This is a genomic window from Pseudonocardia sp. TMWB2A, from assembly GCF_017312135.1.
Genome location: NZ_QKQY01000002.1, coordinates 120158 through 176385 on the forward strand (window position 1 = coordinate 120158; position 56228 = coordinate 176385).

Consider the following 56228-nt stretch of genomic DNA (forward strand, 5'->3'; position numbering starts at 1 on the left):
GCGTCCCCCGGCCCGGCCCCGGGGCCCGCCAGCGGCGGGGCGTCCGGGTCGCCGTGGCGCTGACCCGGGACGCCCGCGTCCTGCTCTGCGGTGCCCGCCGCCTCGCGGCGCTCCCAGCCGGCGTCGCGCTCGTCCTCGCTGCGGCCGGTGAACGCGTCCTTGATCGAGTCGGCCAGTCGGGCCGCCTTGCTGCTGCCCTGGTGCTCGCTCATGCCGTGGTCTCCCGTCGGGTGTCCTGGTCCGGTCCGCCCTGGCGGTGGCGGCCGTCGTTCTCGGGACGGCCGCCGGAACCGGTGCCGTCGCCGTCGTCGAGCAGGGCGTCGATCAGTGCGCGGTAGCTCGTCACCGCGTGCCGGAGGTCCTCGGTCCCAGCTCGCCCGGCGGAGTGCTCACGGGAGATCGCCCGTGCCTCGCGGTAGCGCTGCGTGACGACCGGGTAGGCGACGGACAGGTCCTCCTCGCGGCGGTCGACGTCCTCGGCGGGGTACCCGCGGGCCGCCATGACGTCGGCGACGAGCGCGTCGGCGTCGTGCACCGCCCGGGACGGGTCGTCGACGAAGCCCTCCTGCACCTGCTGCCACCGGCGGCGGTAGCCGTCACGCTCCTGCGGGTCGAGGGATCGCAAGGTCAGCGCGTCGTGGCGCTTGCGGCGCTCGGCGAGCTCTTTCTCCGCGTCGCGGGGGTCGTCCGCGTCGCGCACGGTGCGCTCGTACTCGGGTCCGAACTGGTCACGGAGCTCGGCGGATCGACGACGGCGCAGCATCGTCGCGGCGACCACGGCGAGTATGGCGACGACGATCACCACCACGGCGACGACGATGATCGTTGTGATGTCGGTCATAGCGCGGTATACCCGATTGCGCGAGCCGGAAACACGGAGCGTGTTTGTTGATCACGAAAGGTGATCACTGAATCGACTTGACCTGCACCGGGGTTCAGGGAGCAGGGTGGCGCCGTGGTCGAGGCGCGGACGGACGGGGCGGGTGTCTGGTCCCAGGGCCGCGCGCCGACGACCGTCGGGATCCTGCTGCTGATCAGCCTGACCGCGTTCGAGGCGATGGGCGTGGGGACCGCGATGCCCGCCGTCGTCGCTGACCTGGGCGGGGTCGCCCGCTACGCCTGGCCGTTCGTGCTGTTCCTGGCCGCGGCGGTCTTCGGCACCGTCGCCGGCGGCCGCTGGTGCGACGTCCGGGGCCCCCGGGTGCCGCTCGTCGCCGCGCCGGTCCTGTTCGGGGCGGGCCTGCTGGTCGCCGGGTTCGCGACGACGATGACCGGGCTCCTCGCCGGCCGGGTCCTGCAGGGACTGGGCGCGGGGGCCCAGGGCGTCGCGGTGTACGTGCTCGTCGCCGAGGTGTACCCCTCGCGGCAGCGCCCGGTGGTGTTCGGGCTGATCTCCTCGGCGTGGGTGCTGCCCGCGCTCGTCGGTCCCCCGCTGGCCGGGCTGGTGACCGAGCGCCTGTCCTGGCACTGGGTCTTCCTGGGGCTGCTGCCGGTGGTGGGGCTGGCCCTGGTGCTGATCGCCCCGGTGGTGCGCGTCCTGCGACCGCCCGCCGGACCGGCGACGGGCGGCCACGGGGCGGGCCTGGTGCCCGCGGCGCTCGGTGCCGCGGTCGGTGTCGCCGGGCTGAGCTGGGCGCTGGAGAACCTCGACCCCGGCGGCGCGGTGGCCGGCGTCGTCGCCGTCGTGGTGCTGGTGCCCTCGCTGCGCAGGCTGCTGCCCCGCGGGACCGTCCTCGCGCGCCCGGGCATCGCCGCGGTCGTCGCGGCCCGTGGCCTGGTCGCCGCGGCGTTCTTCCCGGTCGTGTCGTTCCTGCCGCTGGTGCTCACCGCGACGCACGGCTGGTCGCTGACCGCCGCCGGGACGCCGCTGATCGTCGCGTCGCTGGGCTGGTCGGCGGCCGCCGCCTGGCAGGCCCGACGGCCCGACGCCGACCGCTCGGTGATGCTGCGCGCCGGGTTCGCGACGATCGCCGCGGGCCAGGTCGCGCTGGTCCCGGTCGCCGCGGGGCTGCTGCCGGGCTGGCTCGCCGTCGGGTTCTGGGGCGTGTCCGGGCTCGGGATGGGCGTGGCGTTCTCCGCGATCGCCTACCTGACCCTCGCCCACTCCGACGCCCACGACGTCGGCTCGCACTCCTCGGCGGCGCAGCTGCTCGACCAGCTCGCGACGGCGACGTTCGTCGGCCTGGGCGGTGCGCTGCTGGTGGCGCTGGTGTCACCGGCCGTCGCGCTGCCGGTGCTGCTGGTCGTGGTCGCGGTGCCCGCGGTCGCCGGTGCGCTGACCGCGTCGCGGACGCGGGTGCCGGAGCCCTGAGCCCCGGCCTCAGATCCCGGACGGGCGGGCGAGCAGCTCGGCGACCGCGGCGTCGATGAAGGCGGTGTCGACCGGGTTCTTCCCGCCGCCGGCGAAGTGTCCCCACACCCCGGGGATCACCCGCAGCTCGGTGCCGTCCCGCATGTGCGACACCGCCCAGGCCTCGTCCTCGGGCGGGAAGTACAGGTCCTTCTCCGCGGGCATCACGATCGCCGTCGCCCGGATCGAGGCCAGCGCCTCCTCGGTCGAGCCGGCGCCCGGGGTCGCGCCGACGTCGCCGTGCCACCAGGTGTCGAGCATGGTCAGCAGGTTGTTCGGGTCACGACCGTCGAGGAAGAAGCCCTCCCAGAAGTCGACGACGAAGTCCTCCAGCGAGGTGTTGCCCAGCCGGCGCCACTCCTCCTCCAGGTAGAACGCCTGGGAGAAGCCCCAGCCGGCGTAGATCCGGGCGAACGCGCGCAGCCCCTGCGCCGGCGGGACCGTGTAGCGGCCGCCGTCGAACCCGACCGCGGCCATGAGCGCGGCACGCAGCGAGTCGAGGAACACCTGGTTGTGCGGCGCGGTCCGCGGCGACCCGCAGAACGGCAGGATGCGCTGCACCATCTCGGGGTGGCTGACCGCCCACTGGTAGGTCTGGCCCGCGCCCATCGACCACCCGAGCACCAGCGGCAGGGTGCGGATCCCGAAGTGCTCGGTGACGAGCCGGTACTGGGCCTCGACGTTGTCGCGCACCCGGATCGGCGGGAACGACGGGCCGTCGTGCGGCACCGGGGCGTTCGACGGCGAGGTGGACAGCCCGTTGCCCAGCATGTTCGGCACGATGACGAACCAGCGGTCCGGGTCGAGCGCCATCCCCTCACCGATCAGCCACTCGTTGTCCCAGTGCCGCCCGGAGTACCAGGTCGGGTAGACGATCGCGTTGTCCTTGGCCGCGTTCAGCTCGCCGTAGGTGCGGTAGGCGATCCGGGCCGGGCGCAGCGTCCGCCCGCAGTCGAGCGTGAGGTCGTCGATCTCGAAGACCTCGTAGGGCTCGTCACGGCCGTAGCGGGGCCGGGCGGTGGGCTCGGGGTCGGGCACGGGGGTCCTCCGGGGCTGGCGACGGTCGACCGATGATTTCCCAGGAAATATGTTCCTGGGAAACCATCGGTGTCAAGACCGGAGGGTCCCGCGGCTCAGCCGTCGCCCTCGATGTCGCCCTCGGACTCCAGGTAGGCCTGCCGCAGCGCGTCCAGGGTCGCCTTCTCCGGGCTCTCCCAGAGACCGCGGTCGACGGCCTCCAGCAGCCGCTCGGCCATGCCGTGCAGCGCCCACGGGTTGGACTCGGCGAGGAACTTCCGGTTGTCCGGGTCCAGCACGTACTCGGCGGTCAGCGTCTCGTACTGCCAGTCCGCGATGACGCCGGTGGTGGCGTCCCAGCCGAACAGGTAGTCGACGGTCGCGGCCATCTCGAACGCGCCCTTGTAGCCGTGCCGACGCATCGCGGCGATCCAGCGCGGGTTGACCACGCGGGCACGGAAGACCCGGGCGGTCTCCTCGTGCAGGCTGCGGGTGCGCACCGCCTCCGGACGGGTCGAGTCCCCGACGTACGCGGCCGGCGCGGTACCGGTCAGCGCGCGCACCGTGGCGACCATGCCGCCGTGGTACTGGTAGTAGTCGTCGGAGTCGGCGATGTCGTGCTCGCGGGTGTCGATGTTCTTCGCCGCCACCGCGATCCGCCGGTAGGCGTTCTCCATGTCGTCCCGCGCGGGGACGCCGTCGAGGCCGCGGCCGTAGGCGTAGCCGCCCCAGGTGGAGTAGACCTCGGCGAGGTCGGCGTCGCCGCGCCAGTCGCGGGAGTCGACGAGCTGGAGCAGCCCGGCGCCGTAGGTACCCGGCTTGGAGCCGAAGATCCGGGTGCGGGCGCGGCGGTCGTCGCCGGTGCGCTCGCGGTCGGCGTCGACGTGGGCGCGGACGTAGTTCTGCTCCGGGGTCTCGTCGAGCTCGGAGACCAGCTTCACCGCGTCGTCGAGCAGGGCCAGGACGTGCGGGAACGCGTCGCGGAAGAACCCCGAGATCCGGACCGTGACGTCGACGCGCGGGCGGCCGAGCTCGGCGAGGTCGATGACCTCCAGGCTGCGCACGCGACGGCTCGCGTCGTCCCACACCGGGCGGACGCCGAGCAGGGCGAACACCTCGGCGACGTCGTCGCCGGAGGTCCGCATCGCGCTGGTCCCCCACACCGACAGGCCGACGCTGCGCGGGTACTCGCCGTGGTCGGCCCGGTAGCGCTCGACCAGCGACTCGGCCATCGCCTGCCCGGTCTCCCAGGCCAGCTTCGACGGGACGGCCTTCGGGTCGACCGAGTAGAAGTTCCGCCCGGTCGGGAGCACGTTGACCAGCCCCCGCAACGGCGAACCGGACGGGCCGGCCGGGATGAACCCGCCGTCGAGGGCGTGCAGCACCCGGTCCAGCTCGTGCGCGGTGGCGTCGAGCCGGGGCACGACCTCGTCGGCGGCGAAGCGCAGCACGGCCTCGACGGCGGACAGGTCCGCGCCCGGCAGCGCCTCGGCCCCGGCGACGACCTCCGGTGCCGCCGAGGAGTCCCACCCGCGGGCCTCCATCCCGGCGACCAGCGCGCGGGCGACCCGCTCGACGGTGTCGGTGCGGGTGTTGGTCTCCGAGCCGTCCTCGACCAGGCCGAGCGCCTGGCGCAGACCCGGCACGGACTGCTCGCCGCCCCACATCTGCCGGGCGCGCAGCACCGCGAGGACCAGGTCGACGCGCTGCTCCCCGGCCGGTGCCTGGGCGAGCACGTGCAGGCCGTCGCGGATCTGGACGTCCTTGATCTCGCAGAGCCAGCCGTCGACGTGCATCAGCATGTCGTCGAAGACGTCCTCGTCGGGGCGCTGCTCCAGCCCGAGGTCCTGGTGCATCTGGGCCGCGGTCATCAGCGTCCAGATCTGCTGGCGGATCGCGGGCAGCTTCGCCGGGTCGAGTGCGGAGATGTTGGCGTGCTCGTCGAGCAGCTGCTCCAGCCGGGCGATGTCGCCGTAGGACTCGGCGCGCGCCATCGGCGGGATGAGGTGGTCGACCAGGGTGGCGTGCGCCCGGCGCTTGGCCTGGGTGCCCTCCCCCGGGTCGTTGACGAGGAACGGGTAGACCAGCGGCAGGTCGCCGAGGACGGCGTCGGTGCCGCAGGACGCCGACATGCCCAGCGTCTTGCCGGGCAGCCACTCCAGGTTGCCGTGCTTGCCGATGTGCACGATCGCGTGCGCACCGAACCCGCCCTCGGACTCGGGCGCGGCCAGCCAGCGGTAGGCGCCCAGGTAGTGGTGCGACGGCGGCAGGTCCGGGTCGTGGTAGATCGCGACCGGGTTCTCCCCGAACCCGCGGGGCGGCTGCACGATCAGCGTGACGTTGCCGCGGCGCAGCGCTGCGACGACGATGTCGCCGTCCGGGTTCTGCGAGCGGTCGACGTAGTGCTCGCCCGGCGCCTCGCCCCAGTGCTCCTCGACCCCGGACCGGAAGTCCTCGGGCAGCGTGTCGAACCAGCTGCGGTACGTCGCGGCGGAGATCCGGACCGGGTTGCCGGCGAGCTTGTCCTCGGTCAGCCAGTCCGGGTCCTGCCCGCCGGCCTCGATCAGGGCGTGCATGAGCGCGTCGCCGTCGCCGGCCTCGACGCCCGGGAACGCCGCCTCGCCCTCGGTGGCGACCGCGTAGCCCGCCGCGGCCATCGTCCGCAGCAGCGCCACCGTCGACGCCGGCGTGTCCAGCCCGACCGCGTTGCCGATCCGCGCGTGCTTGGTCGGGTACGCCGACAGCATCAGCACGATCTTCTTGTCGGCGTTCGGGACGCGGCGCAGCGTCGCGTGCCTCACCGCGATCCCGGCGACCCGGGCGGCCCGCTCGTCGTCGGGGACGTAGACCGACAGGCCGTCGGCGTCGGTCTCCTTGAACGAGAACGGGACGGTGATCAGCCGGCCGTCGAACTCCGGCACGGCGACCTGGGTGGCGACGTCGAGCGGGGACATCCCGTCGTCGTTGGCCTCCCAGGTGGCGCGGGAGCTGGTCAGGCACAGGCCCTGCAGGATCGGGACGTCGAGCGCGGCCAGCTCGGTGACGTCCCACTCCTCGTCCTCACCGCCGGCCTGGGCGCTCGCGGGCTTGGTGCCGCCCGCGGCGAGCACGGTGACGACCATGGCGTCGGCCTCGCGCAGCCGCTCCAGGAGCGCGGCCGGGGCCTGGCGCAGCGACGCGCACCAGATCGGCAGCGCGCGGGCGCCCTTCGCCGCGATCTGCTCGCAGAGCGCCTCGATGTAGCGGGTGTTCCCGGCCAGGAACTGGGCGCGGTAGAACAGCACCGCCACCGTCGGCCCGTCGACCTCCGTGTCGGGCAGCGACAGCTCGCCCCACTCGGGCAGCTCCACCGGCGGCGCGAAGCCCTCGCCGGTGAGCAGCACCGCGTCGGAGAGGAACGCGTGCAGCTGCGCCAGGTTCTCGGTGCCGCCCTGGGCCAGGTAGGTGTGGGCCTCGGCCGCGACGCCCGCGGGCACCGAGGACAGCTCCATCATCTCCGCGTCCGGGGCCATCTCCCCGCCCAGGCAGACCAGCGGCGTCGCGCGGGCCCGCAGCAGGTCCAGCCCCTCCTCGAAGTAGCGGTACCCGCCGAGGACGCGGACGACGACGACGGCGGCGGCGTCGGCCATCTCCGCGAGCTCGTCGTGGGTGACCCGGTTCGGGTTCGCGAGGCGGTAGTCCGCGCCCGAGGACCGGGCCGAGAGGAGGTCGGTGTCCGAGGTGGACAGCAGCAGGATCACCGGACGGCTCCGGGGGCGGTGTGGGCGCGCGTCATCGACGTACCTTCCTCGGGATTCCTCGTCCCGGGTGGGGCGGCGCGGCGGGCGGGCGCAGTGTCTGGCTCCCCCTTGCAGCGGCCAGGGGGTCACAGTGGCGGGACCGCGCCGGACTCGCACCGGCTTCCTAGTTCCCGCTCGCCGTCTTCGGTTGTCGTGAGCCACCATCGGTGGCGGCCACCGGTCACGTCAAGGAGCGCTCGACCAGGGTGGTGATCCGCACGTGCGACGGCGTGGCGGGCGCCGAGCCGAACCCGAACCGGACCGGCGGTGCGACCGGGGCGAGCGCGCCGCAGTCGCCGTCGTCCCAGCGGGCCGAGGCGGCGAGGACCCGGTGCAGGTCACGGGCCCCGTAGTACTCGCGACGGCCGTTGCCCGCGGTGCCGACGGTCCGCACCCCGGGCAGCACCCGCCGGGCGAACGGGTCGATCGCCCGCAGCCACCACGGGTGCACCGCGAGCGCACCGGGGACCGCGCGCAGGAGCCGGCCGAGCGGCGGGCGCCCGCCGACCCGCCAGCTGACCTGCAGCGGACCGGCGACGACCCGGCGCCGGTCGTCGTGGGCGGTGTGGGTCACCGGCACGATCCGGACCTCGTCGAAGGTGTAGGTGGCCGCGACGAACGCGGCGACCTCCTCGCTCGGGGCGAGCAGGGTGCGGTGCCCGTCGGCGGACTCGGTCATGACATCGGTGAACGACCCCAGCGGCGTGTCCGGCCAGTGGCCCACGACGATCCGGCGGCCCGACGTCGTGCCCAGGCCGGAGATCCAGCCGTCGAAGCGGTCGATGACGTGGGAGCCGACGGTGCGCACCCTGCCATCAGAGCCGATCGGCGGCGTTCCCGCCCGGGGACGCCTCGTCCACCCGGGCGGCCCGCGGCCGTCGTTCAGCCCAGCCGACGCCCGTCCGCGGCGAACAGGTGGGTGCGCTCCGGGTCCGGCACGAGGTGCAGCCCCGTCCCCCGGGCCGGTGGCCGGCGCCCGTCGACCCGGGCGACCAGGGGGTGCTCGGCACCGTCGATCCGGGCGCGGCCGTAGACGTAGGCGTCCGCGCCGAGCTCCTCGACCAGGTCGACCTCGACCGGGATGCCGTCGTCGGCCGGGCGCAGGTCCTCGGGCCGGATGCCGACGGTGACCGCGTGCCCGGCGTCGTCGCGGACCGAGCGCGGCACCGGGACGGTGACCCCGCCCAGCACCACGCCGTCCCCGGTCACCGGCAGGTCCAGCAGGTTCATCGCCGGGGAGCCGATGAAGCCCGCGACGAAGACGTTCGCCGGGCGGTCGTAGAGCTCACCGGGGGCGGCGCACTGCTGGAGCACGCCGTCGCGCAGCACGGCGACCCGGTCCCCCATCGTCATGGCCTCGACCTGGTCGTGGGTGACGTAGACGGTGGTGACGCCCAGGCGCCGCTGCAGTGACGCGATCTGGGTGCGCGTCTGCACGCGCAGCTTGGCGTCCAGGTTCGACAGCGGCTCGTCCATGAGGAAGACCTGCGGCTGACGGACGATCGCGCGGCCCATCGCGACCCGCTGCCGCTGCCCGCCCGACAGCGCCTTCGGCCGTCGCCCGAGGTACTGCTCGAGGTCCAGGATCCGGCCCGCCTCGGCGACCCGGCGGGAGATCTCCGCCTGTCCGACGCCGGCCATCCTCAGTGCGAAGCCCATGTTGTCGGCGACGGTCATGTGCGGGTAGAGCGCGTAGTTCTGGAACACCATGGCGATGTCGCGTTCCTTGGGCGCGACCCCGGTGACGTCGCGCTCGCCGATGCGGATGTGGCCGCCGTCGACGTCCTCCAGCCCGGCGAGCATCCGCAGCGAGGTGGTCTTGCCGCAGCCGGACGGCCCCACCAGGACGAGGAACTCGCCGTCGGCGATCTCGAGGTCGAGGGCGTCCACCGCCGCCCGGGGCGATCCCGGGTAGCGGCGGGTCACCGCGTCGTAGGTCACGCCGGCCATGGTGGTGCTCCTTCGGTGTCGGGGGCAGTCTCGCGGTACAGCTCGGGCCTGCGGTCGCGCAGGACGTGGTTGTGCCCGGTGAGGTGCTTGTCGCGCGCCCGTGCCGGGTCGAGTACGGCGGTCAGGAGCCCGGGCTCCCCCGGCGGCGGCCCGCCGGGGCCGGCCACCAGGTTCCCGTCGGCGTCGGCGACCACCGCGGCCCCGAACCAGGCGACCCCGCGCTCGGTGCCGCACCGGTCCGCGGCCACGACGTGCACCCGGTAGGTCCCCGCGACGGCACGGACCTTCGCCACCTCCAGCGGGTCCTGCCCGTCGGGGGTCGGCCGCCACGGCCAGTTCACCGGCGCCGCGACGATCTCGGCGCCGTCCTCTGCGGCCCGGCGGACCCACTCCGGGAACTCCAGGTCGTAGCAGACCAGCGGGGCGACCCGGCCGGCCGCGGTCGCCACCACCGGCGGCGGGGCGTCACCGGGGGTGAACAGCTCCCGCTCCCGGTCCCAGAGGTGGACCTTGCGGTAGGACGCGCGCAGCACGCCGTCCTCGACCACGACGGCGGTGTCGTACACCCGGCCGTCGGCACCGAGCTCGGCCAGACCAGCAACGACGACGCAGCCCGTCTCCGCGGACAGCGCCGCGAACCGCCTGACGGTCGGGCCGTCGAGCGGCTCGGCGGCGGCCCGCGCCTCGGCGGCGTCGGCGAAGGCGTAGCCGCAGACGGTGAGCTCGGGCAGCACGACGAGCCGGGCGCCCGCGGCGACGGCCTCGCGCACCGCACGCTCGGCGACCGCCGGGTCCGGCGCGTCGATCCGCGCCGGGATCCGGCACGCCGCCACGGTCACCGGTCCACCGGGGCCCGCCACCGCCACGGGCACCGTGGGCTCCCCCGCCGGTCCCGCCCCCACGGGGCCCGTCGCCGACATCCCGGCCGCCCTCAGTCGTCCTCGGCCGCGAACGCCAGCACGGCGGCCGGTGCGAGGTAGCCGTCGGCGTCGAGGACCCGGCCCCGGTCACGGGCACCGGCCACGACCTCGCGCGCCCACTCGTGCCGGACCCGGCCGTCGCCACCGGTGACCACCAGCAGCTCCGCGGTGCCGGGGGCGGCGGCCCGGCCGTCGTCGGCGTCGAGCGCCGTCATCGACCGCCAGGCACGGGGCGGCACCGAGAGGGTGTCCCGCGGGCCGAGCTCGACGGTGCGCGCGTCGTCACCGGTGTTGACGGTGACCGCCCAGTGCCCGGCCTTCACCGTCAGCACCTGGGTCGCGTCGTGCCGGTGGGTGAGCACGCCGTCCCCGGGCAGGGCGCGCAGCCACGCCAGCGCGAACCCGTGCGGGTCGAGGAGCCGCGGTGCCGCGGCCCGGCTCTCCGCGGTGCCCCAGCCGATGACCGGGGCGAGCTCGGCGCCACCGCCGGGCAGCCGCGAGCACAGGAAGGGCTCGGCGACCCACGGCCGGTCGGCGGCGTGCACCACGCGGCCGCGGAACTGCTCGGGGGTGTAGACGTCGAGCCGGTCGATCTCGGCCTGCTCCATCGGCCGGATCAGCGCGACGTCGTCGGGCAGCGGGTCCCCGGCGACGGTGTCGATGAGCCGGTTGTCGGCGGTGAGGTGCAGGCCGTGACCGGCGGCCTCGGCCAGGACCGTGGGGCCCCAGATGATGCCGCCGGTGTCGTCGCGGCCCAGGACGGTGAGCAGGATGCCGTCGTCGTCGCCGACGTTGGTGAAGCCGCGGAAGATCCACGGCGGGACCGAGACGATGTCGCCGTCGACGCTGCGGTAGGTGCCCTGCGTGCCGTCCGGGCCCCAGCGCAGCTGGTAGTCGCCGTCGAGGTTGATGAAGACCTCGGCGGTGAAGTGCAGGTGCAGGCTGTTCGTGGTGCCGTGCGGCATGCCCGCCGCACCGACGTTGAAGCCGTGCGGCTCGCGGAGGTTGACGTGCTGGGACGCGTTCTGCGTGACCCCGGGGCCGATGAAGGAGTAGTTGTCCTTGCGGTCCGAGCCGGGGGTGCGGCAGTCGATGAACGCGGCCCTGCACGGGACCCAGTCCGCGTGCCGGACGGTGCGGCGGACGAGCTCGTCCGCGCTGACCACCGTGTCGTGCATGTCGGTGCTCCGGTCAGTAGATGTTGGTGTCGGTGAACGCCTCGGTCCGGCCGGCGTCGATCTGCGCGCGCAGTGCGATCTCGTCGAACACCCGGACCTCCTTGACGATGCGGCCGCCCTGGACCAAGAACTGCGAGACGCCGAGCAGCTCCACCTCGCCCCCGGTGAGCGGACCGAACGCCGGTGTTCCGCGGTAGGTCCCGCGCATCACCCAGGTCACCGCGATCCGCAGGCCGGCGTAGCGCTCGGCGTGGTTGGTCTGGACGTCGCGGACCTCGAACCGGGCGTCCGGGAACGGTGCGACGAGCGCGAGCAGGTCGCGCTGGTAGCCGTCGGGACGGACGACGGTCTGGTCCCCGACGGTGTGCAGGAACAGGTCACGGTGCATGTAGTCGGTGACCTTCTGGTAGCGCCGGGAGTTCCAGACCTCCTCGAGGAACTCCAGCACCATCTCGCACTCGGGCCGGAAGTCGTCCGGCCGCGGCCCGCTGTCGCCGACGGCGAGCACGTCCTTGGGCGGCTGCTCGGTCATCGAGCCCTGGTAGCCGCGGAACCGCTGCGCCCGGGCCGCCTCGGCCGGGTCGATGCCCTGCTGCAGGCAGCTCGCGAGCTCGTCGCGGACCACCCACTCCTCCACCATGCGGCCGCGCCGGTAGAGGCAGTTGGCGATGGTGCGCTTGCGGATCCTCTTCACGACGCCGTCGACGAGGATCTCGTCGGCGGAGAAGACCAGGTGCGAGCTCAGGAACGCGTCGTCGCCGCGGGCCTCCCACACCACGTCCTCTGCCTGGCCGACGTGCTGCGGGGTGCCTGCGATGCGCATCAGGCTGCCCTCGATCACCCCGTCGCGGCCGACGACGGTGCCGAGACCCCCGTGCACGATCGAGTCCGGCTCGTAGTTGTCGACGATGTAGGACACGTCCCGCTGGACCCAGATCCGGTCGGTCACCTCGCGGATGAAGTCGTCCGGGTCGTTGTAGGGCTCGTACGCGACCGGGTCGAGCGTCATGGTGGTCCTTCCTTGTCGGCTCCGTGTGCCACGACTGTATGCGTATGCACAACCAACGGGCAAGGGCCCGCGGGGATTCCGTCGACGGGAGCGGCTACGCCCGGGGCGCGGCCACGGTGGCGCGGGCGACGTAGTGCGTCGGGTACACGACGTGCCGCGGCTCGGCCCCGGGGTCGGTCAGCCGGGCGACGACCAGACGCGCGGACTCCCGGGCGACCTCGTCGAGGTCGTAGGCGACGGTGCTGAGCCGGACCAGGGCCCAGCGTGAGGTGGGCAGGTCGTCGAAGCCGACCACCGAGGTGTGACCGGGCACCGGGACGCCGGCCTCCGCGGCCGCGTCGAGCGCTCCGAGCGCGACGACGTCGTTGCCGCACAGCAGCAGCGTCGGACCACCGGCCCGCTCGTGCAGCGTGCGGAACCCCTCGCGACCGGTCGCGAAGTCGAACGGGCCGTGCAGGACGTCGCGCTGGGCGAGCGCCAGCCCGTGCTCGTCGAGCACCGTGCGGACGACCTGCTCGCGCAGCTCACCGGTACTGGTGTTGCGCGGCCCGAAGATGGCCCCGATCCGGGTGTGGCCCAGGCGGACGGCCTCCCCGAGCACCTCGCGCACGCCCTGCTCGGGGTCCACGGTCACCGCGTCGGCGGCGACGCTGGGCGCGGTCCGGTTCAGGTAGACGAACGGCACGCCGCGGTCACGCAGCCGGGCGGGCTGGATGGAGTCCACCGTCGTCGTCGACAGCACCACCCCGGCCAGGCCGTGCGCGGCGACCCGCTCGGGGAGCGGCGCGGTCCCGGCCGACTCGGTGACCAGCACGAGCTCGTGGCCGAGGGCCTCCAGCTCGTGGTGCATCGGGCCGATCATGTTCGCGTAGAACTGGTTCTCCAGGTCGGCGACGACCAGCCCGATCCGGTTCGAGCGGCCCACCGACAGCGCGCGCCCGATCGCGTTGGTCGAGTAGCCCAGCGCCAGGGCCGCCTCGCGGACCCTGCGCTTGGTCGCCTCGGAGACCCGGGGGTGGTCGGTGAGTGCGCGCGACACCGTCGGCTGCGAGACCCCGGCGAGCCTCGCCACGTCGCGACTGGTGACCATGTCCGCCCTTCCCCCGACCGCGCGCCGAGCCTAGTGCGCCCCGGGCCGCACCCTTGACAGCGGCGCGTCACCGCCGTTCACTGCTGAGCCGTAGCGCATACGTATGCTATGCCCAGGGAGGACGGAATGCCGCAGGAACTGAAGAGCGCGACGGGGTCGGCTCCGCGTCGCAGCGACGAGGGCGTCGCCGCACGGGTGCGGGCGATCGTGGACGACGTACGGACACGCGGCGACGCGGCGGTGCGGGAGTACGCGGACCGGTTCGACGGCCGCGCCCCGGAGCGCCTGACCCCCGCGCGGGTCGACGAGTTGGTCGCGTCGCTGCCGCAGCAGGTCGTCGACGACATCCGGTTCGTGCAGGACCAGGTACGCGGGTTCGCGCGGGTGCAGCGGGAGTCCCTGCACGACGTCGAGGTCGAGACCCTGCCCGGCGTGGTCCTCGGGCACCGGCACGTCCCGGTCGGCTCGGCGGGTGCGTACGTGCCCGGTGGGCGGTACCCGCTGACGGCGTCGGCACACATGACGATCGTGACCGCGAAGGCCGCGGGGGTGCCGCACGTGGTCGCGTGCACGCCCCCGATCCGCGGCGAGGTCCCGGCGGCGACGGTGGCGGCGATGCACCTGGCCGGCGCCGACGAGATCCACGTCCTCGGCGGGGTCCAGGCCGTCGCGGCGATGGCGCTGGGCACCGAGTCGGTCTCCCCGGTCGACATGCTGGCCGGGCCGGGCAACGCCTATGTGGCGGAGGCGAAGCGGCAGCTCTTCGGCGAGGTCGGCATCGACCTGTTCGCCGGTCCCACCGAGATCCTCGTCGTCGCCGACGACACCGCGGACCCGCTGACCGTCGCCGTCGACCTGCTGTCGCAGGCCGAGCACGGCCCGGACTCCCCCGCCGTGCTCGTCACGACCTCCGCGACGCTGGGCCGGGCCGTGCTCGACCTGGTCGGGCGGCTGCTGCCGGGCCTGCCCACGAACGACCTGGCCGGGCCCGCGTGGTACGACCACGGCCGGATCGTGGTCTGCGACGACGCCGACGAGATGTGGCGGGTCGCCGACGACCTCGCCTCCGAGCACGTCCAGGTCCTCACCGCCGAGCCCCGCGACGCCCTGGAGCGGATGCGCAACTACGGTGCGCTGTTCCTCGGGGAGAACACCTGCGTGTCCTACGGGGACAAGGTGATCGGCACGAACCACGTGCTCCCGACGCTCGGTGCCGCGCGCTACACGGGCGGGCTGTGGGTCGGCAAGTACCTCAAGACCTGCACCTACCAGGAGGTCCGCGACCCCGCGGCGAGCGCCGAGCTCGGCCGGGTGTGCGGGCGCGCGTCGCGGGTGGAGCTGTTCGAGGGGCACGCCCGCTCCGGGGACCTGCGGGCCTGGCGGCACGGCGGCGACCGGTTCGGCTGGCTCGACGACGTCACGGCCGCCACCCCGGCCGCACCGGCGGCCGGGTCGTGAGCCGACCGGTCACGGGCCGCATCGCGCTGGTGACCGGCGGCGGCAGCGGGCTGGGTGCGGCGATCGCGTCGCACCTGGCCCGTGCCGGGGCGCGGGTCGTGCTGGCCGGGCGGCGTGCCGACGCCCTCGCCGCGACCGCGGCCCGGCTCGGGCCCGCCGCCCGGGCCGAGGTGTGCGACGTCGCCGACCCGGACTCCGTCGCGGACCTGGCGGCCCGGCTCGCCGACGAGGAGGTCTCGATCGTCGTCAACAACGCCGGGATCGCCGGTCCGGTGGCCCCGCTGGTCGAGGTGACCCCGCAGGAGTGGGACGAGGTGTTCGCGGTGAACGTGCGCGGCACCTACCTGGTGTGCCGGGCGTTCCTGCCCCCGATGCTCGACCGCGGCGACGGCGACGTGGTCAACGTGGCCTCGGTGTCCGGCAAGCGGCCGCTGGCCCGGCGCACGCCCTACTGCGCGTCGAAGACGGCGGTGCTCGGACTGACCTCGACGCTCGCGTTCGAGGCCGGACCGGCCGGGGTGCGGGTCAACGCGCTGTCCCCCGGCCCCGTCGAGGGCGACCGGATGGACCGGAACTTCGCTCTGGAGGCGCAGCGGACCGGCACCGACGTCGCCGCGGCGCGTGCGGCGTTCGTCGGGCGGGCCGCGCTCGGCCGGATGATCACCGCCGACGAGGTGGGCGCGGCCGTCGTCGCGATGCTCGCCATGCCGGGGCTGTCCGGCGCCGACGTCGACCTGTCCGCCGGGATGATCGCGTGAGGGCGCGGGTCGCCGCCGGGGAGCGGCTCGCCGGGGCGCTGGTGCGGATGCCCTGCGAGGAGATCGTGGAGATGCTCGCCGTCGCCGGCCTGGACTTCGTGCTGATCGACTGCGAGCACGGGCCGGCCGACGTGTCGATGCTGCGCACCCACATCGCGTTCGCCGACGCACACGGCCTGCCGGTGCTCGTCCGCCCCGGCGAGGACGAGCACCACCTGGCCCAGCGCGCCCTCGACCAGGGCGCCCGCGGGATCGTCGCCCCGCACGTGGAGGACGCCGCACAGGCCACGGCACTGGTGCGGGCGCTGCGCTATCCCCCGCACGGCACACGGGGATTCGCGACCTACCCGCGGGCGGGGAGGTTCGGCAGCGTCACCGCCGAGCAGCATCGCGCGGCGGCCGAGGACGTGCTGGTCGTGGCGATGCTGGAGTCGCCCGGCGCCCTCGCGCGCGCCGGGGAGATCGTCGGCGTGGACGGGATCGACGGCTGGCTCGTCGGCGTCGCGGACCTGGGTGCGTCCTGCACGGGCACCGACCCGTCCGTCGCCGGGATGCTGGAGTCGGTGCGCGCCGACCCGGCGGTCCGGGACGCCGTACGGGTCGACCTGGCGGGTTCGGCGGATGCGGCCGCGGCATCGTTCGCGGGTGGGGCGCAGCTGGTGGTCTACAACCTGACCGCGGTCATGATGGCGTCGTTCCGGGAGCTGGCCGCGGCGACGGGCTGAGCCGGCGTGATCGCCACGAGCGAGGGTTCCGGTGCCATGGACGGCACCGGAACCCTCGCTCGTGCTGATCGTGCGGACAGGTGGGCGCCTCAGCTCCCGACCTCCGATCACCGCGCGGGCGTCGGATCAGCACGCGACCACGGGGCCACTGCCCGGGCGTCGGGCTCATCGATCAGCGGGCGGAGCTACCGGTGCACCTCGGCCAGCCAGTCCCCCGTCAGCGTCGCCACCGTGTCCGCGGCCTCGACCGGGAGCAGGTGACCGGCGCCCGGCAGCACGTGCAGCCGGGCGCCCGGCACCAGCCCGGCGATCTCGGTGTGCCGCTCGACCGGGCACAACCGGTCCCGCTCCCCGGCGAGCACCAGGGTCGGAACCGCGACGGTGGCCAGGGCGGGGCGCTCGTCGACCCGGGTGTCCTGCAGCCGCAGCTGGGCCGCGAGCCGCCGCGCCCCCGTCTCGTCGGCCATCCGCAGTGCGGTGTCGTCGTGCGACCGGTCGTGCAGCAGCAGCTCCAGGGGCTGCAGGGCGCGGGCGGGGGCGCCGTCGTCGAGCCGCGTGAGCGCAGCGGCCCAGCCCGCGCGCTGCCCGGGCGTCGGCGGACGGGCGTTGGTCGCCATCAGGCACAGCCCGACGACCCGGTCCGGGGCCCGTCGGGTCAGCGCCATCGCGACGATGCCGCCCAGGCTGAGCCCGGCGAGGACGAACCGGTCGGGCAACGCGGCCAGCAGCGCGTCGACCTGCCCGTCGAGGTCGGGACGGTCGAGCACCGGGTGCAGGGCCCCGGCCCCCGCCGGGCCCCACAGCCGCGCCGAGCAGTTCATGCCCGGCAGCAGGACCAGCGGCGGGGTGTCGGACACCGCTCAGCCCTTGACCGAGCCCGCGCCCAGCCCGGCCACCAGGTAGCGCTGGGCGACGAAGGCGAACCCGATCACCGGCAGGGTCAGCAGGATCGCGGCGGCGCCGGCCTGCTGCAGCATCGGCAGCGTCTGGCCCAGCTGGGTGGCGATGAAGACCGGGACGGTGCGGGCGACGACGTCGGTGAGGACGTTCGCCGTCAGGTACTCCTGGAACGCGAACAGGAACATGAAGATCCCCGCGGTCAGGATGCCCGGCCCCATCAGCGGCACCATGACGCGCCACAAGATCTGGAACCGGCTGCAACCGTCGAGCATCGCGGCCTCGTCGAGCTCCTTGGGGATCTCGGCGAAGAAGTTGCGCAGCAGCCAGATCGAGAACGGCTGGTTGATCGCCACCAGTGCGGCGGCGACGGCGAAGGTCGTGTCGTAGATCCCCAGCGAGCGCGACAGCTCGTACATCGGCAGGACGACCGCGAAGCGGGGCAGCGCGCGGAAGATCAGCGCGGCGATGAGCAGCGCGACCGAGACCCAGCCCGGGTAGCGCGACAGCGCGTAGGCGGCCGGGATGCCGATGAGCAGCGCGACCACCGTGCTGATCAGGGCGACCACCAGCGTGTTGAGCAGATATCGGTAGAACTCGGTGGTCTGCCACAGGTCGACGAACGCGGTGAACGTGGGCTCCCAGGTGAACACCGGCGGGTCGAGGAAGGCGACGTCGGTCGGTTTGGTGACCGACATGGCCGTCCACAGCACCGGGCTCAGCATCACCCAGCAGATCACCAGCAGCAGGCCGCCGACCAGCACGGTCCGCCCGCGTGGGCGGCGGCGGGCCGGGGCGGGGCCGGTGTCATCGGACGGGCCGGGGGTGGTGGCGGGCGGGGCGGTCTGCACGCTGCTCACTGGCGGGCCTCCTTGGCCATGTCCCGGATGAACGGGGAGAGCAACAGCACGATCAGGACGATCAGCAGCACGTTGATCGCGCTGCCGAGCCCCAGCTGCTGGCCGCCGTCCTGGAAGGCGATGTTGTAGATGTAGAGCATGATCGACTCGTTGCCGATCTGCGGTGCCTGCGGCGAGAGCGGGACGAGCTGGTCGAACGTCCGCAGCACGTCCATGATCGAGATGATCGAGACGAAGGTGAGGACGCCCCGGATGCTCGGCACGATCACGTGCCAGTGCACCCGCCAGCCGGTGGCGCCGTCGATCCGGGCCGCCTCGACGATCTCCCCCGGGACGCCCTGCAACCCGGCGAGGATCACCAGCATGGCGAACGGCAGCATGAACCAGACCGTGTTGAGACCGATCATCACCCGGTTCGCCCACGGCTCGGTGAACCAGAGGATCTCGGCCCCGGTGAGCTCGGTGATCAGGTAGTCGACGACGCCGCCGAAGTTGGAGTCGAACAGCCAGGAGAACATCGTCGCGCCGACGACGTTGGGCACGACGTAGGACACCAGGAGCACGCCGAGCACCCAGGGGCGGGACCGGCCGAGCCCGTTGACCAGCACGGCGAGCAGGTAGCCCCCGACCAGCAGGACGGCGACGACGGCGACGGTCAGGCCGACGGTGAACAGCACCGCCCGCCCGAGCCGGGGGTCGGACAGGGCCTGGGCGTAGTTGTCCAGGCCGAGGAAGGTGCCGGGTTCGCCGTAGTTGACCCGCTGCAGGCTCCACTCCACGGTCTTGTAGAGCGGGAACAGCAGCAGGCCGAGCATCACCAGCAGGCTCGGGGAGACCAGTCCCAGGAACTCGCGCCTGCGCATGATCGCCTCACCTCGCTCTCGTGGGTGGTGGGAAGGGGTCAGCGCCGGTACTCGGCGACGATCGCGGTGGCGATCTCCTGCATCCGCTGCTGACCGTCCGGGATCGTCGTCCGTCCGGCCAGCACGTCGGCGACGACCGGGCGGGTCTCGTTGCTGATCCGGGAGGTCCACGGGAACGGCTCCGGCGGGGACGCCCGGCCGATCGCGTCGAGCTGGGCCGCGGCGAACGGGCTGCTCGCCGGGGTCACCATGCCCTCGCGGGCCGGGAACGCCGCGGGCACAGCGGCCCGCGACGACTCCTCCCCCACCGACGCGGCGACCAGCCGGAACAGCAGGTCCTTGTCCACCTCGGTGTTCTCCGGGATGGCCCAGCCGTCCACCGACAGGGCGTTGTAAAGGACGTCCCCGCCGGCAACCGACGGCGGTGGGGCGAACGCGAAGTCGGTCGCGAACCGGCTGTTCGACGGCTGGGTGAGGTCGAGCATCCGGCCGCTGAACATGATCGCGATCGCGGCCGAGCCGTTGTACATCTGCTGCTGCACCGCGGGCTGGGCGAACGTCGTGACCTGCGGGTCCATGAACGGCAGAAGCGACCGCAGCTCGGTGAAGGCCGTCGCGGCCTGCGGGGTGTCGAAGTTCGGGCGGCCGGTGTCCCGGTCGACGTAGTCGGTGCCCAGCGAGCCCAGTGCCGCGTCGTAGGCCGTCGCGACGTCCGAGCTCGCCAGCAGCGGCAGCGCCAGCGGGTAGCGGATCCCGCCGTCGCGCTGGATGCGGCCTGCGACCTCGCGCAGCTCGGCGAAGGTCCGCGGCGGGGTGATGCCGAGGCGGTCGAACACGTCGCGGCGGTAGGCCATGACGAAGGTCTGCGCCTGCATCGGGATGCCGTAGAGCTTCCCGTCGTAGGACAGCGCCGCGCGCATCTGCGGGTCGAGCCGGTCGAGCCCGAACTGCGCGCCGTAGCGGCTCATCAGGTCGTCGAGCGGGTGCAGCTTGCCGGTCGAGGCCTGTTGCGGGACGACGAAGCCGTAGGTCTCGAGGATGTCGTAGGTGCCGTAGCGCCCGGCCAGCGTGGCCGTCGTCTTCTGCGACTGGCCCGCGTAGTCGACCGGCTCGTGGTGCAGGGTCACCCCGTCCTTGGAACAGCTGCGCACCATCGAGTTGGTGAACGGGTCGATCGCCGAGGAGTTGTAGGCCAGGACGTTGACGTCCACCGACGACGGTGGCGGTGGGAAGTCGCACGGGACGAGCGTGGCGGTGGCGGCGGGGGTCCGCGACCCGGCGCCGCACCCTGCGAGCAGCAGGACGACGGTGACCACCACCGCGACCATCGGCGGACGGGCGCCACGGCCGCCGGAAGCGCCCCCACGGTACATACGCATGCGCAATCAGTCCCGGAGTGCGTCGAGTCGGATGCGGGCGCTGTCACGATGCCCGACGAGCTGCTCGAAGTCCGAGACGGTGACCGTCGGACCGGCCTGGGCGCGCGTCGCCCCGCGGGTCGCCCGCTGGTAGGTCAGCTGCTTGAGGAAGCCGGCCACCGACAGCCCGCCGGTGTAGCGCGCGCCCCGGGTCGTCGGCAGCACGTGGTTGGTACCGGACATGCCCTTGTCGGCGTAGGCCACCGTCGAGTGCGGGCCGAGGAACAGCGATCCGTAGTTGCGCAGCCGGCCCAGCCACCAGTCGAGGTCCTCGGCGATCACCTCGAGGTGCTCCGGAGCGAGGGTGTCCATGACCCGGGCGGCCGTCTCCCGGTCCGGTGCCAGGTAGACCGTGCCGTGGTCCCGCCAGGCCGCCCCGGCGATCGGAGCGGTCGCCAGTCCCGCGAGCTGCTTCTCGACCTCCCGCGGGACCTCCTCGGCGAGCCGACCGGAGGTCGTGACCAGGGATGCCGGCGAGGTCGGTCCGTGCTCGGCCTGGGCCAGCAGGTCCGCGGCGACGGTCGCGGCGTCGGCGGTGTCGTCGGCGATCACGGCGACCTCCGACGGCCCGGCCAGCACGTCGATGCCCACCTGCCCGTAGAGCTGGCGCTTGGCCTCGGCCACATAGGCGTTGCCGGCGCCGACGATCATGTCCGAGGGCGTCCCGTCGAGCAGCCCGAACGCCATGGCCGCGAGCGCCTGCACACCGCCGACGGCGTAGACCGCGTCGGCACCGCTGATGTGCGCAGCGTAGAGCACGGCCGGGTGCGGGCGGCCGTCGCGCGAGGGCGGGGTGGCCGCGACGACGTTCGGCACGCCCGCGACCCCGGCCACGCCGACGGTCATGAACGCGCCGGCCAGCAGCGGGAACCGGCCCGCGGGGAGGTAGGCACCGACGTTCTGCACGGGGACCAGTCGCTGCCCGCACACGACCCCGGGCAGCACCTCCTCCTCGAAGTCCTGCAGCCGCGCACGCTGCATCCCGGCGAACCGGCGTGTCCGGTCGGCTCCCGCGTCGAGCGCCGTACGCAGGTCCGCGGGCAGCTCGTCCCCGGCCCGGGCGAGCTCGGCGGGACCGACGAGCAGGTCGGAGCCGGTGAACCCGTCGAGGTCACGGGCGTAGCGCAGCACCGCGTCCATCCCGCCTGCGGAGATGGCGCGCAGCATCTCCGAGACGGTGGCGACCACGGCCGGGTCGCGCAGGTCCGCGCTGTCGGCGACGGCCGGCGCCTTCGCCACGGTGACGGGCGAGCCGATACGCCGCAGGTCCGCTTCAGTGAGGTGCATACGCATACACTAGAAGTCGTGGGCCGGACCTGACAAGGGCCGGACGACGTCCGGGCGGCTCAGCCCACCTCCCGGTACTCGGCGACGATCGCCGTCGCGATGTCCTGCATCCGCTGCTGCCCCTGCTCCACGGAGACCCGCCCGGCCAGCACGTCGGCCACCACCGGCCGCGTCGCGACCGAGATGCGCGAGGTCCACGGGAACGGCTCGGGCGGCGGGGCCTTCCCCAGCGCCGCCAGCTGCGCCGGCGCGAACGGGCTGCTCGCCGGCGTCACGCTGCCCAGCCGCGACGGGAACGCCGCGGGCACCGCCGCGCGCGCCGACTCGGGCCCCACCGACGCGGCCAGGAACCGGAACAGCAGGTCCGGGTCGACCTCGGTGTTGGCCGGGATCGCCCAGCCGTCGACCGACAGCGAGTTGTAGAGCACGTCGCCACCGGCGACCGACGGCGGCGGGGCGAACGCGAACTCCCGGGAGAAGCGGCTGTTGCGCTCCTGCACCAGGTCGAACATCCGGCCGCTGTACATGATCGCGATCGCGGCCGAGCCGTTGTACATCTGCTGCTGCACCGCGGGCTGGGCGAACGTCGTGACCTGCGGGTCCATGAACGGCAGCAGCGACCGCAGCTCGGTGAACGCCCGCGCCGCGGCCGGGGTGGTGAAGTTCGGCCGGCCGGTGTCGCGGTCGACGTAGTCGGTGCCGAGCGAGCCGAGCGCGGCGTCGTAGGCGGTGGCGATGTCGGCGCTCGCGAGCAGCGGCAGCGCCAGCGGGTAGCGGATCCCGCCGTCGCGCTGCACCCGCGCCGCGACCTCGCGCAGCTCGGCGAAGGTGCGGGGTGGGGCGAGGCCGAGCCGGTCGAACACGTCGCGGCGGTAGACGAGCGTGAACGGCTGGGCCATGGTCGGCAGCCCGTAGAGCTTCCCGTCGTAGGACAGCGCCGCCAGCATCTCCGGGCTCAGCCGGTCCAGGCCGTACTCCTCGCGGTACCGGGCGACGAGGTCGTCGAGCGGGCGCAGCTTCCCGGTCGCGGCGAACTGCGGCACGACCAGCCCGTAGGTCTCGACGATGTCGTAGGTGCCGTAGCGCCCGGACAGCGTCGCGATGGTCTTCTGCGTCTGCCCGGCGAAGTCGATCGGCTCGTGGCGCAGCGTCACGCCGTTCCTCGAGCAGCTGCGGACCATCGTGTTCGTGAACGGGTCGACGGCCGAGGAGTTGTAGGCCAGCACCCGCACGTCGAGGCTCTGCGCGGGCGGCGGGAACTCGCACGGCACGAGGGTCGCCGTCGCGGCCGGGGTGCGCGAGCCCGCACCGCAGCCGGCCAGGAGCAGGGCCAGCACCGTCACGACGGCCGCGGTGATCCGGTGGGGGCGCACCGCACCATCAGAACCCACCCGTGTGGGCGGGGCCACTCCACCCGTCGTGGTGACCCGGCGGTGTGGCTGCTTGCCCCGGCGCACCCGGCTGTCGAGAGTCCCCGCCGTGCCCCGTGTCCTGTCCGTCCTGTTCGCCGCGGTGCTCGGCTGCGCCGTCCTGCCCGCGGTCGCCCTGCCCGCGGCCGCCGACGGACCGGGGCACACCTTCGTCGCCGTGTCGGTCGCGACCGTGTGGACCTCCCCGGACAGCCCGCGCCCGCGGGACCGGGCCGCCGTCGCCGCCCCGGCCGACCCGGCCGCGTGGATGGGGTCGATGAGCAGCGCGGACCGCCGCGAGCTCACCACCGCCTCGCGCACCCAGACCCAGGCGCTGCTCGGCGCCCCGGTGACCGTGACCGAGCGCCGCGACGGCTGGGCGCGGGTCGTCGTGCCCGGCCAGCCGTCGGGCAAGGACGGCCGCGGCTACCCCGGCTGGGTCCCCGCGGTCCAGCTCGTCGACGACCCCGCGTTCGGCGCGCTCGCCGCGGGGGCGCCCACCGGCACCGTCGACGGCGTCGCGACGGCCTGGCTGTACCGCGACGCGGCGCGCACCGAGCGGCTGCGCGAGGTCAGCGTGGGCACCCGGCTGCCGGTCGTCGGCGAGGCGGGCGACGCGGTCCGGGTCGCGCTGCCCGGCGGCGGCCAGGCGTGGTTGGCGGCGGGTGAGCTCCGCGGAGGGGCCCCGCCCTCCCCGACCGGAGAGGGTATGGTCACGACCGCGCGGCTGTTCCTGGACCGCCCCTACCTGTGGGGCGGGCGCTCCGGGTTCGGCCCGGACTGCTCGGGGCTGACCGGGCTGTCCTACGCCCTGCACGGGATCACCGTCGGGCGGGACGCCTCCGACCAGTCCCGCGGCGGGCGCCCGGTCGACGACCCCGCCGACCTGCGGCCCGGTGACCTGCTGTTCTGGAACTCCCCCGCGACGCACGTCGCGATGTACGCCGGCGACGGCACGATGATCGAGGCCTTCGACGCGGCCACCCCGGTCCGGGTGACCCCGGTGCGGTTCGACGCGACCTACTCCGGTGCCCGCCGGTACCTGCCGTGACCTGAACACCTGACGAGGTGTGACCGCCGCCCCGACGGGTCCCCCCGCCCGTCGCGGATGCCTACAGTGTCCGGCGTGCCGTCGCCGACCACCCGTACCCGCGCCGACGCCTGCCCCGGCGTCGTCTCACCGCACGCGGCGGCGGACGGGGCCCTGGCGCGGGTCCGGCTGCCCGGCGGGACCGTCACCGCGGCGGGCCTGCGGGCGGTCGCGGCGCTGGCCCGCGACGCCGGGGACGGCGCGGTGCACCTGACCTCGCGCGGGAACCTGCAGCTGCGCGGCCTCGACCCGGCCGACCCGCGCCCGGTGGAGCGGCTGACGGCGGCCGGGCTGCTGCCGTCGACGACCCACGAGCGGGTCCGGAACGTGCTGGCCTCCCCGCTGTCGGGGATCGACGGCGGCCTCGCCGACGTCCGTGGCCTGGCCACCGCGCTCGACCGCGGCCTGTGCGCGCGCCCCGCGCTGTCGGCGCTGCCCGGCCGGTTCCTGTTCGCCCTCGACGACGGCCGCGGCGACGTCGCCGCGGAGCGTCCCGACCTGTGCTGGCGGGCGCGGGGCTCCGACGGGGGCGAGCTGGTCGTGGCGGGCGCCGCGACCGGCCTGTCCTGTCCCCCCGCCGAGGCTCCGGAACTGCTGCTCGACGCGGCCGCGGCGTTCCTCGACCTGCGGGCCGCCCACACCGCCGACCCTTCCGCGCGGGCCTGGCGCGCCGCGGAGCTGCCCGGGGCCGCGACCGGGATCCCGGCCCGGCTGCGCGGGCACCGGCCGTCGCGTCCGGCGGGCCCCCGGGACGCCGACGCCACGCCCGCGGCGCCCGGCCCGGTGCTCGTCGGGGCCCTGGGGAGCGGGGCGCTGGGGGTGGCGCCGGTGCTCGGGGAGCTGTCGGCCGGGCAGCTGGACCTGCTGGCCGAGGAGGCCCCGGAGCTGCTGGTCACCCCGTGGCGCACCCTCGTCCTGCCCACCCCCGCCCCCGGTGCCGCGGCCCGGCTGGCGGCGGCGGGGCTCGTCGTCGACCCGGGGCACCCCGCGCTGCGGGTCAGCGCCTGCGCCGGGTCGCCGGGCTGCGCGAAGTCCCTCGCCGACGTCCGCGCCGACGCCCGGAGCCTGGTCCGGCGCGGCGGCCCGGACCGGCCGATGCACGTCGTGGGATGCGCCCGCCGCTGCGGCGCCCCGCACACACCGCACATCGATGCCGTCGCCACCGGGGCGGACACCTATCGCATCGACGGAAGAACAGGAGTGCTCCGCTGAGCGGGTACGACTACATCACCGACGGCAACGAGATCTACCGCCGCTCGTTCGCGACGATCCGCGCGGAGACCGACCTCTCCGGGCTCCCGCCCGGCGTCGACGACATCGCCGTCCGCATGATCCACGCCTGCGGCCAGGTCGACCTCGTCGACGACATCGCCGCCTCCGACGGCGTCGTCGCGGCCGCCCGCGCCGCGCTGCGCGCCGGTGCCCCGATCCTGTGCGACGCGATGATGGTCGCCTCCGGGGTGACCGCCGCCCGGCTGCCCGCGGACAACGAGGTGCTCTGCCTGCTGCGCGACGCCCGGGTGCCCGACCACGCGCGCCGGATCGGCAACACCCGGTCCGCGGCCGCGCTGGAGCTGCTCGCCGACCGCTTCGAGGGCGCGGTGCTCGCGATCGGGAACGCCCCGACCGCGCTGTTCCACGTGCTGGACCTCATCGACCGCGGCGACGCACCCCGCCCGGCCGCGATCATCGGCATCCCGGTGGGGTTCATCGGCGCCGCCGAGTCCAAGGCCGCCCTCGCCGAGCGGACCGACCTGGAGCACCTCGTCGTCCACGGCCGTCGTGGCGGGTCGGCGATCACCGCGGCGGCGCTGAACGCGCTGGCCCACGAACAGGAGATCATCGCGTGACCGGCACCCTGTACGGCGTCGGGCTCGGCCCCGGCGACCCGGAGCTGACGACGATCAAGGCCGCCCGGCTCGTCCGCGACGCCGACGTCATCGCCTACCACTCCGCCCGGCACGGGCGCTCCATCGCGCGCCGGATCGCCGAGCCGCACCTGTCGGGCACCGCGATCGAGGAGGCGCTGGTCTACCCGGTCACCACCGAGGCCACCGACCACCCCGGCGGCTACCAGGGCGCGATCGACGCGTTCTACACCGAGGCCGCCGCCCGGCTCGCCGCGCACCTCGACGCAGGCCGCGACGTCGTGCTGCTCGCCGAGGGCGACCCGCTCTTCTACGGCTCCTACATGCACATGCACAAGCGGCTGGCCGGGCGCTACCCGACCGAGGTCGTCCCGGGCGTCACCTCGATCAGCGGCGCCGCCGCGGCGATCGGGCAGCCGCTGGTGGAGCGCGACGAGGTGCTCACCGTGCTGCCGGGCACGCTGCCCCGCGAGGAGCTGGCGCGGCGGCTCGCGGGCACCGACTCGGCGGCGGTGATGAAGCTCGGGCGCACCTTCACCACGGTCCGCGGGGCGATGGCCGACGCCGGCGTGCTCGACCGGGCCCGCTACGTCGAGCGGGCCACGATGGAGGGCCAGCGGACCGGTGCGCTGTCCGACGTGGACCCCTCGGACGTGCCCTACTTCGCGATCGCCCTGGTCCCCGGCGAGGTCGCCGCCTCGGTGCCCGAGGAGGCCGTCGCGTCCGTCGCGGAGCCCGGCGGCGCGGCGGCCGAGGAGCGGTCGGTGCGCGGGCCGGGTGAGGTCGTCGTGGTCGGGACCGGTCCCGCCGGGCGGGACTGGCTGACCCCGCAGGTCGCCCGCGCCCTGTCGGAGGTAGACGACCTCGTCGGCTACGGCCCCTACCTGGACCGGGTGCCGCCGAACCCGCGTCAGACCCGGCACGCCTCGGACAACAAGGTCGAGTCCGAGCGGGCGGCGCACGCGCTGGACCTGGCCGCCTCGGGGCGGCGGGTCGCCGTCGTCTCCGCCGGGGACCCGGGGGTGTTCGCGATGGCGACCGCGGTGCTGGAGGTGGCCGCGGAGCCGAAGTACCACGACGTCCCGGTCCGGGTGCTGCCCGGCATGTCCGCGGCCCAGGCCGTGGCGGCCGCCGTCGGTGCCCCGCTCGGGCACGACCACGCCCTGATCTCGTTGTCGGACCGGCTCAAGCCGTGGGACGTGGTCGCGGACCGGCTGCGTGCCGTGGCCGCGGCGGACCTGGCGATCGCGATCTACAACCCGCGCTCGAAGGCCCGGCCGTGGCAGGTCGGCGCGGCCCGTGACGTGCTGCTGGAGCACCGTGCACCGGAGACCCCGGTGGTGCTGGGCCGCGACGTCGGCGGTGCCGGGCAGCGGATCGTCGTCACCACCCTGGGCGAGCTGGACCCGGATCAGGTCGACATGCGCACGCTGGTGGTGGTCGGCTCGTCGACGACCCGTGCGGTCGAGCGCGGCGGCGCGACCGTCGTGTTCACCCCCCGGCACTACGGCCCCGGCGGCACGACGACCGACTGATCACATCCGCCGGTTGTCGACATCGTGACGGCTACCGGTTCCGCGCTAGCGTCACGCCGTGCAACTGCAGGTGCGGCGCTTCGGGCCCGACGACTGGGAGCCGGCCCGCGCGGCCCGGCTCGCCTCGGTACGGGACGGCTTCGGTGAGGACAGCGACTTCTACTGCGAGCAGGCGGCCATGGAACCGGCCGCCTGGCGGGCGGTCCTGGCCGAGCACGTCCGCTTCGGCGCCTTCGACGGCGACCGGCCGGTCGGCACCGCCTGCTGGCGGACCGGTGACGACGGCGACGGGCAGCTCTACGGCATGTGGGTCCATCCCGACGCGCGCGGGACCGGGCTGGCCGACGCGCTCGTCGACGCCGTCGTCGCGGCCGCGCGCGAGCTGGGCTCGGCCACGCTGTCGCTGAAGGTGGAGCCGGGCAACGCCCGGGCGATCGCCTTCTACGTCCGGACCGGGTTCGTCGCCGACGGCGATCCCGGCCCGGGTCTGGTCGTCATGACCCGGCCGGTCTGACCGCGTCGGCGAGCCCCAGCAGGGCCGTCAGCTCCGGCAGGCCGGCGGGGCGCAGGTCCCCGTCGAGGCCCCGCAGCGCCGCGGTCGCCGCGCCGGCGGCCCGGCCGGCGGCGAGCCCGGCCTCGGCGTCCTCCACGACCAGGCAGGCGGCCGGGTCCACCCCGAGCGCGGCCGCGGCGGCGCGGTAGCCCTCCGGGTCCGGCTTGCCGTGCCGCACGTCGTCGCGGGCGACGAGCACCGGCGCGTCGATCCCGGCGGCGCCGAGGCGGGCCGCGGCGAGCCGCCGGTCGGCGCTGGTCACGACGGCCCACGGGACCCGCGCCGCGTCGAGGGCGGCGAGCAGGGCGTGTGCCCCGGGCAGCGCGCCGACGTCGTCGAGGTCGTCGTACTGCAGCTCCAGCTGGCGGGTCGCGGCGGCGTCGAGTGCCGCACCGGACAGGTCCGGGCGCAGCAGCCGGATCGTGCCGTCGCTGGGCACCCCGTGCGCGACGCGGACCAGGTCCGCCCCGGCGACGCCGTACTCGCGCGCCCAGGCCGCCCAGGAGCGGGCGACCGCCTCGTCGGACTCCACCAGCGTGCCGTCCATGTCGAACAGGATCGCGGCGTACACCGCACCACCCCTTTCCCTCGGACGGCGAGCATATCGGGCCTGAGAGGATCATCCCCATGCGAGCAGTACGGATCACCGCGTTCGGCGCACCGCCCGAGGTCGTGGACCTGCCGGATCCCACCCCGCCCGTGGGTGGGGTGGTCGTGCGGGTGGAGGCGACCGGGCTGTGCGCCAGCGACCGGTTCGCCTGGGCCGGGCACGACGGTGACGTGACGCTCCCCCACGTGCCCGGCCACGAGCTGGTCGGGCACGTGGTCGCGACCGGCGCCGGGGTCACCCGGTTCCGGGCCGGTGACCGGGTCACGACGCCGTTCGTCTGCGGCTGCGGGGTCTGCCCGGACTGCCGGGCGGGCCGCGCGCAGGTCTGCCCGCACCAGCAGCAGCCCGGGTTCACCCACGACGGGTCCTTCGCCGAGCTCGTCGCGCTGCACCACGCCGACCACAACCTGGTGCCGGTCCCCGACGACGCCGACGCCGCCGGGGCCGCGCTGCTCGGCTGCCGGGTCGCCACCGCGCACCGGGCGCTGGTCGGGCGCGGCGGACTGGAGGCCGGCGAGCGGGTCCTCGTGCTCGGGGCGGGCGGGGTCGGGCTGGCCGCGGTGCTGATCGCGTCGGCGCTGGGTGCCGAGGCGGTCGTCGCGGACCCCTCGCCCGCGGCGCGGGCCCGGGCGGTCGAGCTGGGCGCGGTCGCGGCCGTGGACACCGCGGACGGCCCGGACGCGGTGCGCGGGGCCGTCGGCGGCGGCGCCCGCCTCGCGGTGGAGGCCGCGGGCCGCGCGGACGCCCTGGACCTCGGCGTCCGGTCGCTGCGCAGGCAGGGGACGCTGGTGCAGGTCGGCCTGCTCACTCGGGAGCCGGTGGTGCCGGTGCCGCTGATGATCGCGCACGAGCTGACCGTCACCGGCAGCCACGGCATGGCCGCCGCGGACTACCCGGAGCTGATGGCACTCGTCGCCGACGGGCGGCTCGACCCGGGCCGGCTGGTCACCCGGCGGACCGGGCTGGACGCCCTCGCCGGGGCGCTGGCCGCGGCCCCCGAGCCGGGCGGGATCCTCGTCGGCCTGCCCTGAGCCCCGCCCGCCCCCGGACCGGCGGACGGCCTGCGGCTCGAGATCGACGAGCTGGACCCCGGCCGCTACACCTGACCCGGGCCGGGCCCGTCGGCCGGGGACCGTCGCGGCGCGGCGAGCCGCCGGGCGGCCTCCACGACGAAGGCCCGGCGCGCGGCCCGCTCGGCCGGATCACCGGGCTCGGCACCGGTCAGCATCGAGGCGAGCTGGGGCACCGTGTGCCACCATGCGGCCAGCGCGATCAGCGCGAACACCAGGTGGGCCGGGTCGAGGCCGTCGTCGATGGTGCCGGCCCGCTGTGCGGCCGCGAACCGCTCGACCTTCTCCCGGTAGTGCCGGCTGCGCCCCTCCCGCCCGGCGACGCGCCCGGTGCCGTCCAGGCCCTCCCACTGCAGCAGCCGGGCGAGCACCGGGTGGTCGGCGTGGTGGTCGAACGTGGCCCCGGCGAACTCGCCCACGTCGTCGAGGCCGGTCCCGGTCGCGCGGACACCGGCGGCGAGCAGCTCGAGCTGCTCGGCCAGCACGAGGTCCCAGAGTGCCTGCTTGTCGCCGAAGTAGCTGTAGAGGCGCTCCTTGTTGATCCCGGCCCGGGCGGCGATGCGGCTCATCGTCGTGCCCTCGCGGCCGCGCTCGGCGAACTCGGCCGTGGCCGCGTCCTTCAGCCGCCGGCGCGTCCCCTCGGTGTCCCAGGCCATGCCCCGCACGGTAGCGAGGCGGCGTACGCTCATCTCCAACGCCATCGTTGGAGTTGGGATTGGAGACCGTCATGACCGAGCCGACCGGACCGGGTGCGGGCGACGTCGCCGTCGTCACCGGCGCGAACAGCGGGATCGGGTTCGAGATCGCCCGCGGGCTGCTGGCCGCGGGGCTCACCGTGTACGTCGGCGCCCGCGACGCCGGCCGCGGTGCGGACGCGGTCGCCGCGCTCGGCGCGGGCGCCCGGCCGCTCGCACTGGACGTGACCGACGCGGCCTCGGTCGCGGCGGCGGCCGCCGCCGTCGAGCGGGTGGACCTGCTGGTGAACAACGCCGGGCTGGGCGACTCGTTCGCGACGGCCCCGGAGTCGACCGCCGAGGAGCTGCGCCGGATCTACGAGGTGAACGTGTTCGGCGTCGTCACGGTGACCAACGCGTTCCTGCCCGCGCTGCGGCGCTCGGCGCACCCGCGGATCCTCAACCTCTCCAGCGGGACCGGGTCGCTGACCTGGAGCACCGGCCCGAACCGGCAGTTCGACCACCGCACGGGCGGGGGTGCGGTGGCCTACCGGTCGTCGAAGACGGCGCTGAACGCGCTCACCGTGTCCTACGCCCAGGCGCTCGCCGACGCCGGGATCGCGGTGAACGCGCTGGCCCCGGGGCTGCGGGCGACCAACCTCAACGCCCGCGCGGCCGCGTCCGCCGGGGACCCGGCCGAGGCCGCCGCCGGCGCGGTGCGGCTCCTGCTGGCCCCCGACGGCGACCCGACCGGCACCTTCGTCGACTGGACCGGCGAGCCGGTCCCCTGGTGATCAGTCCCCGAGCAGCCGGGCCAGCGCCGCGTCCACCGTGGGCTCCACCGCGACCCCGCCGGGCAGCGGCGGCCGGTCGACGACGAGGACCGGCACCCCGCGCTCCCGGGCCGCGGTGAGCTTCGGCGCGGTCGCCGCGCCGCCGGAGTCCTTGGTGACCAGCACGTGCGGGACCACGGCCTCGAACAGGGCGCGCTCGTCGTCGAGGGCGAACGGGCCCCGGTCGAGCAGCAGCTCGTGCCGGGCGGGCAGCGGGCCGTCGGGCGGGTCGACCGCGCGGATCCAGAACGCCGCGTCGACACCCGCGAAGTGCGCCAGTCCCCCGCGGCCGGTCGTCAGCAGGACCCGCCCGGCCGGGCCGGGGAGCAGGCCGGGCAGCGCGGCCGCGGCGGCGGCGACCGAGGCGACCCGGTGCCACCGGTCCCCCGGCCCGGGCGTCCAGCCCGGCCGGCGCAGCACGACCAGCGGCACCCCGGTCCCCGCGCAGGCGGCGGCCGCGTTCGCGGTCATCGTCGAGGCGAACGGATGGGTGGCGTCGAGCACCGCCGCGACCCGCTCGGCGCGCAGGTGCGCGGCCAGCCCCTCGGCACCGCCGAACCCGCCGATGCGGACCTCGCCGTCGGGCAGGGCCGGGCTGCGCACCGCCCCGGCCAGCGACGACACGACCCGGACGTCGTCCCGGCCGGCCAGCGCGGCGGCCGCGGCCCGCCCCTCGGTCGTACCGCCGAGGACCAGCACCGTGCGGGGAGCGCTCACACCCGTCAGGGTAGGGGGATGGCGATCACGACCGTGGTGTTCGACGTCAACGAGACCCTGTCGGACCTGACCCCGATGGGGGCCCGGTTCGCCGCGCTGGGCGCCCCGGAGTGGCTCGGGCCGCTGTGGTTCGCCGCGACCCTGCGCGAGGGCATGGCGCAGGCCACCGGTGGGGAGCTGACGACCTTCGCCGAGCTGGCGACGGCGACCGCGGCCGGGCTGCTGCGCCGGCACGGCGTCGCCGACCCCGACGCGGGCGCACGGCACGTCGTCGAGGGGTTCCTGGAGCTGCCGGTGCACGACGACGTGCACGGCGGGGTCGCCGCGCTGCGGGCCGCGGGGCTGCGGCTGGTGACGCTGTCGAACGGGTCCCCGTCGGTCGCGGAGCGGCTGCTCGGCGGGCACGGCCTGCGCGGGCAGTTCGATGCCGTGCTGTCGGTGGAGGACGCCGGGATCTGGAAGCCCGCGCCCGCCTCCTACTCCTACGCGCTGGCGACCTGCGGGGTCGCAGCCTCCGAGGCGGTGCTGGTGGCGGTGCACCCGTGGGACCTGCACGGCGCCGCCCGGGTCGGGATGGCGACGGCCTGGCTGGACCGCCACGGCGACACCTGGCCCGGGTACCTGACCCCGCCGACGTTCACCGTCGGCGCGCTGCCCGAGCTGGCGGGCCTGCTCGCCTGACCCTCACACCGCGGCCAGCACCGGCTCGAACGCCAGCTCGGCCGCGCCCACCAGCGCGCCGTCGCGGCCGAGCGGGGACACCGCGATCCGGGTCCCGCCCGCCGCCCGGCTGACCAGGCTGCGCCGTCGCAGCTCGGAGCCGACCCGCTCGACCACCGACGACGGCAGCGCCCCGAACAGGTCCCCCAGCACCACGAGCTCGGGGGCCAGCATGTTCACCACCGTGACCAGCCCGGCGGCCATCCACCCGGCGTAGCCCTCCAGCAGCCGGTCGGCCCGGCCGGGCACGACGGCCAGGTCGCGCAGCTCCGCGACGAGCACCCCGCGCGGGGTGTCCTCGGGCAGGCCGAGCGCGCGGCACAGCGCGGGCTCACCGACCTCGGTCTCCCAGCAGCCGTGCGAGCCGCAGAAGCACTCCCGCCCGTCCGGGCGGACCATGAGGTGGCCGAGTTCGCCGACGTAGCCGCCGGTGCCGCGCAGCGGCTGCCCGCCGGACACGACCCCACCGCCCACGCCGACGTCGGCCGACAGGTAGACCATGTCGGCGACGTCGCGGCCGATCCCGCGCAGGTGCTCGGCGAGCGCGCCGGCCTCGGCGTCGTTGGCGACCTGCACCGGGCGGGCCAGGACGGCGGCGAGCCGGGCGCCCAGCTCGACGTCGCGCCAGCCGAGGTTGGGCGCCTCGTGCACGAAGCCGTCGGAGCGCCGCACGACGCCGGGCACCGAGACCCCGACCGCCTGCTCGGCGACGCCCAGCTCGTCGCGCAGCAGGGCGGCGGACTCGGCGAGGTGGGTGATCACCTCGCCGGGCAGCCGGGTGGTGCGGTGCAGGTTCCAGCTGTGCCGACCGAGGATCTGGCCGCCGATGCCGACCATCGCCAGCGCCACCTGCTCGACCCGGATGTCGACGGCGAGCACCACCGCCGCCTGCGGGTCGGGCAGCACCAGCAGCGACGGCCGCCCGGCCCCGGAGCGCTGGGCCGGGACGGCCTCGGTGACGACGCCCGCCTCGGCGAGCCCGTCGACCACCGCCTTGATCGTGCTGCGGTTGAGGCCGAGCTCACCGGCCAGCGTCGCGCGGGTGCAGGGCCCCTCGACGTGCAGCCGGCGCAACAGGACGGCCCGGTTGTGCCGGCGCGCGTCGTCGGGTCGGGTCCCCGATCCGGGCTGGGTCATGTCACCGGCCGGTGGCCGCCGCCCGGCGCCGTGACGCCACGTCGACACCGGCCGCGAGCAGCAGCACCAGGCCGGTCACCACGAACACGACGGCCGCGGGCTGCTTGAGCAGGCCCAGACCGTTCTGCACCGTGGCCAGCACCGTGCCGCCGATGACGGCGTTGCTGATCCGGCCGCGGCCGCCGAACAGCGACGTACCGCCGATGACCGCGGCGCCGACCGCGAACAGCAGGGTGTTGCCGCCACCGGCCGCCGGGTTCACCGACCCGATCTTCGACGAGTAGACGATCGCGCCGATCGCGGCGAAGGCGGTGGAGATGACGAACACCGACGCCCGGATGCGGGCGACGTCGATGCCGGCCCGGCGCGCGGCCTCCCGGTTGCCGCCGACGGCGTAGACGTGGCGGCCGAAGCGGGTCCGGTCGAGCACCCAGGTGCCCGCGACGAGCAGCACCAGCACGATCGGGACGACGTAGGGGATGCCGGCGATCGAGATGACGCCGGGCGAGCGGTCCTGCACCAGCGCGAAGGTCACCAGCCCGCCGAGCACCACCACCGCTCCGATCTTGAGTGCGACCAGCCCCGTCGGCGGCGCGACCAGCCCGCCGCGCAGCCGGGTCCGCAGGCGCACCACCTGGACGGCCGCGTAGCCGCCGGCGACGACCACGAACAGCACCCAGGACGCCGTGACCGAGAGATTGCCGTTCGCCACGGCGTTGATCAAGGGGTCGCGCAGCGCGATGGTGCCGCCGTCGCCGATGAGCTGCAGGATCACGCCCTGCCACGTGATGAACAACGCCAGCGTCACGACGAACGACGGCATCCCGATCCGGGCCACGAGGAACCCGGTGAGGCAGCCGATCACCACTCCGACGCCGACGGCGAGGCCCATCACGGTGAACGCGTTCGCCGGGACCCCGATCACGAGCACGACCGCGGTGAGCAGGCTGATCACCGACCCGGCCCACACCCGGACCAGCGCGGCGAGCACCGCACCGGCCAGCATCACCGCCACGAGCAGCACGAACACGGTGGTGCCGGTGGCGCCGAGCACGTTGCCGTCGCTCATCAGGTGCAGCGCCATCAGCGCCGCCGCCAGCCCGGACGCCGTACCGGCGGCCAGGTCGATCTCCCCGGTGAGCAGCACGAACACCAGGCCCATCGCGATGATGGTCGGGCCGGCGCCCTGCTGGAGCAGGTTCGCCAGGTTGAGCAGGCTCGGGAAGGTGCCGCCCGAGTCCAGCACGCTGAACAGCACGAACAGCGCGGCCAGGCCGAGCAGCGCCGGCAGCGAGCCCAGGTCACCGCCGCGCAGCCCGCGCAGGTAGGCCGTGATCGCCTCGCGGGTGGTGCGGGCGGTGGTGTCGATGCCGAAGTCGGCGGCCCGGTTACCGGGGTTCGCCCGGCGGGCCGCGCTCTGCTCCTGCTCGGGCGCGGGCGTCCGGTCGGTCACGGTGTCTCCTCCCGGGCCGGCGGGGCCGGACGGGTCGGGGTGGGGGGCCATCAGGTCACCGCCTGCTCGGGCCGCGGCAGCCCGAGCTCGCCGGAGCGGCCCGCGGTGATGAGCTGGACGACGTCGGAGTGCGTGACCTCGCGGGTCGGGACCTGCGCGACCATCCGGCCGAGGTAGAGGCAGGCGATCCGGTCGGACACCTCGAACACGTCGGCCATGTTGTGGCTGATGAGCACGACGCCGAGGCCCTGCTCGGCCAGCCGTCGCACGAGGTCGAGCACCTGGCGGGTCTGGGCGACGCCGAGCGCCGCGGTCGGCTCGTCGAGCAGCACGACGCGCGAGTCCCAGAGGACCGCCTTGGCGATGGCGACGGTCTGGCGCTGCCCGCCGGACAGCGACGCGACCGGGGTCCGGACCGAGGTGACGGTGCGGACCGAGAGCGACGCGAGGGTGTCGCGGGCGGCCTGCTCCATCGAGCCCTCGTCGAGCATCCAGGAGCGGCCGCGCTCGCGGCCGAGGAACATGTTCTGGACGATGTCGAGGTTGTCGGCCAGCGCGAGGTCCTGGTAGACGACCTCGATGCCGAGCCGGGAGGCGTCCGACGGGCCGGCGACGGTCACCGGCGCCCCTTCGAACAGGACCTCGCCGGAGTCGATCGGGTGGATACCCGCGACGCACTTGACCAGGGTGGACTTGCCCGCGCCGTTGTCGCCGACGAGCGCGGTGACCTCGCCGGCGCGCACGGTCAGGTCGACGTCGTGCAGGACCTGCACGGCGCCGAAGCTCTTCGACACACCGCGCAGGGAGAGGATGGGGTCGGCCACTTCGGGCACCTTCCACGTGGGCGTCGGCCGGGCCGCGGCGAGGTCTCCGCCGCGGCCCGGTCCGGCTGCGGGTCCTACTTGATGCCGAGCTGGGTGCAGGCGGCCTGGGTCTCGGTGTTGCAGATCTCCGAGGCCTTGACGTAGCCGGCGTCGGTGACCTTCTTGACCGAGTCCTTGGTGATCAGCTGCGGCTCGAGCAGCACCGACTTGACGTCGCGGTTGCCCTTCGGGTCCTTGACCGTCTGGGTGGCGACGCCGTCGGCGGCCGCGGTGTCGCCCTTGGCGAGGTCACCGGCGAGCTTCGCGGCGGCCTCGGCCTCCTGCTCGATCGGCTTGAACACCGTCATGTACTGGTCCCCGCGCAGGATCGCGGCGAGCCCGTCGGCGGTGGCGTCCTGGCCGGTGACCACGACCTTGCCGTTCAGACCGTACTTGGCCAGCACCGTGACGATGGCGCCGGCGAGGCCGTCGTTGGCGGCGACGACGCCGTCGACCTTGCCGCCGTTACCGGTGAGGATCTGCTCGAAGGTGGTCCCGCCGACCTGGTTGTCCCACTTGTCGATCTTCTGGCTCTGCACCAGCTTCAGCGCCCCGGACTCGTACTTGGGCTTGAGCACGGTCTGCTGGCCGTTGTAGAACAGGGTCGCGTTGTTGTCGGTCGGCGCGCCCTCGATCTCGATGACCTGGGCGCCCGGCTTGTTGCCGATGCCCTGGACCAGGCCCTCGCCCTGCAGGGCGCCGACCTTCTCGTTGTCGAAGGAGACGTAGTAGTCGCTGACGCCGCCGAGGTTGAGCCGGTCGTAGTCGATGACCGGGATGCCCTGGGCCTTGGCCTTCTGGGCGACGGCGGTGCCGCCGTCGCTGCTGATCGAGGCGATGATCATGACCTTGACGCCGCTGGAGATCATGCCGTCGGCCAGGGTGGAGAACTTCTGCTCGTCGCCCTGGGCGTTCTGGATGTCGGGGTCCATGCCCTGGGCGCGCAGCGCCTTGTCCAGCATGGGCTTGTCGAAGCCCTCCCAGCGTGCCGAGGAGTCGGTCTCGGGGAGGATCACCCCGACCTTCACCCCGCCGCCGGAGCCGCCGCCGGCGGCCTCCCCGCCGCCGCCCGCGCTGTTCTGTCCGCAGCCCGCGACGGCCAGCAGCAGGCCGAGGCCCGCCGCCGCGACCGCCCGACGCAGCCGGGGACCGCGCCCCGTGTTCCGTGCCCCCATCGGGGTCTCCCTCCACGACGTTGTGGACCGCTCGCATGATCACGAACGGGTGAATGTTGCGAGCGCCAACGTATTGGGCGAGACGGGTTCCGCGACAGCCTTCTGGATCGATTGAGTTCCCCTTTCGTCATCACGATCCGGTCACGAACATCGACTTTGTTGCCGTGCGGCACGATCCGGAACGGCCACAGACCTTGCCGTCGCGGGCGGGCGGCGGCGACCGGTCCCCCGCCGCCGGGGGGCGAGCCCGCGTCAGCCGCGCAGGGTCTCCAGCAGGTCCGCCTCGAGGGCGGCCAGGGCCGGGTCGGTACGGCTGCGCGGCCGCCCGGCGTCGACGACGACCTCCCGCACCACGGTCGCCGGGCGCGGCGAGAACACCAGCACCCGGTCCGAGAGCAGGGCCGCCTCCCGCACGTCGTGGGTGATCAGGACCGTCGTCCAGCCGTAGCGGGCGCGCACCGACTCCAGCCAGTCCTGCATCGCGGTCCGGGTGAGCGCGTCCAGCGCGCCGAACGGCTCGTCGAGCAGCAGCACCTCGCGCCCCCCGACGACGGTGCGCAGCAGCGCCGCGCGCTGGCGCATGCCGCCCGACAGCGCGCCGGGGCGGGCGTCCTCGAAGCCGGCCAGCCCGAACGGCTCGAACAGCGCGCGGGCACGCTCGCGGGCCTCGCGGCGCCCCACGCCGGCGATCTCCAGCCCGAGGGTGGTGTTGTCGAGCACGGTGCGCCACGGGAACAGCAGGTCCTGCTGGGGCATCAGGCCGAACGGGGCGCCGCGCACCGGGCCGCCGTCGACCTCGATCCCGCCGGTCACCGTCGCCCCGTCGAGGATGCCCGCCAGGGCCCCGAACAGCGTCGACTTGCCGCACCCCGACGGCCCGACGAGCGACACGAACTCCCCCGGCGCGACGTCCAGGCTCACCCCGGACAGCACCGACAGGTCGCCGTAGGAGACCGACAGGTCGCTCACCACGACCTTCACCGCGCACCGTGTCCGTCGTGGTCGGCCACGTACCACGGCGTGACCAGGCGCTGCAGCAGGAAGGTCAGCGCGAACAGCGTCACCGACAGCACCGCGGTCACGCCGACGGCGGCGAGCACCAGGTCGGTGCGGAACTGGTTCTTCTGCAGCTGCATGAAGATCCCCAGGCCGGCCCGGGCGCCGACGTACTCGGCGAAGATCGCCCCGGTGACGGCGTAGGTGATCGCGATCCGCAGCGCCGTGAAGAACGACGGCAGCGCCCCGGGCAGCCGCACGTAGCGGAACCGCTGCCAGCGCGAGGCCCCCATCGAGCGCAGCAGCGCGGTCGCGGACCGGTCGGTCGCGGCGAAGCCCTCGATCAGCCCGACCGCCACCGGGAAGAACGTCACCAGCGCGATGACCAGCACCTTCGGCAGCAGGCCGAACCCGAACCAGATGATGAGCAGCGGGGCGATCGCGACCACCGGCAGCGTCTGCGAGGCCACCAGCAGCGGGGTCAGCGCCCGGCGCAGCCACGGCGAGAAGTCCACCGCGACCGCGGCCGCCCAGGCCAGCGCCATCGAGACGGTGAACCCGATCAGCGTCACCTGGACCGTCGGCAGGGTGTTCGCCCACAGCTCGGCCCGGAACGCCCAGCCCTGCTCGAGGACCCGCAGCGGCGAGGGCAGCACCTGGGGGCGGGTGCCGGCGACAGTGACCGCGACCTGCCAGGCGACCAGCAGGGCGGTGACCAGCGCCGCGGCCGGCCACAGCCGGCGGATCACGGTGCCAGGTAGTCGTTGGTGAACCAGGTCGAGAAGTCCGGCTTCTGCCGCACCGGGGCGCCGTCCGGCCCCGCGACGGTGCCCGTGTCGTAGAGGAACCCGGAGAACCCGGCCCACTGCTGCGGGGTCTGGAACCCGACGCGGCCCTGCGCGTCGCGCAGGAAGCGCTCGCTGAGCATCTGCGCGCCCCGGTCGACCAGCGCGTCGGAGGTGAACGCGCCGGGGTTGGCCTCCTTGAGCATCCGGGCCGCGGTCGCCGGGTCCTGCGCGGCCAGCGCGTAGCCCTTCTGGACGGCCTGCACGAACGCGCGTGCCCGGTCGGGGTTGTCGCGCAGCCAGGTCGAGCTGCCCAGCAGCAGCACGTTGTAGGAGTCCGGGAAGCCGTAGTCGGTGTAGCGGAAGGTGCGGATCGGCTCGCCGCGCAGCTGCGCCTCGATGCCCTCGACGTTGACGAACGGCTCGGTGAAGTCGGCCTGGCCGGAGTAGAGCGCCTCGTAGGCGGCGGTGGACAGGACCTCGGTGCGGAAGTCGCCGCGCCCGCCGTCGGCCCGGATCACGGCCTGCATCTTCTGGTTCTCCCCGGGCCCGCCGAACCCGGCGTAGACCTTGCCGTCGAGGTCGCGCGGGGACCGGATGTCGGTGCGGTCGGCGCGCACCGCGATCTCGGTGGCCCAGTGCTGCAGGATCGCCATCACCGAGGTGATGTCGGCGCCCGCGGCCTTGGAGAACGTGAACGAGTCCTGGAAGCCGATGCCGAAGTCCGCGGCGCCGGAGCCGACCAGGGTGTCCGGCGAGGTCTGGTTGTAGGGCAGGAACTCGACGTCGAGGCCGGCGTCGCGGAAGTAGCCCGCCTGCTGGGCGGCGAACAACCCGATGTGGTTGGTGTTCGGCGTCCAGTCCAGCGCGACGCGGATCGGCCCGCCCCCGGCGGAGCCGCCGGAGCCGTCGGCCGCGGCGCAGCCGGACAGGGCCAGCGCGAGCGCCAGCGCGACGGCGAGCGGACGGAGAGCACGTGACAGCACGGAGCGGCCTCCCTACGCCGGTGTGACCCGGATCAGGTTCGAACGGTCGGCGGCCGGTCCTGCCGCCCTCTCAGCCTCGGTGCGCGGGCTCCCGCGGTACGTCCGAAACCTTACGCGGCCCACCCGGTCCTGCCGGGCCGGCGTCCGTCGCACCGGACCGGCCGGACACCCGCGGTCACCGGAGCCTCCGGTTCCGTCACCTGCGGTGATCGTCGGGACGGGCCGGGCGAGCCGCCGTCCGCGGCGGCGACCACGATCGTTATCCTCGCCACCACACCCGCGACGCTGTGTCACGAACCCCCGCTCGCGGGAGCTGACGCGGAAGGGACGAGATGGCGGCCTCGCTCTGGACCTCCGGCACGACCGGGCGGCCGACGCCCGACCCGGCGCCCGCCCTGGTGCGGGTCGCGTTGCAGGCCGGCGCCACCTCCGTCGCGCACGCCGACGTCGCCGCGATGCTCTCCGGGATCTGCGTCGCGCTGGTGCCCGCCGCCCGGGTCGGGGGTGCGGCGCTGCTGCTGCGCGAGCCCGCCGACCCCCGCGACCCCGAGGCCCGGCGGGTGTTCGGCTCCGACACCGCCGCCGTGCGCCTGGGTGAGCTGCAGCGCCGGGCCGACGCCGGGCCGGGCCCCGCCGCCGAGCGCGGCGACCGCACGCTGACCACCCCGGACCTGACCCGGTCCGGGCCGCCCGAGCTGGCCGCCGCCGCGGCCGACTGCGGCCTGGTCCGCTCGCTGTCGGTGCCGGTCCCGGTGGCCGGGCGCACCGCGGGCGCCCTGCAGCTGTTCGCCCGCGGCGGGCCCGACGACCCGCTCGGCGAGCGGCTGGTCGTCGCGCTGGCGCCGGTGGTCACCGCACTCGCGGCCCGGCTCACCGACGTCCGCGAGCTGGCCCGGCTGCAGCTGCGCGCCGCGCAGCCGTCGGTGCCGGAGCAGCCCGACGCGATCGACCGCACCGCGCTGATCCCGGCGGCCCGCCGCTCCCCCGTGGTGCCGGTGGCGCCGCGGGTGCCCGCCCAGCGGCAGGCGCGGCACCGCCGGCACGACCAGGGCTGAGCGGGGGTCAGGACTCCGGGCGGTCCTCGCGGGCCGCGTACCGGTCGAGGAGCTGCTGGTGTTCCTGCAGGTAGGCCGACACGCGCTGGCGGCTGACCCCGAACAGCCTGCCGATCCCGGCGATCGTCTCGCCCTCGCCGTGCAGCGCGACGGCCTCCTCGCGGCGGAACCGGCCGCCGACGGCGCCCAGGCCGTCGAGGGTGCGGGTGAGGGTCTCGACGATCAGCGGCCGCGGCTCGCGCGGGACGATCGCCCGCCAGCTCAGCCCCTGCGACCGCAGCTCCTGCAGCTCGGCCACCCGTTCGCGGGCCGAGGACAGCTCGGCGACCGACGCCTCCAGCTGGGCGGCGAGGGCGGCCAGCGCGGCGTCGGCGTCGTCCGCGGTACCGGCGCGGAGATCCGCTCCGTCGTCCGCACCGCGCTCGGTCGTCGTCACACCATCGAGCCTACGGGGGCGGCGGTGACGGCCGGTGGGCGCGGCGTACCGTGATCCACGCAAGGGGGGTTGCTCCCTCGAACAGGGCAATCCCGACAGTAGGTGTGGAGGGCGCGCAATGGGCCGGTACGACGTCGTCATCGTCGGCGGGGGATCCGCGGGGGCGGTGCTGGCCGCCCGGCTCACCGAGGATCCCACGCGCCGGGTGCTGATGCTCGAGGCGGGCCGGCCCGACCACCGCTGGGACCCGATCATCCGGATGCCCGCCGCGCTGTCGAAGGCGTGGGGCAACCCCCGCTACGACTGGTGCTACGTCACCGAGCCCGAGGCCGGTCTGGCCGGGCGACGGATCGCCGTCCCGCGCGGGAAGGTCCTGGGCGGCAGCAGCAGCATCAACGGGATGGTCTACCAGCGGGCCCACCCGGGCGACTACGACCGCTGGTCCCGCCTGCCCGGCTGCGAGCAGTGGAGCTCGGCCCACCTGCTGCCCTACTTCCGCCGCCTGGAGCGGCGGATGTCCGAGCACGGCACCCCGCTGCCCGACGGCGGCCACGGCCCGCAGGTCCTCGAGCGCGCCGCGGCCGCGGGCCCGCTGAACGCGGCGTTCCTCGCCGCGGCGCAGCAGGCCGGGCACGCACTGCTCGACTCGACGAACGGCCCGGCCCAGGAGGGCTTCTCCCGCACCGAGCGCACCATCTCGCGCGGACGCCGCTTCTCGGCGACCGACGCCTGGCTGCACCCGGTCGCCGCCTCGCGGCCCAACCTGACCGTCCGCACCGGTGCCCTGGTCCGCGCGCTGCGCACCGACGCCCGCGGCACCCGGGTCATCGGCGTCCGCTACCGCGCCTCCGACGGCACCCTCCGCGACGTCGACGCCGGCGAGACCCTGCTGGCCGCCGGCTCCATCGCCACCCCCCAGCTGCTCCAGGTGTCCGGCTTCGGCGACCCCGAGCACCTCGCCGGCATCGGCGTCGAGACCCGGGTGGCGCTGCCCGGGGTCGGCGCGAACCTGCAGGACCACCTCGCGGTGCACCTGCAGCACGCCTGCTCCCAGCCGATCTCGCTGGCCCCGCACCGGGCCCCGCACCGGCTGCCCGCCGCGGCGGCCCGCTGGCTCGTCTCGGGTACCGGGATCGGGGCCAGCAACCACTTCGAGATCGGCGGGTTCGCCTCCACCTCGATGGCCGGGGGCATCCCGGACGTGATGATGCTGTTCGCGCCGGTCGCGATGCGCTTCGCGCCGGACGTCCCGCCGGTCGGGCACGGCTACGAGATGCACGTCTCGGTGATGGCGGGCGACGTCCGCGGGTCGGTGCGGGCGGTGTCCCGCGACACCGCGGTCCCGCCGCGCCTGGTGCAGAACTACCTGGTCACCGACGGCGACCGGCGTCGCTGGGTGGAGGCCGTCGGCCTGGCCCGGGAGATCCTGACCCAGCCGGCGTTCGCCGGCCTCGACGCCGGGGAGACCTTCCCCGGCGAGGGCGTCCGCTCCGACGCCGAGATCCTCGACTGGGTGTCCCGGCGCGCCCAGAACGGTCTGCACCCGACCAGCACCGCGCGGATGGGCACCGACGCCGACGCCGTCGTGGACCCGTCGACGCTGCGCGTGCACGGCACCGAGGGCCTGCGGGTCGTCGACGCGTCGATCTTCCCGGACGTGCCCAACGCCAACACCTACGGCCCGGTGGTGATGGTGGCCGAGCGGGCCGCCGACATCGTCACCGGCGCCACCCCGCTGCCCGCCGACCCGGCGCCGTCGCGGCCGGCCGGGGGCCCTGGCACCGGTCCGGAGCCGCTCGCACCGGTGTCCTGAAGACCCCTGACATGCCGAACGGGGCGGGGATCCGATCGGATCCCCGCCCCGTTCGCGGGTCTGTGGTGGGGCGCGGTGGCGCCCCGGGCGTCACTCCCCGGTCTGCACCTGCACCCCGGACTCACGCAGCTTGGCTGCGTGCGCGTTGCCGTGGTGGTTGCAGAACAGGAGTTCCCCACCGGAGGGCAGGATCGCGCGCACCTTGGCGGCCGCTCCGCAGCGGTCGCAACGGTCGGCAAGGGTCAGTTCGGGCCGGGTCAGCGTTTCGGGCTGCATAGCGGTCTCCCTCCGTCGCGGCGGCGGGCTTCGGGCGCTCGCCGCCGTATCACTGTGACGACCGCACGAGCGGTTCGCCCACACCTGTACAGACGCTCGAGGCCCCTGTACGTGTTCCCGGGATGCGTCGCGACGTCCGTCACGTGTGGCGTGCGCCGCACGGTTCGGTGGCGCCGCGATGTACCCGCGGTGACCGATTGCGTATGAAGTTGACTGCGTGTGAATCATGCGGGCAACTCGCCCGACGTGCAAGCGCGCCACGGTAAATACGGTGTGTCGCGGTCTACGTTGGCCGGGTGAGTCCCCGCCCGTCGCCCGATCGTGTTCCCGCTCCGTTGCTGTTCCTGGCCGGTGGGACCTCGATGTACGTGGGGGCCGCGCTGGCCGTCGGGCTGTTCGACCGGCTCGCGCCGTCGGCGGTCGCCGAGCTGCGCCTCATCGGCGCCGCGCTGGTGTTGCTGGCGTGGCGCCGCCCCGGCCGCGACGCCTGGCGCGGCGTCCGGCTCGTCCGCGCGGGGACGTTCGGGCTGGCCACGGCGCTGATGAACGTCGCCTACTACGAGGCGATCGCACGGCTGCCGCTCGGCACCGCGGTGGCGGTCGAGTTCACCGGCCCGGTCCTGGTCGCGGCGCTCGCCTCGCGCCGGTTCCGCGACGTCGGCGCGGTCGGCCTGGCCGCGGCGGGCGTGCTCCTCATCGCCGACGTCCGCTGGTCCGGCAGCCCCGCCGGGGTGCTGTGGGCGCTCGGCGCGGCGGCGATGTGGGCGGCCTACATCGTGCTGGGCAAGCGGGTCGCGCGGGCCGGTTCCGGCATCGACGACCTGGCGACCGGGTTCACCGTGGCCGCCGTCGTCCTGGTCCCGCTGCTGTTCACCGGGGGTGCGGGCGCCGCGACCGGGTTCGGCGTCGCGAACCTCGCGCCGCTCGCCGATCCGGCGGTGCTCGGCCTGTCCGTCGGGCTGGGTGTGCTCAGCTCGGTGGTCCCCTACGTGCTGGACCAGGTCGTGCTGCGCCGGGTCGGGCAGGCCCGGTTCGCGGTCCTGCTGGCGCTGCTGCCCGCCACCGCGACGCTGGTCGGGCTCGTCGTCCTCGGTCAGCTGCCGGGGCCGCTGGAGGCCGTGGGGATCGCGCTGGTCGTCGCCGCGGTGGCCCTGCGGTCCCGCGACGGCGACGAACCCGTCCCCGTCCCGGCCACGTCCGCCCGGGATCGGGCCGCCCCATCCTGACCGCTCCGTACTGACCGCTCCGGAGGCGCGACGTCCGCACGGTGATCCGCAGCCCGCGCGGTGATCCTTAGTTCGCGCGGTGATCCGCAGCCCGCGCGCTGATCCGCAGCCCGCGCGTGTCCGGACGCGCGCGCCGAGCGGATCAGCGCGCGCGGAACGGATCAACGTGCGCCCGGCCGCGCCGTCGCCGCGGTGACGCCATGCCCTCGGCGCGGTGGCGCCGCGGCCCCGCGACGGCGACGAGCCGGCCCCCCACCGCGCCCGCACCCGCCGAGTCGCCCTCGGGCCCGCCGGCGCGGCAGCGGCCCGCCAGAGCGGCTCTCAGCGCCAGGAACGCAGGGTCGCGATGCGCTCCTCGAGCTGCTCGATGGTCGCCATCGCCACCGGCGGGCCGCCGCAGTGCGCCCGCAGCTCGTTGTGGATCTTCCCGTGCGGCTTGCGGGTCTTGTGGTTGTGCAGCGCGACCAGGGTGTTGAGCTCCTTGCGCAGCGTCTGCAGCCGTTCCCGGACGCTCTGCCCGCGCTCGGCGGCCGGCGGCGGGGTGGGCTCGGTCGCCGGGGTGGCGCGGGCCTGGGCCCCGGTGCGCGGCGAACCCTTCGCGATCCAGTCGGCCTGCCGCTGGGACAGCAGCGTGCGCACCTGGTCGGGCTCCAGCAGCCCGGGCAGCCCGAGGTAGTCCTCCTCGTCGGCGGAGTAGGTGGCGCCCTCGTAGATCAGCTGGTCCAGCTCGGCGTCGGCGCCGAGGGAGGTGAACGCCTTCTCCTGCTCACCGGGCTCGTCCTTGACCTTGTTGGCCTCGTTGAGCTCGGCGTCGTTCCAGACCTCCTCGGGCCGCTGCGGCTTGCCGAGGACGTGGTCGCGCTGCGCCTCCAGCTCGCTGGCCAGGCCGAGCAGCACCGGGACGCTGGGGACGAACACCGACGCGGTCTCGCCCTGCCGCCGCGACCGCACGAACCGGCCGATGGCCTGGGCGAAGTACAGCGGGGTCGAGGCGCTGGTCGCATAGACGCCGACGGCGAGGCGCGGCACGTCGACGCCCTCGGACACCATCCGGACCGCGACCATCCACCGCTCGGTCGAGCGGGAGAACTCCGCGATCCGGTCCGAGCCGCCCGCCTCGTCGGACAGGACGACCGCGGGCCGCACACCGGTGATGCGCTGCAGCAGCGTGGCGTAGGCGCGGGCCGCGGTCTGGTCGGTGGCGATGACCAGGCCGCCCGCGTCGGGCATGCCGCCGTCGCGGTGGCTCTGCAGGCGGCGGTCGGCCGCGGCGAGCACCGCGGGCATCCAGTCCCCCGAGGGGTCCAGCGCGGTCCGCCAGGCCATCGCGGTCTGCTCGCGGGTCAGCGGCTCCCCCAGCCGGGCGGAGATCTCCTCGCCCGCGCTGGTGCGCCAGTTGGAGGTACCGGAGTAGGCCAGGAAGACCACCGGCCGGACCACGTTGTCGGCGAGTGCCTCGGCGTAGCCGTACTGGTGGTCGGCCCGGCTGCGCGGGGCGCCCTCGGCGTCGGGGACGTACTCGACGAACGGGATCGGGTTGTCGTCGGAGCGGAACGGCGTCCCGGTCAGGGCGAGGCGCCGGGTGGCGGGCTCGAACGCCTCGTAGACGCCCTCGCCCCAGCTCTTGGCGTCGCCGGCGTGGTGGATCTCGTCGAGGATCACCAGCATCCGGCGGTTCTCGGTGCGGTTGCGGTGCAGCATCGGGTGCGCGGCGACGCCGGCGTAGGTGATCGCGATGCCCTGGTAGTCCCGCGAGGTACCGCCCGCGGAGTTGCGGAACTCCGGGTCGAGCGCGACGCCGGCGGCCGCGGCCGACTCGGCCCACTGGTACTTCAGGTGCTCGGTCGGGGTGACGACGGTGATCGCGTCGACGATCCGGTCCCGCAGCAGCTCCGACGCGACGCGCAGGGCGAAGGTCGTCTTGCCCGCGCCCGGGGTCGCGACCGCGAGGAAGTCCCGCGGCGAGGTCGCGAGGTAGCGGGCGAGTGCGCTGCGCTGCCACGCGCGCAGCGGGCGGGTCTCGGGCGACACGAGCTGGGTCTGCGACACACGTCTCCCCTGGTCCGTGGGTCGTTCCCGGGTGGGAACCGGCGATCCCCGGCAGGTCCGCGCGTCGACGCCGACCGGGCTGCGGGGCGCGGATCAGGGTAGCCGGGGGCCGCACCGTCGCCGCCCGGTGGGCGGGCCCGGGGCCTCCCCGGCGGTGACGGGCCAGGTCAGCCCCGGGGCGGCCGCGGACGGCGGGCGGTGAGGACGAACGCGGGCGGGACGTTGGCGAGCACCGCGCGGCCGTGCACGACCTCCTCGAAGGCCGCGGCGAGCCGCCGCCGGAGCCGGCGGGCGGGCGGCAGGGCCCGGGTCACCGAGTAGCCGAACTGGGTCAGGGCGCCGTCGGGGTGCAGGCAGCCGGCGACGACGTCGGTCAGCCACGGCTCGTCGCGCGGGTAGGCCGCCCACGGCAGCCCGGAGACGACGACGTCGGCGCCGCCGAGCCCGCGGGCGGCGAGCAGCGCGGGCAGCTCGGCCGCGTCGGCGACGGCGACGTCGAGCCCGGGGTGGCGGGCCCGCAGCAGCGCGGCCAGGCGCGGGTTCAGCTCGACGGCCAGGTGGTGGCCACGGCCGCCGAGCCGCTCGGCGATGACGTCGGTGAACGCCCCGGTGCCCGGCCCCAGCTCGACGACGACCGGGTCCCCCGTCGCGGGGACCGGTGCGGTGGCGGCGAGGGCCAGCGCCCGGGAGCTCGGCAGCGCCGACGCCGTGCGCAGCGGGTCGCGCAGGAACTCCCGCAGGAACGCCCCCGTCCCGGCCGGGGACGCCTGCGGGGACGGGGTGGACGGGGCGACGGTGCTCATCGGGCTCCGGGGTCTCGTACGGCGCGACCGGGTCACCGTGCCGGTCCGGTCCGAACGTCGCCCGACGACGGGGTGAACGCGCCGCGACCGGTGGCGGTGGGGATGATGGAGGCGATGAGCGAGCGCGACCGCACCCCAGCCGACGCCGGCCCCCTCGCCCTGCCCGCGGCGGGACTGCGGCTGGCGGCCGCGGTGTCCGCCCGGCCCCTGCTGCTCCTGCGCCGCGGCGGCGACTGGGTCGCCGAGCTGGGCCGGGTCGGTCTGGGCCGCTCCACCCTCGCCCCGGACGTGCCGGCCGGTCCGGTCGCGCCGGTGGCGCGGTGCGCGGCCCAGGTACTGCTCGCGACGACCGGGGCGGTCTCCGGGCTGCTCGACGACGCCGTCGCGGGCCCCGACGTGCCCCTGCCCGCCGCGGACGCCGAGCGGCTGCGCGCGGCCCTCGCCGGGCTGACCGCCCTGCTGCTGCCCGGCCCGGCCCCCCTCGTGATCACCGGATCGGAAGGGGCCGGTGCCACCGACGGCACCGATCCCTGCCGGGACGACGATCACGGACGGCCCGCCCCGGACACCTCGGCCACGGCGGAGATCGCCGACCGGGTCTTCACACCCCCCGGCGCCGACACCCCCTCGGTGCCCTTCGACACCGGCGCCCGCGACGCCCGGGGCGGCCCCGTCCCCGGCCGCGACGTCGCCGCCACGCCCGGCGCGGTCGTCCTGCGCACCCCGATGTTCGAGCTGCTGCAGTACCTGCCGCGGACCGAGAAGGTGCACGACACCCCGGTGCTGGTCGTCCCGCCACTGGTGCACCGCTACTGGCTGGCCGACCTCGCGCCCGGGTACTCGCTGGTCGAGCACCTGCTCGGGAAGGGCCTGCAGGTGTTCGCGCTGTCCTGGCGCCCGGCGGGCCCCGCCGACGCCGACCGCGACCTCGACGCGCACGCCGCCGCCGTCCTCGACGCCGTCGACGCCTGCGGGCGCATCACCCGCGCCCCGCGGGTGTCGCTGCTCGGCGTGCGCACCGGCGGGCTGCTGACCGCGGCGGTGCAGGCCCACCAGGCCGCGATCGGGCTCGACGACCGGGTCGCGGCCGTCGCCTACCTGGCGACCGTCCTCGACCAGTCCGACGCGCTGCCCGGCTTCGCCCCCGACCCGGCGACCGTCGCCGAGACCGCGGGCCTGGCCGCCCGCGACGGCGTCCTCGACGGCGCGACGGCGGTGCGGGCCTGGGCGTGGCGGCGCGGCCCGGACCGGGTGCTGCCGTGGGCGGTGCCGCGCGGTGGCGGGACCGCCGACCTGGACGGGCGCGCCGCGCGGGCGATGCGGGCCTGGGTGGCCGACCTGCTGCCGCTGCCCGCCGGGCTGCACACCGACCTCGCCGCGCTGGCCGCGGCCTCCGGCGACGGCGCGGGCCCGGACCGGCCCGACGTGCGGGTCCTCGGCACCCCCGTCCGGTTCGCCGAGCTGCGTCGCGACAGCTACCTCGTCGCCGCCGACGACGACCCGGTGCAGCCCTGGACGGGCGGGTACCGCACCGCGCAGCGCCTCGGCGGCGGCTGCCGGCTCGTCCTGGCCCCCGGTGACCAGGCGGGCGCGCTGATCGCGCCGCCGTCGGTGGCGACCGGGTTCCGCGCGGCACCCTGCTCCACCGGCGACGGCGTGGCGCAGCGCTGGCGGGCCGGGGCCGAGGCCGTCGAGGGCTCCTGGTGGGACGACCTGGCCGCCTGGCTGGTCGAGCGCTCCGGCACGCTGCGCGACGCGCCCCCGGAGCTGGGCGGACGCCGCCTGCGCCCGCTGTTCCCGGCCCCGGGGACCTACCTGGGCGAGCCCGCCCCCGTCTGAGGGTGGGGTCCGGGATCGTCACACCCGGGACTTTCCGGCACCCCACCGCCCGGCCGCGGCACCTAGGCTCGGCGGTGATGACCACTTCCAGCTCCCGGCCCGTCGGCGGCGCCGGCCTCGAGGAGCACGACGTGCTCGTCGGCGGCCGTGCCCTGCGCGTCGTGCGTCGCCCCGCCTCCGGCCCGGGCCCCCGCCGCACCCCGCTGCTGCTGTGCAACGGCATCGGCGCCGCCACCGACGTGCTCGATCCGCTGGTCGCGGCGCTGCCCGCGGACCTCGACGTCATCCGGTTCGACCCGCCGGGCATCGGCGGGTCGGCGGTGCCGCGGATGCCGTACCACCTGACGTGGATGGCGCACCGGCTCGGGCAGGTGCTGACGAAGCTGGGCGTGCGGGAGGCCGACGTCCTGGGGTTCTCCTGGGGCGGGATGCTGGCCCAGCAGCTGGCGATCAGCCGTCGCCGCCGGGTGCGCAAGCTCGTGCTGGCCGCGACCGGGCCGGGGGCGCTGATGATCCCGGCGTCGCCGCGGGTGATGGCGGTCATGACCTCGCCGAAGCGCCACCAGGACCCGTCCTACGTCGACGCCGTCGCCGCCCGCATCTACGGCGGCTCGCTGCGCGACCACCCGGAACGGGCCGCGGAGGCGCTCGGCGCGGGGGCCCGGCGCGGCCCGATGCGCGGCTACTACTACCAGCTGATGGCGCTCTCGGGCTGGACCAGCCTGCCGCTGCTGCCGGCGATCACCGCGGACACCCTGATCATCGCCGGCGACGACGACCCGATCGTCCCGCGCGGCAACGCCACGATGCTGCACCGCGGGATCCGCCGCTCCCGGATCAGCCGCTACCCCGGCGGACACCTGGAGCTGCTGCTCGACCCGGAGCCGTTCGCCGCGGAGATCGACGCCTTCCTGCGGTCCTGACCCCGCCGCCGCGCGGCCCCCGGCCGAGCGGGACCGCGCGGGTGGACGCACGATGGCCGGGTGGTGACCCCCGCACGGACGACCGGTGAACGCACGACGCCCGCACGCACGACCCGGGACGGCGTCCTGCGCCGGTGGCGCGGCCCGGCGGACTCCGCCGCACTGGCCGCGCTCGACGACGGCGCCCCGGGCATCGGCGTCGCCGGCGGACCGGAGTGGCACGACGACGCCGCGGCCGACCCGGCGCGGCTGCACCTGCTCCTTGAACGCCCGGGCGAGCCCGGCCCGGCGGGCTACGTCGTGCTGGCCGCACCCCGCGGCCCGGAACCGGGCGTCGAGCTGCACCGGCTCGTGGTCCACCCCGACCGGCGCGGCACCGGGGCCGGACGGGCCCTGCTCGGTGCCGCCCTCGCCGTCGCCGGGGTGCCCGGAGCGACCGGCGACGCCCCCGACGGGCCGCCGTGGGCGGGCCCGGGGCGGCTGTGGCTCGAGGTGGCCGCGGACAACGTCGCGGCGCTGGCGCTCTACCGGTCGGCCGGGATGGTCACCGAGACCGTGCTGCGCACGGTGCCCGGCGACCCGTCCTCCACCCCGCTGCGTCTGCTGCTCGCGCGGGGCTGAGGGGTCTCACTCCCCGTCGCCGCCACCCGGGGGGAGCCCCTCGAAGATCTCCTTGCACTGCGGGCAGACCGGCGACCCCGGCTTGGGCGACTTGGTCACCGGGAAGGTCTCGCCGCACAGCGCCACGACCATGTTCCCCAGGACCGCGCTCTCGGCGATCCGGTCCTTCTTGACGTAGTGGAACATGTCCGGCCGGTCGTCACCGGTCTTGTCGGTGGTCTCCGGCCGGGTGTCGACCTCGGGCAGCGTCGTCGTGGACATGGCGCCCATGATGCCCGAGAGCGACCTCAGGGCGGGGAGGCGGTGCCGCCTCCCGTGGTCCCCGTGGGCTGTTCGTCGTCGGTGGTGGGCCGGGGGCCGGCGGGATCGTCGTCGCCCTGGCCGATCACCTGGTGCGGACGGGCCTCGATCGCCCGGTGGTCCTGCCGGTGCCGGTTGGGCTTCTCCGCCTTGCGCGGCAGCCGGTCGTTCGCGATCAGCACCGCGATCCACGGCAACGGCACCGAGATCGCGAGCAGGGTCACCGCGACCCACGGGATCTGGTAGAAGACGCCGGCGAGGATCATGCACGGGATCCGCATGCCCATCGTCCACTTGTAGCGCCGCTTGCGGATCTCCAGTTCCTCTTCGTAGGACATCTGCGCGTCCGTGATGAGAACGGGGTCCACGCGTCGCCGGTCAGCCACTGTCGAACCACCTCCCTTTCCATGGTGACACCCCTACGCGATCCCCGCGCGGGCGCCCGCCGGGCGCCTCGCGCACGCCCGCGGGCCCGCCGTCGACGGTGGGGTCGAGCGTCTCCCAGCGGCGCAGCCGCGCGGCGAGCAGCCGCGACCACCAGACGACGTCGTCCGGGGTCGCCGCGATCGACAGCCCGGCCGCGGGCAACCGCTCCCGCAGGGTCTGCGCGGTGGACTCCGGATGGCCCGGGTCCCCGGTCCAGGCCAGGATCTGCACCGGCACCGTGATCCGTTCCAGCTCCTCCGGTGCGGGGAGGTCGGTGGCGGCTGCGCCGCGCAGGATCGCCGGGAGCAGCTCGGCGCGCACGTCGGGCTCGGTCCGCGGGCGTCCCCGGGCGGCCGGGGGCAGGTCCGCGTCGTCGGCACCGGCGTCGAGCGCCGCGACACCGTCGGCCTCCACGGCCGACGCGGACCGCTCGTAGTCGCGGGACCGGGCGCGGCGGGTCCCCCAGGCGGTCGGCGGCAGCATCAGGGTGAGGCTGGCGAACCGGCCCGGGTCGGCCAGCGCGGCGTGCAGCAGCGTCCCGGCGCCCATCGACGGCCCGACCCCGTGCACCCGCTCCCCCGGTACGACGTGGTCGAGCAGCCCCAGCAGGTCCCGGGCCAGCGCGGGCCACCGGTAGTCCGCGGGGTCGGTGGTGCCACCGGAGCGGCCGTGGCCGCGCGCGTCGTAGCGCAGCAGCCGGATGCCCTCGACCCGGGAGGCGATGTCGAGCCGCATCAGGGCCTCACGGCGACGGCTGGAGGTGAGGCCGTGCAGCGCCACCACCGCCGGACCGCCGGAGGTGTCGCGGACGTCGAAGTCCAGTGTCGCCCCGGCGATCCCGAACGTGGCCATGCGCTACGCCTCCTGATCTTCGTCGGCCTAGGTTATGGCCATGCGGCTGACGAGCGTGACGCACCTGCGGCTGCCCTACGGGACGCTGCTCGGCTACGACGTCGCCGTCGGCCGGACCGGGCACCCGGTCCCGGTCTCGTTCGACCAGCGCCGCCACGTCGGCCGCGGGGACCGGCCCGGCTCGTGGATGGCGATCACCTGCCGGCTGCCGGCGGTGGACCTCGACGCGCTGGCCGGGGCCTGGCTGGCGGTGCTGCGCCGGCACGGGACGCTGCGCACGGTGTTCTCCCCCGGCCCGGCCGGTCCCCGGCTGCACGAGGTGGACCTGCGTCCCGGCCGCTGGGTCACCCACCCGGTCGCGCCCGGCCAGGCCGTCGACGACGCCGTCCGCCGGATGCTCGACGAGCGCTGCACCCCCTACGCGGCGCCGTCGCACCGGCTCTGCGTGATCCTCACCGCGGACCGGCCGACGCTCGTCGTCGCCGCCGACCACGCGCACGTGGACATGTGGTCGCTGCTGGTGGTCCTGCGCGACCTCGTGCAGGGCCTCGGCGGGACGCTGCCGCCCGGCACCGTGCGCCCCTTCGCCGAGCACACCGCCGCCCTGGCCGGCCGGGAGCCCGCGCCCGACGGGGTCCGGCGGCGCTGGGCCGAGATCCTGGCCGCGGGTGGCGACGTGATGCCCCGCTTCCCGCTGCCGCTGGGCGAGCTCGTCCCCGCTCCCCCGGAGCGCGTCGAGGTGCGTGACGTGCTCGGCGTCGACGACTGCGCGCTGTTCGAGCGCCGGGCCCGCGGGTCCGGGGTGTCGACGCTGGCGCTGGTCACCTCGGTCATGACCCGCACCACCCGGGAGCTGGCGCACGCCCCGCTGCGCGCGGTGTTCCCCGTGCACAGCCGCTACGACGACCGCTGGCACGGCTCGGTCGGCTGGTTCATCACCAACGCGGTGATCGACGCGCGCGACCCGGATCCGCGGGCCTGCGCCGACGCCGTCCGCGAGGCCGTGCGGCTCGGTTCCTGGCCGCTCGACGACGTGCTGGCCCCGTGGGGCGGGATGCCCGAGGCGCCCGGCATGTTCGCGATCTCCTGGCTGGACCTGCGACGGCTGCCGGTGCGCATCGACCACGCCGGGCTGGAGGCGCAGTACGTCAGCTCCGCGGGCGACGCCGACGGCGTGATGGTCTGGTTCATCCTCGACGAGGCGGGCCTGCACCTGCGCTGCCGCTACCCCGACACCGACGAGGCCCGGGAGAACGTCGGCGCCTGGCTGGACCGGGTCGTCGACGGCGTCCGGTCCAGCGCCCACCCGGCGGGCGCGGACGTCGTGCTGGCCGGGGACCGGCTCGTCGTCGACCGGGCCACCCGGGCCGACGTCGCGGCGGTCGTCGCGCTGCTGTCGGGCTCCGGCGACGCCGACGCCGACGACCCGGACCTCGCGCCCTACGAGGAGGCCTTCGACGCCCTGGACCGCGACCCCGGCCGGTTCCTCGCGGTCGCCCGCGCCGGCGACGGCCGGGTGGTCGCGACCGTGCAGCTCACGATCCTTCCCGGGCCCGCCCTGCGCGGTGCGACCCGGCTGCAGGTCGAGGGGCTGAGGGTCGCCGTCGGGTGGCGCCGGCGCGGGGTCGGGTCGGCGCTGGTGGAGTGGGCGCACGAGCACGGGCGGGCCCGCGGCGCCGTCGTGGCGCGGGCCGGGGACACCGCCGGGGACGGGCCGCACCGGTTCCTGGCGCGGCTGGGCTACGAGCCCGACCGGGCCGGGTACACGCGGCCGCTGTGACCCCCGCCGGGCCCGGGCCGCCGGTCAGGCCCCGTCGGGCCCGTTGCCGAGCAGCGGCTCGTCGGCGGAGCGGACCTCGGAGCCGGGCAGGCCGTCGGGGTGCTCGTCGCGGACCCGGTCCAGCGCGTCCAGCGCGATCCCGAGGTGCTTGCGCTTGCTCGCCTCGTAGAACGCCCGCGCGCCGCCGGCCAGCTTGGGCTCGGCGTGCAGCGGTTTGTCCGACACGCACAGCAGGGTCGCGTTCGGGATCCGGTAGCGGAACCCGTTGGCGGCGATCGTCGCGGACTCCATGTCCACCGCCACGGCACGGGCCAGCCGCATCCGGTGCAGCGTCGCGGCCTGGTTGAACTCCCAGTTGCGGTTGTCGGTGGTGTGCACGACCCCCGGCCGCCAGGTCGCCTCGGCCGCGCCGAGCGCGTCCATCAGGTAGCCGTTGAGCCGGATGCTCGGGATGACCGGCACGTCGGCCGGGAGCACCTCGTCGAGCACGTGGTCGGCCCGCTGGTAGGCGGTGGCCAGCACGAAGTCGCCCAGCTCCTGGCGGTTCCGCAGGCCCCCGCAGTGCCCGATCATGATCATGGTGTCCGGGCGGAGCACGGCGAGATGGTCGGTGACGGTCTTGGCGTTGGCCGGGCCGACACCGATGTTCACCAGGGTCACGCCGTCGCCGTCGGCGCCCGGGTGGTGGTAGGCGGGCATCTGGACGCCGGCGCGGTCGGGCCGCTCGGCGTCGGGGAAGCGCTCCAGGAACGACTCGACGTGCATCGCGTAGTTGGTGAACAGCACGTGCCGCTGGAAGGACTCGGCGGGGGTGCCGGTGTAGTGCGAGAGGCGGTCCAGCGAGAGCGCCATGCGCTCCGGGCCGAACAGGAACAGCTTCTTGACCCGCAGGTCGAAGCGGTCCTCGTCGAGCGCGGCGAAGAACTCCGGGTCGGTGAACGCCCGGGCCGGGCGGGCCGCGCGGGCGGTGACGGTGGCCCCGGCGGCGAGCAGGCCGCGCAGCTCCCGGTGCAGGTAGCGACGGATCGCGCACGGCCGGGCGAACTCCCCGGAGATGCGCGGGTTGTGCGTCGACCAGGGGCGCACGACCTCGAGCTCGGGGTACCAGCCGTCGTCGTAGACCGACTGGAGGGCGTCGAGCAGCCGGGCGATCTCGTGGTCGAGCTTCTCTGCCGGGACCGGCGGGCGGACCTGCTCGATCATCGCGGGCGTCACGACGCCTCCCCGTCGTCGGCGCCGTGCGCGTGCAGCGCGCCCGGTGCGACGGCGACCGCCGACACGATCTCCAGCACGCGGCGGGCGAGCCCGTCGGTCAGCCGGTAGCGGACCAGCCGTCCCTCGCGGTGGGCGGTGACCATGCCGTGCGCGCGCAGCAGGCGCAGCGCGTGCGAGACGGCCGAGTCGCTCATCCCGACGGCGACGGCGAGGTCGGAGACGCAGAGGTCCCCGGCGTGCTGCAGCGCGAGCAGCAGCGACAGGCGGTTGACCTCGCCCAGGACGTCCAGGACGGTTGCGACCTCGGCCACCTTGGTGGCGTCGGCGAGCACCGCGACGGCGTCGCAGACCTGGTCCGGGTCGATCACGCGTGCGCCGGCGAGCGCCTCCGGAACCTTGTGCACACCCGTGATGCTAGCCCTGCCGGCGGATCACTTCGCCGCAGCGGCCTTCTTCTCGCGCGCCGCGGCCTTGATCGCCTTCTTCGTGTCGCGCACCTCGAGCAGGGTCCGGGAATCGACGACGTCGGCCGCGGAGAGCCGGGTGCCGTCGGCGCCGTAGTCCCCGGCGGCCTCCCGCCA

Annotated in this window: 55 protein-coding genes and 1 riboswitch (2 of these 56 running past the window's edge); of the genes, 19 read left to right on the plus strand and 36 right to left on the minus strand. The window is 75.2% G+C overall.

Translation table 11 applies throughout. The features are described from left to right. Together DMP17_RS14855 and DMP17_RS14860 are read right to left on the minus strand one after the other, a co-directional pair. Nucleotides 1-212 carry the 5' portion of a hypothetical protein gene (locus DMP17_RS14855; RefSeq protein ID WP_337829837.1) on the minus strand. The gene continues 1126 nt to the left of window position 1, outside the view, so 212 of the gene's 1338 nt are visible here — the first part of the coding sequence; the start codon lies at nt 210-212; its stop codon lies beyond the left edge, outside the window. Continuing rightward, the gene (locus DMP17_RS14860; RefSeq protein WP_226356427.1) at nt 209-841 is read right to left on the minus strand and encodes a hypothetical protein; all 633 of its coding nucleotides are present in this window, start codon (nt 839-841) and stop codon (nt 209-211) included. The genes DMP17_RS14855 and DMP17_RS14860 overlap by 4 nt, the downstream gene beginning before the upstream one ends. 114 nt (nt 842-955) lie before the next feature. Here DMP17_RS14860 and DMP17_RS14865 point away from each other — a divergent pair, with 114 nt between their 5' ends. Next, entirely contained in the window at nt 956-2311 is a 1356-nt protein-coding gene (locus DMP17_RS14865; protein WP_337829838.1) for an MFS transporter, read from the plus strand. A gap of 9 nt (nt 2312-2320) precedes the next feature. On the opposite strand, the gene DMP17_RS14870 is transcribed toward DMP17_RS14865, so the two are convergent. The 8 genes from DMP17_RS14870 to DMP17_RS14905 form a co-directional block, all read right to left on the minus strand. Next, the gene (locus DMP17_RS14870) at nt 2321-3388 is read right to left on the minus strand and encodes an alpha/beta fold hydrolase (RefSeq protein ID WP_337829839.1); all 1068 of its coding nucleotides are present in this window, start codon (nt 3386-3388) and stop codon (nt 2321-2323) included. A gap of 95 nt (nt 3389-3483) precedes the next feature. Then, a complete protein-coding gene (gene cobN / locus DMP17_RS14875) occupies nt 3484-7107 on the minus strand; it encodes a cobaltochelatase subunit CobN (RefSeq protein WP_337829840.1) in 3624 nt (1207 codons plus the stop codon). Nucleotides 7108-7194: 87 nt separating this feature from the next. Continuing rightward, nucleotides 7195-7309, minus strand: a riboswitch (cobalamin riboswitch). Nucleotides 7310-7327: 18 nt separating this feature from the next. Continuing rightward, nucleotides 7328-7954 (minus strand): hypothetical protein, encoded by a 627-nt coding sequence (locus tag DMP17_RS14880; RefSeq protein WP_337829841.1) that lies wholly within the window; start codon nt 7952-7954, stop codon nt 7328-7330. A 74-nt stretch (nt 7955-8028) separates the two neighbouring features. Continuing rightward, nucleotides 8029-9096 (minus strand): ABC transporter ATP-binding protein, encoded by a 1068-nt coding sequence (locus tag DMP17_RS14885; protein ID WP_337829842.1) that lies wholly within the window; start codon nt 9094-9096, stop codon nt 8029-8031. After that, nucleotides 9084-9968: a nitrilase-related carbon-nitrogen hydrolase gene (locus tag DMP17_RS14890; RefSeq protein ID WP_337829843.1), complete on the minus strand. Its 885-nt coding sequence runs from the start codon at nt 9966-9968 to the stop codon at nt 9084-9086. The genes DMP17_RS14885 and DMP17_RS14890 overlap by 13 nt, the downstream gene beginning before the upstream one ends. 59 nt (nt 9969-10027) lie before the next feature. Next, nucleotides 10028-11194, minus strand: coding sequence for a hypothetical protein (locus DMP17_RS14895; protein WP_337829844.1), 1167 nt, complete (start codon nt 11192-11194; stop codon nt 10028-10030). Between the two features lie 13 nt (nt 11195-11207). After that, on the minus strand, nt 11208-12203 hold the full coding sequence (locus DMP17_RS14900) for a nuclear transport factor 2 family protein (RefSeq protein ID WP_226356419.1): 996 nt from the start codon (nt 12201-12203) through the stop codon (nt 11208-11210). 94 nt (nt 12204-12297) lie between these two features. Continuing rightward, on the minus strand, nt 12298-13293 hold the full coding sequence (locus DMP17_RS14905) for a LacI family DNA-binding transcriptional regulator (protein ID WP_337829845.1): 996 nt from the start codon (nt 13291-13293) through the stop codon (nt 12298-12300). Nucleotides 13294-13419: 126 nt separating this feature from the next. Between DMP17_RS14905 and hisD (DMP17_RS14910) the strand changes: the two genes are divergently transcribed. Genes hisD (DMP17_RS14910) through DMP17_RS14920 form a run of 3 tightly spaced genes read left to right on the plus strand, consistent with a single transcriptional unit; the run spans nt 13420 to nt 16234 of the window. Next, the gene (gene hisD / locus DMP17_RS14910; protein WP_337829846.1) at nt 13420-14751 is read left to right on the plus strand and encodes a histidinol dehydrogenase; all 1332 of its coding nucleotides are present in this window, start codon (nt 13420-13422) and stop codon (nt 14749-14751) included. Beyond that, entirely contained in the window at nt 14748-15509 is a 762-nt protein-coding gene (locus DMP17_RS14915) for an SDR family NAD(P)-dependent oxidoreductase (protein WP_226356416.1), read from the plus strand. The genes hisD (DMP17_RS14910) and DMP17_RS14915 overlap by 4 nt, the downstream gene beginning before the upstream one ends. Continuing rightward, nucleotides 15506-16234, plus strand: coding sequence for an HpcH/HpaI aldolase family protein (locus DMP17_RS14920; protein ID WP_337829847.1), 729 nt, complete (start codon nt 15506-15508; stop codon nt 16232-16234). Before DMP17_RS14915 ends, DMP17_RS14920 begins: the two co-directional genes overlap by 4 nt. Before the next feature lie 185 nt (nt 16235-16419). On the opposite strand, the gene DMP17_RS14925 is transcribed toward DMP17_RS14920, so the two are convergent. The 6 genes from DMP17_RS14925 to DMP17_RS14950 are packed head-to-tail and all read right to left on the minus strand — an operon-like array spanning nt 16420 to nt 22932. After that, complete coding sequence (locus DMP17_RS14925) at nt 16420-17091, minus strand: alpha/beta fold hydrolase (protein WP_337829848.1); 672 nt, start codon at nt 17089-17091, stop codon at nt 16420-16422. A 3-nt stretch (nt 17092-17094) separates the two neighbouring features. Beyond that, on the minus strand, nt 17095-17991 hold the full coding sequence (locus DMP17_RS14930) for a carbohydrate ABC transporter permease (protein ID WP_337829849.1): 897 nt from the start codon (nt 17989-17991) through the stop codon (nt 17095-17097). Continuing rightward, on the minus strand, nt 17988-18854 hold the full coding sequence (locus DMP17_RS14935) for a carbohydrate ABC transporter permease (RefSeq protein ID WP_060712432.1): 867 nt from the start codon (nt 18852-18854) through the stop codon (nt 17988-17990). Before DMP17_RS14935 ends, DMP17_RS14930 begins: the two co-directional genes overlap by 4 nt. 38 nt (nt 18855-18892) lie before the next feature. Then, nucleotides 18893-20233 (minus strand): ABC transporter substrate-binding protein, encoded by a 1341-nt coding sequence (locus DMP17_RS14940; protein ID WP_337829850.1) that lies wholly within the window; start codon nt 20231-20233, stop codon nt 18893-18895. Nucleotides 20234-20239: 6 nt separating this feature from the next. After that, a complete protein-coding gene (gene hisD, locus DMP17_RS14945) occupies nt 20240-21559 on the minus strand; it encodes a histidinol dehydrogenase (RefSeq protein ID WP_337829851.1) in 1320 nt (439 codons plus the stop codon). Between the two features lie 59 nt (nt 21560-21618). Further along, nucleotides 21619-22932 carry an ABC transporter substrate-binding protein gene (locus DMP17_RS14950; RefSeq protein ID WP_226356410.1) on the minus strand — a complete coding sequence of 438 codons (1314 nt, stop codon included), beginning with the start codon at nt 22930-22932 and terminating at the stop codon, nt 21619-21621. 106 nt (nt 22933-23038) lie between these two features. Between DMP17_RS14950 and DMP17_RS14955 the strand changes: the two genes are divergently transcribed. The 5 genes from DMP17_RS14955 to DMP17_RS14975 all read left to right on the plus strand — a co-directional run bounded on the left by DMP17_RS14955 (nt 23039) and on the right by DMP17_RS14975 (nt 27975). After that, nucleotides 23039-24019, plus strand: coding sequence for a C40 family peptidase (locus tag DMP17_RS14955; RefSeq protein WP_337829852.1), 981 nt, complete (start codon nt 23039-23041; stop codon nt 24017-24019). 75 nt (nt 24020-24094) lie between these two features. Beyond that, nucleotides 24095-25270, plus strand: a complete 1176-nt coding sequence (locus tag DMP17_RS14960; RefSeq protein ID WP_226356408.1) for a nitrite/sulfite reductase — start codon at nt 24095-24097, stop codon at nt 25268-25270. After that, nucleotides 25267-25908, plus strand: a complete 642-nt coding sequence (locus DMP17_RS14965) for a precorrin-8X methylmutase (protein ID WP_062404674.1) — start codon at nt 25267-25269, stop codon at nt 25906-25908. The genes DMP17_RS14960 and DMP17_RS14965 overlap by 4 nt, the downstream gene beginning before the upstream one ends. Further along, nucleotides 25905-27461 (plus strand): precorrin-2 C(20)-methyltransferase, encoded by a 1557-nt coding sequence (locus DMP17_RS14970; protein WP_337829853.1) that lies wholly within the window; start codon nt 25905-25907, stop codon nt 27459-27461. Before DMP17_RS14965 ends, DMP17_RS14970 begins: the two co-directional genes overlap by 4 nt. Nucleotides 27462-27519: 58 nt before the next feature. After that, complete coding sequence (locus tag DMP17_RS14975) at nt 27520-27975, plus strand: GNAT family N-acetyltransferase (RefSeq protein ID WP_337829854.1); 456 nt, start codon at nt 27520-27522, stop codon at nt 27973-27975. Here the strand turns inward: DMP17_RS14975 and DMP17_RS14980 are convergent. Continuing rightward, nucleotides 27956-28585 (minus strand): HAD-IA family hydrolase, encoded by a 630-nt coding sequence (locus DMP17_RS14980; protein WP_226365544.1) that lies wholly within the window; start codon nt 28583-28585, stop codon nt 27956-27958. The genes DMP17_RS14975 and DMP17_RS14980 overlap by 20 nt on opposite strands. Nucleotides 28586-28641: 56 nt before the next feature. Between DMP17_RS14980 and DMP17_RS14985 the strand changes: the two genes are divergently transcribed. Further along, nucleotides 28642-29655 (plus strand): alcohol dehydrogenase catalytic domain-containing protein, encoded by a 1014-nt coding sequence (locus DMP17_RS14985; RefSeq protein WP_337829855.1) that lies wholly within the window; start codon nt 28642-28644, stop codon nt 29653-29655. Between the two features lie 65 nt (nt 29656-29720). Here DMP17_RS14985 and DMP17_RS14990 read toward each other — a convergent pair whose 3' ends face one another. Further along, nucleotides 29721-30350, minus strand: a complete 630-nt coding sequence (locus tag DMP17_RS14990; RefSeq protein ID WP_337829856.1) for a TetR family transcriptional regulator — start codon at nt 30348-30350, stop codon at nt 29721-29723. Nucleotides 30351-30421: 71 nt separating this feature from the next. Between DMP17_RS14990 and DMP17_RS14995 the strand changes: the two genes are divergently transcribed. Further along, nucleotides 30422-31162, plus strand: coding sequence for an SDR family NAD(P)-dependent oxidoreductase (locus DMP17_RS14995; RefSeq protein WP_337829857.1), 741 nt, complete (start codon nt 30422-30424; stop codon nt 31160-31162). On the opposite strand, the gene DMP17_RS15000 is transcribed toward DMP17_RS14995, so the two are convergent. Further along, the gene (locus DMP17_RS15000; RefSeq protein WP_226365547.1) at nt 31163-31918 is read right to left on the minus strand and encodes a cobalt-precorrin-6A reductase; all 756 of its coding nucleotides are present in this window, start codon (nt 31916-31918) and stop codon (nt 31163-31165) included. An 18-nt stretch (nt 31919-31936) separates the two neighbouring features. Between DMP17_RS15000 and DMP17_RS15005 the strand changes: the two genes are divergently transcribed. Continuing rightward, nucleotides 31937-32599 carry a haloacid dehalogenase type II gene (locus DMP17_RS15005; RefSeq protein WP_226356400.1) on the plus strand — a complete coding sequence of 221 codons (663 nt, stop codon included), beginning with the start codon at nt 31937-31939 and terminating at the stop codon, nt 32597-32599. 3 nt (nt 32600-32602) lie between these two features. Here the strand turns inward: DMP17_RS15005 and DMP17_RS15010 are convergent, their stop codons facing one another. The 7 genes from DMP17_RS15010 to DMP17_RS15040 form a co-directional block, all read right to left on the minus strand. After that, on the minus strand, nt 32603-33775 hold the full coding sequence (locus DMP17_RS15010) for an ROK family protein (RefSeq protein WP_337829858.1): 1173 nt from the start codon (nt 33773-33775) through the stop codon (nt 32603-32605). Between the two features lies 1 nt (nt 33776). Next, nucleotides 33777-35279 (minus strand): sugar ABC transporter permease, encoded by a 1503-nt coding sequence (locus tag DMP17_RS15015; protein WP_443217888.1) that lies wholly within the window; start codon nt 35277-35279, stop codon nt 33777-33779. Beyond that, entirely contained in the window at nt 35279-36052 is a 774-nt protein-coding gene (locus tag DMP17_RS15020; RefSeq protein ID WP_100880336.1) for an ATP-binding cassette domain-containing protein, read from the minus strand. The genes DMP17_RS15015 and DMP17_RS15020 overlap by 1 nt, the downstream gene beginning before the upstream one ends. 74 nt (nt 36053-36126) lie before the next feature. Next, nucleotides 36127-37266 (minus strand): sugar ABC transporter substrate-binding protein, encoded by a 1140-nt coding sequence (locus DMP17_RS15025; protein WP_337829859.1) that lies wholly within the window; start codon nt 37264-37266, stop codon nt 36127-36129. A gap of 252 nt (nt 37267-37518) precedes the next feature. Further along, the gene (locus tag DMP17_RS15030) at nt 37519-38247 is read right to left on the minus strand and encodes an ABC transporter ATP-binding protein (RefSeq protein ID WP_337829860.1); all 729 of its coding nucleotides are present in this window, start codon (nt 38245-38247) and stop codon (nt 37519-37521) included. Continuing rightward, nucleotides 38244-39011 carry an ABC transporter permease gene (locus DMP17_RS15035; RefSeq protein ID WP_226365552.1) on the minus strand — a complete coding sequence of 256 codons (768 nt, stop codon included), beginning with the start codon at nt 39009-39011 and terminating at the stop codon, nt 38244-38246. The genes DMP17_RS15030 and DMP17_RS15035 overlap by 4 nt, the downstream gene beginning before the upstream one ends. After that, nucleotides 39008-40033 (minus strand): ABC transporter substrate-binding protein, encoded by a 1026-nt coding sequence (locus DMP17_RS15040; protein WP_337829861.1) that lies wholly within the window; start codon nt 40031-40033, stop codon nt 39008-39010. Before DMP17_RS15040 ends, DMP17_RS15035 begins: the two co-directional genes overlap by 4 nt. A 332-nt stretch (nt 40034-40365) precedes the next feature. Between DMP17_RS15040 and DMP17_RS15045 the strand changes: the two genes are divergently transcribed. Next, the gene (locus DMP17_RS15045) at nt 40366-41088 is read left to right on the plus strand and encodes a hypothetical protein (RefSeq protein ID WP_226356393.1); all 723 of its coding nucleotides are present in this window, start codon (nt 40366-40368) and stop codon (nt 41086-41088) included. Between the two features lie 7 nt (nt 41089-41095). Here DMP17_RS15045 and DMP17_RS15050 read toward each other — a convergent pair whose 3' ends face one another. After that, a complete protein-coding gene (locus tag DMP17_RS15050) occupies nt 41096-41524 on the minus strand; it encodes a hypothetical protein (protein ID WP_226356392.1) in 429 nt (142 codons plus the stop codon). A gap of 118 nt (nt 41525-41642) precedes the next feature. Here DMP17_RS15050 and DMP17_RS15055 point away from each other — a divergent pair, with 118 nt between their 5' ends. Next, on the plus strand, nt 41643-43337 hold the full coding sequence (locus tag DMP17_RS15055) for a choline dehydrogenase (RefSeq protein WP_337829862.1): 1695 nt from the start codon (nt 41643-41645) through the stop codon (nt 43335-43337). Between the two features lie 90 nt (nt 43338-43427). Here DMP17_RS15055 and DMP17_RS15060 read toward each other — a convergent pair whose 3' ends face one another. Continuing rightward, nucleotides 43428-43613, minus strand: a complete 186-nt coding sequence (locus DMP17_RS15060; protein WP_062402550.1) for a DUF7455 domain-containing protein — start codon at nt 43611-43613, stop codon at nt 43428-43430. 362 nt (nt 43614-43975) lie between these two features. Here DMP17_RS15060 and DMP17_RS15065 point away from each other — a divergent pair, with 362 nt between their 5' ends. Beyond that, on the plus strand, nt 43976-44839 hold the full coding sequence (locus tag DMP17_RS15065; protein WP_226356717.1) for an EamA family transporter: 864 nt from the start codon (nt 43976-43978) through the stop codon (nt 44837-44839). A gap of 321 nt (nt 44840-45160) precedes the next feature. Here the strand turns inward: DMP17_RS15065 and DMP17_RS15070 are convergent, their stop codons facing one another. Then, entirely contained in the window at nt 45161-46888 is a 1728-nt protein-coding gene (locus tag DMP17_RS15070) for a DEAD/DEAH box helicase (protein ID WP_226356390.1), read from the minus strand. 167 nt (nt 46889-47055) lie between these two features. After that, entirely contained in the window at nt 47056-47691 is a 636-nt protein-coding gene (locus tag DMP17_RS15075; protein WP_226356389.1) for a class I SAM-dependent methyltransferase, read from the minus strand. 114 nt (nt 47692-47805) lie between these two features. Here DMP17_RS15075 and DMP17_RS15080 point away from each other — a divergent pair, with 114 nt between their 5' ends. From DMP17_RS15080 to DMP17_RS15090, 3 genes are all read left to right on the plus strand, one after another. After that, complete coding sequence (locus tag DMP17_RS15080; RefSeq protein ID WP_226356388.1) at nt 47806-49530, plus strand: hypothetical protein; 1725 nt, start codon at nt 47806-47808, stop codon at nt 49528-49530. Between the two features lie 77 nt (nt 49531-49607). Then, nucleotides 49608-50453: an alpha/beta fold hydrolase gene (locus DMP17_RS15085; RefSeq protein ID WP_062404658.1), complete on the plus strand. Its 846-nt coding sequence runs from the start codon at nt 49608-49610 to the stop codon at nt 50451-50453. A gap of 60 nt (nt 50454-50513) precedes the next feature. Continuing rightward, nucleotides 50514-51074, plus strand: coding sequence for a GNAT family N-acetyltransferase (locus DMP17_RS15090; protein WP_337829863.1), 561 nt, complete (start codon nt 50514-50516; stop codon nt 51072-51074). Between the two features lie 6 nt (nt 51075-51080). On the opposite strand, the gene DMP17_RS15095 is transcribed toward DMP17_RS15090, so the two are convergent. From DMP17_RS15095 to DMP17_RS15105, 3 genes are read right to left on the minus strand one after another with little or no spacing between them, the layout of a single operon-like run. Then, nucleotides 51081-51335, minus strand: a complete 255-nt coding sequence (locus DMP17_RS15095) for a DUF3039 domain-containing protein (protein WP_062404655.1) — start codon at nt 51333-51335, stop codon at nt 51081-51083. A gap of 26 nt (nt 51336-51361) precedes the next feature. Continuing rightward, complete coding sequence (locus tag DMP17_RS15100) at nt 51362-51760, minus strand: DUF3099 domain-containing protein (RefSeq protein WP_337829864.1); 399 nt, start codon at nt 51758-51760, stop codon at nt 51362-51364. After that, nucleotides 51753-52652, minus strand: a complete 900-nt coding sequence (locus DMP17_RS15105) for an alpha/beta fold hydrolase (protein ID WP_337829865.1) — start codon at nt 52650-52652, stop codon at nt 51753-51755. The genes DMP17_RS15100 and DMP17_RS15105 overlap by 8 nt, the downstream gene beginning before the upstream one ends. 40 nt (nt 52653-52692) lie before the next feature. Between DMP17_RS15105 and DMP17_RS15110 the strand changes: the two genes are divergently transcribed. Then, nucleotides 52693-54432: a GNAT family N-acetyltransferase gene (locus DMP17_RS15110; protein ID WP_337829866.1), complete on the plus strand. Its 1740-nt coding sequence runs from the start codon at nt 52693-52695 to the stop codon at nt 54430-54432. Nucleotides 54433-54456: 24 nt separating this feature from the next. On the opposite strand, the gene DMP17_RS15115 is transcribed toward DMP17_RS15110, so the two are convergent. The 3 genes in view from DMP17_RS15115 to DMP17_RS15125 are tightly spaced (at most 27 nt apart) and all read right to left on the minus strand, a layout consistent with a single transcriptional unit that may run on beyond the window. Further along, a complete protein-coding gene (locus DMP17_RS15115) occupies nt 54457-55647 on the minus strand; it encodes an AMP nucleosidase (RefSeq protein WP_100880327.1) in 1191 nt (396 codons plus the stop codon). Further along, nucleotides 55644-56051 (minus strand): ArsR/SmtB family transcription factor, encoded by a 408-nt coding sequence (locus DMP17_RS15120; RefSeq protein ID WP_100880326.1) that lies wholly within the window; start codon nt 56049-56051, stop codon nt 55644-55646. The genes DMP17_RS15115 and DMP17_RS15120 overlap by 4 nt, the downstream gene beginning before the upstream one ends. Before the next feature lie 27 nt (nt 56052-56078). Beyond that, on the minus strand, nt 56079-56228 hold the 3' end of the coding sequence (locus DMP17_RS15125) for an HhH-GPD-type base excision DNA repair protein (RefSeq protein ID WP_226356383.1). 441 nt of this gene lie beyond the right edge of the window; the window shows 150 of its 591 coding nt (coding positions 442-591); its start codon lies off the right edge, out of view; the stop codon is at nt 56079-56081.

What these genes read in the sequence shown, in the direction of transcription:
- DMP17_RS14860 (WP_226356427.1), bottom strand. Translation starts at nt 841, where the DNA reads ATGACCGACATCACAACGATCATCGTCGTCGCCGTGGTGGTGATCGTC.
- DMP17_RS14885 (WP_337829842.1), bottom strand. Translation starts at nt 9,096, where the DNA reads ATGGCCGGCGTGACCTACGACGCGGTGACCCGCCGCTACCCGGGATCG.
- DMP17_RS14895 (WP_337829844.1), bottom strand. Translation starts at nt 11,194, where the DNA reads ATGCACGACACGGTGGTCAGCGCGGACGAGCTCGTCCGCCGCACCGTC.
- DMP17_RS14900 (WP_226356419.1), bottom strand. Translation starts at nt 12,203, where the DNA reads ATGACGCTCGACCCGGTCGCGTACGAGCCCTACAACGACCCGGACGAC.
- DMP17_RS14905 (WP_337829845.1), bottom strand. Translation starts at nt 13,293, where the DNA reads ATGGTCACCAGTCGCGACGTGGCGAGGCTCGCCGGGGTCTCGCAGCCG.
- hisD (WP_337829846.1), top strand. Translation starts at nt 13,420, where the DNA reads ATGCCGCAGGAACTGAAGAGCGCGACGGGGTCGGCTCCGCGTCGCAGC.
- DMP17_RS14935 (WP_060712432.1), bottom strand. Translation starts at nt 18,854, where the DNA reads ATGCGCAGGCGCGAGTTCCTGGGACTGGTCTCCCCGAGCCTGCTGGTG.
- DMP17_RS14940 (WP_337829850.1), bottom strand. Translation starts at nt 20,233, where the DNA reads ATGCGTATGTACCGTGGGGGCGCTTCCGGCGGCCGTGGCGCCCGTCCG.
- hisD (WP_337829851.1), bottom strand. Translation starts at nt 21,559, where the DNA reads ATGCACCTCACTGAAGCGGACCTGCGGCGTATCGGCTCGCCCGTCACC.
- DMP17_RS14985 (WP_337829855.1), top strand. Translation starts at nt 28,642, where the DNA reads ATGCGAGCAGTACGGATCACCGCGTTCGGCGCACCGCCCGAGGTCGTG.
- DMP17_RS14990 (WP_337829856.1), bottom strand. Translation starts at nt 30,350, where the DNA reads ATGGCCTGGGACACCGAGGGGACGCGCCGGCGGCTGAAGGACGCGGCC.
- DMP17_RS14995 (WP_337829857.1), top strand. Translation starts at nt 30,422, where the DNA reads ATGACCGAGCCGACCGGACCGGGTGCGGGCGACGTCGCCGTCGTCACC.
- DMP17_RS15005 (WP_226356400.1), top strand. Translation starts at nt 31,937, where the DNA reads ATGGCGATCACGACCGTGGTGTTCGACGTCAACGAGACCCTGTCGGAC.
- DMP17_RS15010 (WP_337829858.1), bottom strand. Translation starts at nt 33,775, where the DNA reads ATGACCCAGCCCGGATCGGGGACCCGACCCGACGACGCGCGCCGGCAC.
- DMP17_RS15015 (WP_443217888.1), bottom strand. Translation starts at nt 35,279, where the DNA reads ATGGCCCCCCACCCCGACCCGTCCGGCCCCGCCGGCCCGGGAGGAGAC.
- DMP17_RS15025 (WP_337829859.1), bottom strand. Translation starts at nt 37,266, where the DNA reads ATGGGGGCACGGAACACGGGGCGCGGTCCCCGGCTGCGTCGGGCGGTC.
- DMP17_RS15045 (WP_226356393.1), top strand. Translation starts at nt 40,366, where the DNA reads ATGGCGGCCTCGCTCTGGACCTCCGGCACGACCGGGCGGCCGACGCCC.
- DMP17_RS15055 (WP_337829862.1), top strand. Translation starts at nt 41,643, where the DNA reads ATGGGCCGGTACGACGTCGTCATCGTCGGCGGGGGATCCGCGGGGGCG.
- DMP17_RS15060 (WP_062402550.1), bottom strand. Translation starts at nt 43,613, where the DNA reads ATGCAGCCCGAAACGCTGACCCGGCCCGAACTGACCCTTGCCGACCGT.
- DMP17_RS15065 (WP_226356717.1), top strand. Translation starts at nt 43,976, where the DNA reads ATGTACGTGGGGGCCGCGCTGGCCGTCGGGCTGTTCGACCGGCTCGCG.
- DMP17_RS15075 (WP_226356389.1), bottom strand. Translation starts at nt 47,691, where the DNA reads ATGAGCACCGTCGCCCCGTCCACCCCGTCCCCGCAGGCGTCCCCGGCC.
- DMP17_RS15080 (WP_226356388.1), top strand. Translation starts at nt 47,806, where the DNA reads ATGAGCGAGCGCGACCGCACCCCAGCCGACGCCGGCCCCCTCGCCCTG.
- DMP17_RS15085 (WP_062404658.1), top strand. Translation starts at nt 49,608, where the DNA reads ATGACCACTTCCAGCTCCCGGCCCGTCGGCGGCGCCGGCCTCGAGGAG.
- DMP17_RS15095 (WP_062404655.1), bottom strand. Translation starts at nt 51,335, where the DNA reads ATGTCCACGACGACGCTGCCCGAGGTCGACACCCGGCCGGAGACCACC.
- DMP17_RS15105 (WP_337829865.1), bottom strand. Translation starts at nt 52,652, where the DNA reads ATGGCCACGTTCGGGATCGCCGGGGCGACACTGGACTTCGACGTCCGC.
- DMP17_RS15110 (WP_337829866.1), top strand. Translation starts at nt 52,693, where the DNA reads ATGCGGCTGACGAGCGTGACGCACCTGCGGCTGCCCTACGGGACGCTG.